We start from the raw sequence: 49,848 nt of genomic DNA, 5'->3' as shown, positions 1-49,848 counted from the left end.
TTCAACAAGACGACCAACGTCACCAAGCACATCGCCAACATCCACGCGGACAACCAGTCCGCGGCGCTCAACGACCACTCCTCCTACTCGGTCGCCGAGTCGCAGGCCTCGCAGTCGATCGTCGTCCAGCAGTAGCGCCGGCGTGATCCGGCCGTGGGGGGGGGGGGCCCCGAACCCCCCGGGGGGGGGCCCCCCCCCCCGAGGCCGCGGGGGACAGCGGGGGAGGGGGGGGGGGAGACATAATAAAAGAGTACGGGGCGGGCGCCCCCCGCCCCCGCCCCCCCTGTCTTCCGCGGACACCCTTCCGCGCGGGGGTCCCCGGCCCGGGGGGGGGGGCCGCCCGTACCAGCGGTGCGGTCCACCCCGACGGCCATGCCAGGGGGAAACGGGGAGGACGTGGGGGGAGACCACATATGACAGTGCTCGGAGACGGGCCCCCGACGCTGTACGACACCGGGCCGGTACCCGGGCCGGGCGGCTGGCCGGTGACGTACGAGCAGGTGGCGACGGGCAGCCTGCCGGTCGTCGAACAGCGGCTCGTGCCACGGCTGAGCGCGGGACTGCGACTGCACGGCGAGTACCAGGGATCGGGATTCACCGAGCCCAAGTACATCGCCCGTCGGGGGGACGGGCAGGTCGTCCAGCTGTCGCGGCTGCTGTACCTCGTGGCGTCGTCCGTGGACGGCGTGCGCGACACCGAGTCGATCGCCCACCGGGTGAGCGCGCGATTCGGCCGCGAGGTCAGCGGCGAGAACATCCGCTTCCTGGTGGAGAAGAAGCTCGAACCGCTCGGGGTGACGGTCCCCGAGGGCCAGGAGAGCGACGAGGTCGACGCCCCGCGCTCCGACCTGCTGCTCGCTCTCAAGGGCCACCGGATCGTCTTCGACGAGCGGCGTACGGCACGGATCGCGCGGACGTTCGCGTGGCTGCACCGGCCGGTCGTGGTCGCGGCCGTGCTGCTCACCACTGTCGCCATGGACGTATGGCTGTTCGGTTTCTTCGGGGCGATCGAGCCGGTCCTGGAGGTCCTCGACCAGCCGGTGCTGATCCTGATCGTCTTCGCCCTGACCGTGGCCTCGCTCGTCTTCCACGAGTTCGGCCACGCCTCCGCGTGCAGCTACGGCGGCGCCCGGCCCGGCTGCATCGGCTGCGGGATCTTCCTCATCTGGCCGTCGATGTACACGGACGTGACGGACGTGTACCGGATCGGGCGCGGCGGGCGGATCAGGACCGACCTCGGCGGGGTCTACTTCAACGTGGTCTTCATGCTCGGCATGGCCGGGCTGTACTTCGCCACGGGGGAGCAGTTCTTCCTGGCCGCGGTCTATCTCGGGCACTTCGAGATCCTCGAACAGCTGATGCCGGCGGTGCGCCTCGACGGCTACTACATCCTGGGCGACCTCGCCGGGGTCCCGGACCTCTACGGCAAGATCAGGCCGATCCTGCTCGGACTGGTCCCGGGCCGGAAGGGACGGGCCGCGCGCAAAGAGGTCGCCGGGCTGAAGAAGTCGGCGCGGACCGTCGTGGCCGCGTGGGTGCTCACCATGGTGCCGCTGATCATCGGCGAGATGGGCTACGCGCTGTGGAACCTGCCCCGGATCATCGCCACGATGACCCGGTCCATGGTCGATCAGTTCTCCGGCACCGGGGCGTCCTTCGCGGACGGCCGGGTCGTCGAGGGGCTCGTCGGGGTGCTGGGCTGTGTGATGCTGCTGATCCCGATGGGCGGTGTCGCCTATCTCTCCGTGAAGATCGGGGGTCGGCTCCTGCGGGCCGCGAAGCGGTCGACGGCGGGGCGGCCCCGGTTGCGGGTGGCGCTGTGCGCGGTGGTCCTCGCCGGGCTGGCCGGTCTCGGCTACGCGTGGACGTCCGGACTGACGCCCCAGCCGCTGCCGAAGAAGCCCCCGATCGCGCCGATCCTGCAGCCCGGGGTGTCGACGGAGGAACCAGGGCCCCGGCAGGCCACGACCCCGGACGGCGACGCCTCGACGTCGGGCACGGACACCTCGGACGACCCGGCGGGCACCGGTCCCGGCGCGGGCTCATCCCCGGCGGCGGGCCGCTCGGCGGGCTCCGACGCGCCCACCCCGGGGACGTCATCCGACGCCTCTGCGTCCGCCGCGCCGGCGTCGTCCGCGACAGCACCGGGCTCGGCGTCGGGGGGTTCCTCCCGCGGGCCGGCGTCCCCGGCGCTGGGCACGTCGGCGGCTCCGGAAGCGTCGTCACCGGGCACGGACCCCTCGACCCCCGTCTCGTCCCCGACCCCGTCGGAGAGCATCCCGCCCTCACCCGTCGAGACACCGTCACCATCAGCGGCCAGTGGGTCACCGGGGGCGTCCTGAGGGGGAGGGTGACACGGGGCAGCGGCCCGACCGGTGGTCGGCGGTGGCCCGCCTTCGGGTGGCAACCGCCTGCAACCGCCCTTGCCCGAGACCGAGTTGGCCGACGGCCGGGGAGGGCCGGTGGCCGCCTGCCGCCGTGGCCCGACGGTTTCGTCTCCCCGCCGTGGGCCGACGGTTCCGTCTCCCGCCTCGCCCCCCTTGCCCGTCGCCCCTCGCCCCTCGCCCCCCTTGGCCGTCGCCCCTCGCCGGGGTGCCCGCGACCCCCGTCCTCCCCACACCCGCCCCACCCCAGCACCCGTACTCATCCATCAACCCAAGGAGACCCTCTTGAGCAGCCACCGAAAACCCCGCACCCCCAGCCCGTTGACCCGGCGTGCCGTTCGTGTGGGGCTGTTCGCCGCCGGTGTCGCCGGTGTGGCGACCGCCGTGCCGGCGCAGGCCGCCACCGGAGGGACCGCCACCAGCGGGACCAAGGTCGCCGTCGCGTCGGACCACGTCTTCAGCCACGCCGACCGCCACGACCACACCGAGGAGAAGGACTCGTTCACCATCCGGCAGTTCGGCAAGGTGACCGCCGCCTCCGTGCGCAACCAGGCCAACGCGGTCTCGGCGGGCTGCACCGCCGACGACGACTGCCGGTCCGTCGCGCTGTCGTTCCAGATCGTCACCGTGGCGGGCGAGCACACCCGACTGAACGCCGTGAACCTCAGCGACGCCGCCAACAAGCGCTGCACCGGCTGCCAGACCCTGGCCGGCGCCTACCAGTTCGTGGTCTCCACGCCCGCCCCGCTCACCCTCGACTCCGCCCACCGCCGCCAACTCGCCGACATCCAGCGCCGGCTGGACGCCCTGACCCGCTCCGACGTCCCCGCGACCGATCTGCGCACGCGCGCCGACGCCCTCGCCGCCGAGGTCAACACGGTCCTCCAGGACGCCGTCGCCGACGCCCCGAAGGGGGACGCGCAGCAGGACGTCACCATGCACCGCCACCTGGACGGCTGGCCCAGCCGCTGACCCGGCCGGCCGTCCGGCCCGCGGCAACCGCCGGTGGGCCGGACGGCCGCGCGCAACCGTTGACATCGGCAGACCCCGGGCGCAAACTCAGCACACTCAGGTGAAAAAAACTTCACTGTGCGAACGCCGGCAAGGGCAGCGGCAAAGAACAGCATTGAAGAACAACGGCATCCGAAGGGACCGCTCGATGCGTACCACCGTCGGCATCATCGGAGCCGGCCCCGCCGGCCTCCTCCTGGCCAGGCTCCTCCACAACGCCGGCATCGACTCGGTCGTCCTGGAGAGCCGCGACCGCGCCTACGTCGAGCACCGCCAGCGCGCGGGGATCCTGGAGCAGGGCACGGTCGACGTCCTGCGCGCGGCCGGCGCCGCAGAGCGCATGGACCGCGACGGACTCCCGCACGACGGCATCGAGCTGCGCTACGACAGGAAGCGCCACCGCGTCGACTTCCCCGGCCTCACCGGCGGCCGGTCCGTGATGGTCTACGCCCAGACCGAGGTCTGCAAGGACCTCATCGCGCTCCAGCTGAAGGACGGCGGCCCGCTGCTGTTCGAGGCGGAGGCCCTGGCCGTCGAGGGTGCCGACACCGACACCCCGCGCGTCCGGTTCCGGCACGAGGGCCGCGAGGACGTCCTGGAGTGCGAGTACGTCGTCGGCTGCGACGGCTTCTGGGGAGTGGCGAGGAAGGCGGTCCCCGCCGAACTGACCCAGGTCTTCGAGCGGACGTACCCCTTCGCCTGGCTCGGCATCCTCGCCGACGTCCCGCCCTCCCACGGCGAACTCGTCTACGCCCGCCACGACCGCGGCTTCGCCCTGCTGTCCATGCGCTCCCCGTCCGTCTCCCGCCTCTACCTCCAGGTCCCCGCGGGCACGGACGCGGAGAGCTGGGGCGACGAGGGGATCTGGGACGAGCTGGAGCGCCGCTTCGAGACGGACGACGACTGGAAGCTGGAGCGGGGACCGATCACCCAGAAGTCCGTCACCCCGATGCGCTCCTACGTCCACGAGCCCATGCGGTACGGCCTTCTCTTCCTCGCCGGCGACGCGGCGCACATCGTCCCGCCCACCGGCGCCAAGGGCCTGAACCTCGCCGTCGGGGACGTCGTGACCTTCGCGAGGGCGCTGGCGTATCAGCGGGAGACCGGTTCGGCCGAGCGCCTCGACGCCTACTCCGAGACCTGCCTGCGCCGGGTGTGGCAGGCCGAACGGTTCTCGTACGACATGACGAGCCTCCTGCACCGGGCGCCCGACGCCACTGCCTTCGAGGACCGGATGCAGCTGGCCCGGCTGGAGCGGATCGCCGGGTCGCGGGCCGCCGAGACCGACCTCGCCGAGGGGTACACCGGCTTCCCCTTCGGGTGAGGCCCCTCCGGTGCCGGGAATCACGCGTACGCGTAGCGTGTTGGCCGACACAACGAGGGAAGATCCTCCTCAAGCACTAGGGTCATTCCTTTGCCTACCCATTACTCTTGAGGGCAAGGTCCACACACGGTGGCCATGGAGGAGTGAAATGAGGAGCAGCAACCCGGTCTTCTCGCGACGGGGGTTCAGCCGCGACAACGGCTACGCGGGCTTCAACACCGCGCCGCAGGCCGGGGCCGCAGCCGTGGGCACGCAGGGCAGCCCCTACGCGCAGCCGCAGGGCAACCCGTACGCGACCAACCCCTATGCCCAGGACCTTCAGCAGGGCGCGCCGCCGCAGACCCCGGTGACCACCGGCCGGATGACGATGGACGACGTCGTCCTGCGCACCGGCACCACGCTCGGCATCCTGATCGTCACGGCCGCCCTCGCCTGGGCGCTGCTGCCCGTCGACGACGCCAACATCGGCCGCTCGTACGGCATCGGCATCGGCGCCGCGTTGATCGGCATGGTCCTGGCGCTCGTGCAGTCCTTCAAGCGCAAGGCCTCGCCCGCGCTGATCGTGTCGTACGCCGCGTTCGAGGGCGTGTTCCTCGGCGTCGTCTCCAGCGTGGTCGACAACCGCATCGCGAGCGGCGCGGCCATGCAGGCCGTGATCGGCACGCTGGCCGTCTTCGCCGCGGTGCTCGTGGCGTACAAGGCCGGCTGGATCCGCGTCAACCGGCGGTTCTACGGCTTCGTCATGGCGGCCGCGCTCGGCTTCATGCTGCTGATGGTGGTCAACCTGCTGTTCGCCGTCTTCGGCGGCGGTGACGGCCTCGGCTTCCGTAGCGGCGGGCTCGGCATCCTGTTCGGCATCATCGGCGTCCTGCTCGGCGCGTGCTTCCTCGCCCTCGACTTCAAGCAGGTCGAGGACGGCATCGCCTACGGCGCCCCGCGCGAGGAGGCGTGGCTGGCCGCGTTCGGTCTCACGCTGACGCTGGTGTGGATCTACATGGAGTTCCTGCGGCTCGTCGCGATCCTCAACAGCAGCGACTAGTCCTCGACGGTCGTACGGTTCGTACGGCGAAGGGCCCTCGGTTGCGACCGGGGGCCCTTCCGTATGTGCGCAGCTCAGAAGTACCTGCGCGCGGCCCTCCTCAGGTCGTACTCGTGGATGATCGCCTTGGCGTGGCCGTACGCGAGGTTGTGTTCGTGACGGAGCCAGCTGACCTTTTCCTCGAAGCGGAAGAGAGCCGGGCCTTCGTCGACGGTGCGGAGCCAGTCGGAGACTTCACGACCGGTGCAATGGGGGATGCGGGCGAGCATGTTGCGGTGGGTCTCCTCGGAGAGGACGTGGGACATCGGCGCCTCCGGACGCAAAGGGGATGTAAGCCGGTCCTTCAGGTCACCGTGCCTGAGCGTTCGCCCGTTGGCAACAGTCCCGGTGGGACACGTACGGTTGGCCGGTGGCTGATACTTCGCGTCTGACCCGGGCTGTGGACCACTTCGCCGACCGTCTGCGGGCCGCTCCGCAGAGCCGGCTGCAACGCGGCGCCGCCGCCGAAGCGCTGGGCCTGGCCCGGGAGTTCGCCCGCCGGACGCAGTCCCTGGAGGAGCCGGGGGCCGAGCCGCGCGAGATGCCGGACGCGGGCATGTTCGCCGCCGCCGACCAGATCACCGTGGCCGTGCACGACTTGGCCCTCGTCCTGACGGACGAGGGCCAAGTGGAAGAAGCACTGGAACTGGTGGCACAGGCCCAGCGGCGTGCCGGAGTGTGACTCCTGTACGGCGGTGGGACTTCTGTACCGCGCTGTGACTCCTGCGCCGGACTGTGACTCCTGCGCCGGACTGTGACTCCTACAGGGACGCTATGACCCGGTCCGCCAGGATGTAGACGTTCTCCTCGCCGCAGGCGAACGTCAGCGTGTACGCGCCCGAGACGCCCGAACCGCCCAGCAGCACCGGGGTCTCGCCCGCGCGCAGGGCCGCCGAGAGGCGTTCGGCCGTCTCGCGGTGGCCCGGGGTCATGCACAGGGTCGTGCCGTCGGCGAAGACGTAGACGTCCAGGGTGCCGAGGGGACCCGGGCGGACGTCGGCCAGTTCGGTGCCGGAGGCGGCGAGATCCTCCAGCGTGGCCACCGTGCGTTCGTGGTCGCCCACGGTCGGTGAGCTGACGGGCACGAAGTCCGGGTGGGAGGGGTGGCGGCGCCGGGCCGCGGCCAGTTCGGGGCTCTCCCCGGCGAACTCGTCCGCGTCGGCCGAGGACTCCGACACCGACTCCAGCGGCTCCAGGCCCACGAAATCGGCCTGCCGGGGCAGGAACAGCTCGCTGTCGGGCAGGCCGAGCAGCGAGGGCGCGTCGGAGGCCTCACGGGCCTCCTGGGCGGCCCAGAAGGCCCGCGCCTCGGCGAGCTCACGCTCGCGCTCCTCGGCGAGGGCCTCGGCCACGGCGGCGCGTATCTCGCCGACGTCAGCGGCGGGACGTGCGGCCGGCACGAGCCCCCGCACGGAGGCGGGGTTGTTCCTGGCGAGCTCGGTGTGCAGGGCGGCGACCTGTCGGCGCAGCACCATGAGGGTGCGCAGAACAGCGACGCCCACGGCGCCCGTGGCGGCCGTGGTGACCAGCAAGGCGATCGGCATGGCGCTCACTGACGTACTCCCGGTTCAAAGTCGACCCCCGACTTCCTACATCAGCTTGAAGGGCGGACTATCCAGCTGTCAGTGCGTAACGTCACGAATCGGACAGGGCTTTGGGTCCGGGGTTCGTGGTGAAACGGCTCTGAGCTGCGCAAATCCCTCTGGGGAGGGAGATAGGTCACATCCTGAGGGAGATTGGATCACAAATCGGCCCAGAACCTTGGAGTTTCCCGGGTTCTGGGCCGAAGGGTGACACTGGGTTCCCGTGCGGACACGGAGAGTTGAACAGATCAGCTCAGGCGCTCGATGACCATCGCCATGCCCTGACCGCCGCCCACGCACATGGTCTCCAGACCGAACTGCTTGTCGTGGAACTGGAGGGAGTTGATGAGCGTGCCGGTGATCCGGGCGCCGGTCATGCCGAAGGGGTGGCCGACGGCGATCGCGCCGCCGTTCACGTTCAGCTTCTCCAGCGGGATGTTCAACTCGCGGTAGGAGGGGATCACCTGGGCGGCGAACGCCTCGTTGATCTCGACCAGGTCGATGTCGTCGATCGTGAGGCCGGCGCGGCGCAGGGCCTGGTTCGACGCGTCCACGGGACCGAGCCCCATGATCTCGGGGGACAGCCCCGAGACGCCGGTCGAGACGATGCGGGCCAGCGGGGTGAGGCCGAGCTCGCGGGCCTTGGTGTCGGACATGATCACGACCGCGGCGGCACCGTCGTTGAGCGGGCAGCAGTTGGCGGCGGTGACCAGGCCGTCGGGGCGGAAGACCGGCTTGAGGCCCTGGACGCCTTCGAGCGTGACACCGGCGCGAGGGCCGTCGTCCTTGGAGACGACCGTGCCGTCGGGCAGCGTGACCGGGGTGATCTCGCGCTCCCAGAAGCCGTTCTTGATGGCTTCCTCGGCGAGGTTCTGCGAGCGGACGCCGAACTCGTCCATGTCCTGGCGGGTGATGCCCTTGAGGCGGGCCAGGTTCTCGGCGGTCTGGCCCATCGCGATGTACGGGTCGGGGAGCAGGCCGTCCTCGCGCGGGTCGTGCCAGGTCGTGCCCTCCTGGGCGGCGGTGGCCGCGGTGCGGGCCTGCGCCTCGGCGAAGAGCGGGTTGGTGGTGTCCGGGAGGCCGTCCGAGCTGCCCTTGGCGTAGCGGGAGACCGTCTCGACGCCGGCCGAGATGAAGACGTCGCCCTCACCGGCCTTGATTGCGTGCAGGGCCATGCGGCTCGTCTGCAGCGAGGAGGAACAGTAACGGGTGATCGTGCAGCCCGGCAGGTGGTCCATGCCCATCTGCACGGCGACGATGCGGCCCAGGTTGTAGCCCTGCTCGCCGCCGGGGAGGCCGCAGCCGAGCATCAGGTCGTCGATGTCGCGCGGGTCCAGCTCGGGGACCTTGGCGAGGGCGGCCTGGATGATCGTGGCGGTGAGGTCGTCGGGGCGCAGGTCCTTGAGCGAGCCCTTGACGGCGCGGCCGATGGGGGAGCGGGCGGTCGAGACGATCACGGCTTCGGGCATCACGGCTCCAAACAAGAAGGGGTGGCGCGTAGCGCCTCGTTGAGGGGCGGTGGTCGGGCGGCGGGTGGGAGTACAGGGTGTTCTTCCGACTGGGCTGCTTGGGAAGTTACCCGTACGTATGGCCTGGGTCACGGGGATGGCGGTGTGACCTATGTCTAAGCGCTTGCTTTTCTTCGGTCGACCATCCCTTTCTCCCGTCGGTCGCCCCTTTCTCTCGCTGGCCGCCCCGCCGCACCCACCCGGACCCCGCTCCTCACACGCCGGACGGACGGGGACCGCCGGGACCGGCGTTCGCGGCAGGAGCCGGCTCCGTCGCCCGCACCCGCCGCCTCCGCCGGCGCTTCAGTAGCGCCCAGGGTCCCGTCGGACCCGTCGGCATCGCGGCCGCGACCTCCGTACCGGCCTCGGAGGCCGCCTCCGCCGCCGCCCTCGCCACCGGCAGGAAGCCCTCGCGGCGGGAGACGTCCGGGCGGTCCTCGTCGGCCGGCCACAGGCTCAGGGCCGCACACACCGTCGGCAGCACCGCCATCGCCGCCGTCGCGTACCCCTCCGCCGAGGGGTGGTAGTGGTCCGGGCCGAACAGCTCGCGCGGATTCGCCTCGAACTCCGGGCCCAGCAGATCCCCCAGCGACACCGTGCGACCGCCCTGTTCCACCGCGCCGATCGTCTGGGCCGCCGCCAGCTGACGCGAGGCCCGGCGGGCCACCCACCGCAGCGGCTGCTGGACCGGCTCGATCGTGCCCAGGTCGGGACAGGTGCCGACCACGACCTCGGCACCTGCCGTACGCAGCCGCCGTACCGCCGAGGACAGATGCCGCACCGAACGCGTCGCCGGCATCCGGTGCGTGACGTCGTTCGCGCCGATCATGATCACGCAGATGTCCGGGACCCGCTCGGGGTCCGCCAGCGTCAGCGCCACCTGACGGTCCAGGTCGTCCGAGGTGGCCCCGGGGAGGGCGACATTACGGAGCTCCACCGGGCGCTCCGCCACCGCAGCCAGCCCGGACGCCAGCAGCGCGCCCGGCGTCTGGCCCGCCCGGTTGACCCCCTGGCCCGCGGCCGTCGAGTCGCCCAGCATGGTCAGCCGCAGGGGCGGATCGCCCGCGCCGGCATAGACGTGGCCGTACCGGCCCTCGGCCTGCGGGACGTGCGGCGCCCTGCCGTTGCCCACCTGCCGCCTGGCCAGCCGCGCCTCCGCCAGCAACAGGCCCATGGCCGCCGCGCCGACCAGGCCGATCCCGCCGCCGCCGTATGCCGCGCCGGCCGCGATCCGCCGGGCCACCCTCGCCCTCGACATGCTCGTCATACGTCGCCGCCACCTCCGTCGTACCCGCTACACCCACTCCTTGCCCCGCACGCACGGTGGCCCAATCCCCACGGGGAGTGAACGGCCGTCATGGCGCCCGATCAGGCCATAGGCTGGCTGGACCACCAGGCCCACTTCTTTTGCAAGCATCCGGAGACAACGGTGCAATTCCACGACTCGATGATCAGCCTCGTCGGCAACACCCCGCTCGTGAGGCTCAACAGCGTGACCAAGGGCATCAAGGCGACCGTCCTGGCCAAGGTCGAGTACTTCAACCCCGGCGGCTCCGTGAAGGACCGCATCGCCCTGCGCATGATCGAGGCGGCGGAGGAGAGCGGCGCGCTGAAGCCCGGGGGCACCATCGTCGAGCCGACCAGCGGAAACACCGGGGTCGGACTCGCCATCGTGGCGCAGCAGAAGGGGTACAAGTGCATCTTCGTGTGCCCCGACAAGGTGTCCACGGACAAGATCAACGTCCTGCGGGCCTACGGCGCCGAGGTCGTCGTCTGCCCGACCGCCGTGGACCCCGAGCACCCGGACTCCTACTACAACGTCTCCGACCGGCTGGTGCGTGAGACGCCCGGTGCGTGGAAGCCCGACCAGTACTCCAACCCCAACAACCCGCTCTCGCACTATCACTCCACCGGCCCCGAGCTGTGGGAGCAGACGGAGGGGAAGATCACCCACTTCGTGACGGGCGTCGGCACCGGCGGCACCATCTCCGGCACCGGCCGGTACCTGAAGGACGCCAGCGACGGCGGGGTCCAGGTCATCGGCGCCGACCCCGAGGGGTCCGTGTACTCCGGCGGGTCCGGGAGGCCGTATCTCGTCGAGGGCGTCGGTGAGGACTTCTGGCCGACCGCCTACGACCGCACGGTCGCCGACGAGATCATCGCCGTCTCCGACAAGGACTCCTTCCAGATGACCCGCCGCCTCGCCAAGGAGGAGGGCCTCCTGGTGGGCGGCTCCTGCGGCATGGCCGTCGTCGCGGCCCTGCGGGTCGCCGAACGCCTAGACGAGAACGGCGTCGTGGTGGTCCTGCTCCCGGACAGCGGGCGCGGGTACCTCTCGAAGATCTTCAACGACGAGTGGATGGCCGACTACGGCTTCCTGGAGGACGAGGGTCCCAGCGCCCGCGTCGCCGACGTCCTGAACGACAAGGTGCACGGCGCCATCCCCTCCCTCGTCCATATGCACCCGGACGAGACGGTCGGCGAGGCCATCGAGGTGCTTCGGGAGTACGGCGTCTCGCAGATGCCGATCGTCAAGCCGGGCGCCGGGCACCCGGACGTGATGGCCGCGGAGGTCGTCGGCTCGGTCGTCGAGCGCGAGCTGCTCGACGCCCTGTTCACCCAGCGGGCCTCGCTGGAGGACCCGCTGGAGAAGCACATGTCGCCTCCGCTGCCCCAGGTCGGCTCAGGCGAACCGGTCGGCGACCTGATGTCGGTCCTCGGCTCGGCGGACGCCGCGATCGTCCTCGTCGAGGGCAAGCCCACCGGAGTCATCAGCCGCCAGGACCTGCTGGCCTTCCTCGCCAAGGGCGGGAAGTAGCGGCAAACGTCCGGTGAACCCCGGATGACGGCGGCGGACTTGCGGTTTCCTACCGTAAGGGTGGACTTCGCGGAACTGGTACGAGGGCGTCACGTCCGCGCAGCACACGCTTAACACGGGTCCGGCACATTGGTGGATGTCGGCAGGGCGGGAGCGGCTCCCCGCCCCAGTCGGCGCCGAACGTCCAAGGACCTCCGGAGCGGCTCCCGGACCTCCATGGACGCCGGACGTGAGACCTGGCCTGACCCGGTCGACGTCCCTCGCGGGGACCGCCGTCGTCCCGCCCCCCGGTAACGGGGGTGCGGCGGTCCCCGCGCATATCTTTTCTACGCGCCTACGCCCCCGTGCTGGCCCAACTGCCCAGCAGCGCAAGCCTCTCCGCCGTCTCCGACCCCGGCTCCGGCGTGTACGCCACGAGCGTGAGGTCGGGGGTCTCCGGCAGGACCAGGGACTCGTACGGCAGGGTCAGCAGGCCCGCCACCGGGTGCCGGACGCGTTTGACGCCGTACATGCATGCCTTGACCTGGTGGTCGGCCCACAGTCGGCGGAAGTCCTCGCTCTTGAGGGACAGTTCGCCGACGAGGTCGCGCAATGCGGGGTCGTCGGGGTGGGCGCCCGCGTTCAGCCGCAGATGGGCCACGCTCTGGGAGGCGACCGCGGCGAAGTCGGGGTAGAGGTCGCGGCCCTCGGGTTCCAGGAAGAGCTGGCGGACGACGTTGCGGCGCACGGGAGCCATGCGGCTGTAGCCGCCCAGCGCGTCGGCGAGGGCGTTCCAGGCGAGCACGTCCATCCTGGGCCCGAGGACGAAGGCGGGGGTGCGGTCCATGCTGTCGAGCAGCAGTTGGACTCCGGGGCGCACGCGGGGCGCGGCCTCGCGGCGCGGGGCCGCCTTCTTCTTCGCCGGCCGGGCCACCGCACGCAGATAGGCGTGCTCGGTCTCGTCCAGGCGCAGCACGCGCGCGACCGCGTCCAGGACCGCGTCCGAGACCCTCGGCCCCCTGCCCTGCTCCAGCCGGATGTAGTAGTCGACACTCACTCCGGCGAGCTGCGCCACCTCCTCCCGGCGCAGGCCGGGCACGCGGCGCCTGCCGTGCGAGGCCAGCCCCACCTCCTCGGGCCGGATGCGGGCGCGGCGTGAGCGCAGGAAGTCTCCGAGGTCCCCGTCCATGGGCTCGATCGTAGGGGAGGCGCCGGTTTCCAACCTGGTACTGGCAGACCCAGGAAAAGCGCATCCCTGGGTACGGCTGCCCGGACGCCGCAGGGTGGTGGACGAGGCCGGGGAGCGACCCCGGCGGACATCCCACCGAGGAGTACAACGATGTCGTACGAGAATCTGGCCGGACGTATCGCCGTCGTCACCGGGGCGGCGAGCGGTATCGGCGAGGCCACGGCCGTACTGCTGGCCGCGCAGGGGACGCGGGTCGCGCTTCTCGCGCGGCGCGGTGAGCGGCTGGAGGCGATCGCCGGGAAGATCCGGGCCGACGGCGGGCAGGCGCTGGCCGTGGTCGCCGACGTCACCGACGACGCGTCCGTGGCGGCGGCCGTGGAGAACGTCCACGCGGCCTACGGCACCGTCGACCTGGTCGTGAACAACGCGGGTGTGATGCTGCCGAACCCGATCGCCGACGCCCGTGTCGACGAGTGGCAGCGGATGATCGACACCAATGTCACCGGTGTCCTGCGCGTCATCGGGGCCTTCGCCGGTGATCTGAACGAGGCGGCCGCGCAGGGTCGCAGCGCGGACCTGGTGAACGTCTCGTCCATCGGCGCGCACGTCACCAACTTCACCAACTACGCCGTGTACGGGGCGACGAAGGCCGCGGTCACCCATCTCTCGGCGCTGCTGCGCAACGAGTTCGGGCCGCGGGGGGTGCGGGTCACCAACATCGAGCCGGGGCTGACGGAGAGCGAGCTGGTCGATCACATCGGCGACGACGGGTTGCGGGAGCAGGTCGTCGGGATGGCCGAGGCGATGGGCACGCTGGCGGCCACGGACCTCGCCGACCTCGTCGCCTACGTCACCAGCCGACCGCGGCACGTCAACCTGCGCCAGGTCATGGCACTGCCGACCGCCCAGGTGTGAGCGGCGGGTCAGCCCTCCCAGTCGCTGCTCGGCGAGGACGGCTTCGCGCGCCGGCCGCGGAAGAGGTCCGGGTTGACGCGCAGTGCCTGGAAGGCGTTGACGCCGACGATGCCGACCCAGGAGACCAGCAGGCCGGGCAGGTGGGCGAGGGCGCCGCCGATCGCGGAGAGCGGGATCGCCAGCACCAGGGAGACGATGCCGAAGCCGAAGCGTTCGCCGAAGGAGTCGGTGGGCCTGGGCGAGCGGGCGCCCCGGGCCGTCACCATCTGCTGCTCGGCGAGCTGCCGGCGCAGGCGGCGGTCCACGGCGCCGTCGATCCGCTGGTCGACCTTCTCCAGGAACGAGTCGACCAGCGCGGACTCGTACTCCTCGCCCAGTTCCCTGCGGGCCTGCAGGGTGGCGTTGAGTTCCTTCTTGAGTTCGGGGTCCCGCTCATCCATTGGGGTCATGGAACCCACGGTAAGCAGGTGGAACGTCCGCTGCACTGGGGTTATCCCCCCTGTTGCGGCGGGGGTCCTTCCTAGTCCCCTTCCTACGCCGGCCCGTGCTGCTTCGCGTAGGCGTTCGCCACGTCCTCCGGGTCCTTCTTGTCGTTGTCGACCTGGCTGTTGAGCTGGGTGAGCTGCTCGGTGGTGAGGACGTTTCCGAGGCGGGCGAGCGCCTTGACCTCGGGCGCGGCGCCGATCCTGGAGTTGGGTGCGTACGACCGGGTCGACCGCGCCGAAGGGCTCGTCCATGAGGAGGACCGGCGGGTCGGCGGCGAGGGCGCGGGCGACCCCGAGCCGCTGCTGCTGGCCGCCGGAGAGCTGGTGCGGGTACCGCTTGCCGGCCTCGGCGGTCAGGCCGACGGTCTCCAGCAGTTCCGACGCCCGGGCGCGGGCCTTCTTGCGGCCGTGGCCGAGCAGGAGCGGGACGGTGGCGATGTTGTCCAGCACCGGCATGTCGAGGGTGAGATCGTGCACTGCTGTCGTGCCGTTGGGGAAGCGCTTGTGGACCGTGTCGAACTGGATCATGAGATGTCCCTTGCCCGACTGTATATCGTCATGCAGAGTTCTCTGTGGCTGAATAGATTGTCAACGGCTCGGTGTTGATCCGAGGTAACGGATGACCGCCAGGCAAGATCAGATGTCCGCTTGAGGGGAGTTTGGGCTTGATGTCGTCTCGGATCGTGGACGCGCTGGATCCCGTCGCGGTCGGACACACCGGTCTGGTGGTCCTCGACGGGATCGCTCTCGGCGTCGCGGACGTCGTCCGCCTCGCCGACGGGAGCGCGCGGCCGGTGCCCGGGACCGACGCGATGAAGCGCGTCACGGAGTCCTGGGACGCCGCCCGACAGATCGCCGCGAGCGGACGCGTCTACGGCCGCTCGACCGGCGTCGGCGCGAACCGGAACGAGGACGTGCCCACCGAGGCGGCCGCCGAACACGGGCTGCGGCTGCTGCGCAGCCACGCCGGCGCGATCGGCGAGGAACTCCCCGCCCGGCAGGTCCGCGCGATGCTCGCGGTACGGGCCAACCAGCTCCTGGCGGGCGGCGCAGGGCTGCGGCCGACGGTCGTCACGGCCCTGTGCGAGGCGCTGGAGAGCGGCGCGTATCCGGTCGTCAACGAGTTCGGCTCGGTGGGCACGGGGGACATCGCGGCCCTGGCCCAGGTGGGACTGGCAATGGCGGGGGAGCACCCCTGGAGGGAGGCCGGCGCCCCCGAGCCCCAGCTCCTCGACAACAACGACGCCCTCGCCTTCATCAGCAGCAACGCCCTCACGCTCGGCCAGGCCGCCCTCGCGCTGCACGAGTTGCGCGGGCTCGTCGAGGCCACGCAGGTGGTCGGGGCGCTGTCGCTGCTGGCCGTGGACGGGTCGCACGAGGCGTACGCCGCTCCCGTGCACGCGGCCCGCCCGCACCGCGGGTCCGTCGAAGTGGCCCGCCGGATGCGGACGTTGATCGGCGCCGAGGCCCGGCCCACCCCACCGCTGGGCCGCATCCAGGACCCGTACGGCTTCCGGTGCCTGCCCCAGATCCACGGGCCCGCCCACGACGCGGCCGACGCCCTGGAGGAGGTCCTCGCGATCGAGATCAACGCGGCCGCCGAGAACCCCCTCATCTGCCCCGAGGACATGGCCGCCTACCACCACGGCGGCTTCTACCAGGCCCAACTCGCCCTCGCACTGGACCACTTCAGGCTGGCCCTCACCCAGGTCGCCCGCCTGTCCACGTCCCGGCTCTCCACCCTCAACGAGCCCGCCTTCACCCGCCTCAGGCCCTTCCTCGCCGACCCCGAGCCCGCCTCCTCCGGCGTGATGATCCTGGAGTACGCCGCCGGAGCCGCCCTCGGCGACCTGCGGGCCTTCTCCGCGCCCGCCTCGCTCGGCCACGCTGTACTCTCCCGGGGCGTCGAGGAACAGGCCAGCTTCGCCTCGCTCGCCGCCCGTCAGACACTGCGCGCGTGCGGCGCGTACCGTCTCGTCGTCGGCTGCGAACTCGTCGCCGCCGTACGGGCGCTGCGCCAGCGCGACCTCCGGCCCGACCCGGACCTCCCGGTGGGCCGCGCGCTGGAACTCGCCGAGGCGGTGCTCGAGGAGGACCCGGCCGACCGGCCGCTCACGGGCGACGTGACGGCGGCGGCCGCGCTGCTCGACCGGTTCACGGACATCTGGAGGGGGATCGAGGCATGAGCGACATGGGCGGGGCGACGGGCGGGGCGGGTGTGGCGGACACTCCCGCGGGACGGCTTCAGGCACTGTTCGAGGGGCACCGGCTCACGCCGACCCAGCGGCGCATCGCGCACAGCATGGTGCGGCGGGCCGCCGACGTGCCGTTCCTGTCCAGCGTGGAGCTGGCCGAACTGGCCGGGGTCAGCCAGCCCTCCGTCACCCGCTTCGCCGTCGCCCTCGGCTTCGACGGCTACCCCGCCCTGCGCCGGCACCTGCGCGAGGTCGCGCCCGGCGAACAGTCGGCGGCCTCCGCGTCGTACAACGAGTACCAGCAGGCCGTCGAGGCCGAGATCGAGAACCTCAGGCACCTGGCGGAGATCCTCGCCGACCCGCGGCCGGTGCAGAAGGCAGGCCGGCTGCTCGCCGCCTCCCGTCCCCTGCCGGTGCTGGGGCTGCGGGCCGCCGCCTCCCAGGCGTACGGCTTCGCGTACTTCGCCGCCAAGGTCCATCCGGACGTACGGCTGCTCAACGAGGGCGGCACGATGATCCACGACCGGATCGACGCCGCCGTCCGCGCGGGCGCCTCGGCCCTGCTGTGCTTCGCGCTGCCCCGGCACCCCCGCGAGGTCGTCGACACCCTCGCCTACGCCAAGGAGGCGGGCCTGAGCGTCGTCACGGTCGCCGACTCCGCCTTCGCGCCGGTCGCCAAGGTCTCCGATCTGCTGCTGCCCGCCGCCGTCGGCACCGGCCTCGCCTTCGACACGGCCTGCGCCCCCATGCTGCTCGGCCGGGTGCTGCTGGAGGCGATGTGCGACGACCTGCCGGACGCGCAGGCCCGCCTCGAGGAGTTCGACGCGCGGGCGGCGGCGCGCGGACTCTTCGTCGAGTAGGGCGTTTTTTCAGACTCGTCTCACGTTCGCTCGCTATCCTCCCCGACCGGCAGGACTGTGCCAGGACGACGAGGAGGCGGGACGTGGCACACGCAGATCGCAGGGTTCAGGGGCTGGCTCGGGTGGCCGTTGTCGTGCGCGCCGGGGCGGCGCCCCTGTGGTGGCTCGGAGTGTTCGCGGCGGGCGTCGGGCTGCTGATCCCGGGCCTGACCGGACGCCGGATCGGGGTGCTGGCGGGCGCGGCGCTGTTCGTCGTCGCGGTCGCCGTGGTGTCGTACGGCCGCCGCAAGCGGTACACGGCGCTGGGGCGGGCGGCCGCTCGCGCGGGCAGGCACGACGTGCTCCAGGACCGTGCGGTCAGTGTGCGCAACTGGCGCCGCGGGCACCGCTGGTGGCTGCTGCTGGCCTGGCTGGTCGCACTGGGGAGTTCGTTCGCGGTGCCCGTCGCGGGCGGCATGCTGCTCGCCGGATGCGGTGCGGGCCTCTGGCTCAAGGCCGCCTGGCTCGGGCGGCTCGAGCGGGCCGAGGACGCGCTGCTGTGGGTGCGGGTCGACTGGCTCGCCGCGAACGGCGGACGCCCGGCCGGCAAGGCGGTCAAGGCGTACCGCAGCACGGGTATCGCGGCGGGCGACGCGGCCCCCGGAGGAGCGCGCCGCCGCACCGCGGCACTCGTCTAGTCCCGGTGGTTCCGGTGCTCCCGGGTCACACCTCCAGGTCGTTCTCGATCTGCCTGAGCTGGTGGCGGGCCATCGCGAGGTTGGACCGCTTGGCGTCCAGGACCAGGTAGAGGAAGAGGCCGTTGCCACCGCGTCCGCTGATCAGGCGGATCAGGTGGTACTGGTCGGACAGGGTGATCAGGATGTCCTCGATCTGGGCCTTGAGGCCGAGGTGCTCCATCGTGCGCATCTTCGCGCGGACCACGTCGGTGTTGCCGGCGGCGGCCACGTTCAGGTCGAAGGTCTTGCTGCCGCCCATGGTGCCGAGCGCCATGCCGCTGGTGTAGTCGACGAGCGCGACGCCGGTCGCGCCCTCGATGGAGGCGAGGGCCTCCTTCAGCGTGGTTTCGGTGTTGGCCATGACTGTGTCTCCTCGGTTGTCTGACTTGCGGTGGTGGTGCGACCCGCCGTCGGTGCGGTGGCCGCGGCGCGCGGGTCCTCGGGCTTGGCCCGGGATGTGCGAGCCGCTCTGGCACGTGCCGGAGCGGGCTTGGCGGGCGCCTTCGTGATGGCTTCGGTGTGCTCGGCGGCCGCGTCGCCGACGAGCTCCGCGATCCGGGCGCCCGCGCGGCGGCCCTCCAGATGGAGGCGGCCGACGTTGACCCGGTCCTGCGCGAGCAGCGTGACGACGGCCCCGGCGCCCGCCGGGTACGTGGCGACGTAGCCGTACACGCCCCGCACGAGCAGTTCGCGCAGGTCTCCCTGGCCGGTCCCGTCGGCCAGCCGGGCGGCGAGCGCCCGGGTCGCCGAGGTGAGCGCGGCCACGCTCTCCGGATCGACGCCCGGGGTGTCCTGGGCCAGGACGAGACCGTCGGCGTCGGCCGCGAGGGCGCCGGTGAGCTGCGGCACCCTGGCTCTGAGCCGGCGCAGCTCCTCCAGGATCGCGTCCTGAGCTGCTGCCATCAGGTCTCTCCTCTCGGCACGGATCCGCTGTCGCTCAAAGGGCCTCCAGCGCATCCCTGAGCCTCTTCAGCAAGGTGACGTGGGGATCGACGGACTCGACGGGTCCGACGGGTCCGACAAGGGAGCCGTCGCCCGGTGGTCCGGGCCGGAGCTCGGTGAAGGACACCGGCGGGCGGGGCGAGACCACTCCGGCCGCCACCAGCCGCCGTACGTCCACCAGGGTGTGGAAGGCCGGGCGGCCCAGCTCGCGCGCGATCTGCGACGCCGTGCGGACGCCGTCCACGCGGGCCAGCACCGCCTGCCGCCGGGGCGGGAGCGGCGGGGGCGCGGGGCGGTGCTCCCGGGTCAGCGGCACCTCGTCCGGCAGGGCGTCCGGCCAGATGCGGTGCAGCAGGTCGCGGCGGCGCAGCGTCTCGCGCTCCAGGTCGGCGACCGGGACGGGGCGGGGGACGCCGGGGGTGTCGTCGGGTTCCCTGGGCATACCGACGGGCTCGTCCGGTCCGTCCTCGGTGCCGTACCGGAAGCGGCCCGGGGTGCTGCTCGGGGCCAGGGCGAAGTACGCCGCGTCGTACAGCGCGGTCAGCCGGCACATCTCCAGGGCGCCCGCGGTGAGCAGCCCGCCCGCGACCAGACTGCGGCCCGCCCGGTGCACGGCCTCGGCGCCGGTGAGGCGGCGGGCCCCGGTGCCGGCGCCGCCGGTGCTCGCGACGGACTCGGCCAGGGCCTGCCGCCAGACGTCGGCGTCCAGCGTGCCGTGGGCGGCGAGGAGGACGTCGGCGCCGGGGGCGGCGGGGCTCTCGGCGTGCACCACCTTGCCGTCGGCGAGGTGCAGGGTGCCGCGCTCGCGCACCAGGACGCCGGTGGCGCGCTCGGCGGCCAGCCGGGTCAGCATCGGCGAGACCCCGCCCCAGCCGCGGTCCAGGGCGGACGCCTTGTTGCGCACCGGCAGCCGGGGCGGCGGGGTGGTGGGCGTGGTCCGGACGGCCGTCATCCGAGCTCCAGCCGTCCGGCCATCTCGCCGAGCCGGATCCGGGCCAGCGCGAGGTTGCCCTCCGCGCGGGTCAGCCACAGGTGCAGGAACACACTGCTGTCGAAGGACGTCGGCACGAACCGCAGGACGTGGTAGCTGTCCCGGTTGCTGAGGATGAGGTCCTCGACCGGCGGGCCCGGCTCCTGCCCGGTGGCTCCCGCCTCAGTGCCCTGGGAGTTCCCCGAGTTCCCCGAGCTCTCGGAGGCGAAGGCGCGCTGCTCGGCGGCGAGCCGGGCGAGCTCGGCGGCCTCCGCGGCGGCCGCCTCCTGGTCGCCGCCGGGGGCTTCCCCCACGGCACCCAGGGCCAGCCCGCTGGTCCAGTCGACCAGCGCGGCCCCCCGCGCACCCGGCAGTCGCATGGCGTCCAGCAGGCACTCGTCGATTCCCTGCACCGTGGCTCCCCTCCCGCGTGGGGTTCGGCTGAGTGACGCCGAAACTACGCAACGTGTGCGCGAGGGGTGAGGGATCTGGCATTTTCCGGTGGAACATGCTCGGAGTGGCTAGAGTGGGCCAGCTTGCCTTGTTTCGCAGGGGGATCGATCAGTTGACCCGCCGATGCGCGTCAACTGCGCCCGGGTGCGCGGAGGGTGGTGAGCGCACCGGCGTGCGCTCCTCCGGAGTCGGCCACGATCGAGGCGAGCGTCTGGGCGTCCCGCACGGTCGCGAAGCGGACGCCGCCCGCCCGGTGGTCGGGGGCGAAGCCGTAAATGCCCGGCCGGGCAAGCGAGTTGTACGCGTAGTGGTGCGCGAAGTAATACGCGCCCGTGTCCAGCGCCGCCGCGTAGTCCCCCTGGTCGAGCAGTGGCAGTGCGCGCCCCTCGGCCAGCAGGTCGCCCGCGAAACACGCCGGACCGGCGACGTCCTGCACCACCTCGGGCCCGCTCTTGGGCCGCCCCTTGCCGTCGTACGCCGCGATCCTCAGCGGCCACGACCCCGGTACGTACACCGTCCGCGTCGCCACCTGCACGCCCGCGTGCGTCACCGCGACCGGCCGCCCGCCCGCGCTCTTGGCGTACTCCACCCGCGCCACGATCGTGCCGTGCTTGGCCAGCAGTGACCGGCCGAACTCGGTGACCAGCCCGTACCGCCCGTCGAACAGCCCCGGCACCGCCTCCCTGAGCGTCCGCGTGTACTGCGTGTACGTCGGTGTCGTCACGTCCGACGCGAAGTTCACCGGCAGTCCGCCGCCGATGTCGATGGTGTCGATCTGCGGCCGCCCGATCCGCCGGTTGATCTCCTCGGCGAGCGCGTACGTCTGCGCGACCCCCTCGGTCATCAGGGAGAGCGGGATGCCCTGCGAGCCGGTGTGCGCGTGCAGCCGGGAGAGCCAGGGCCGGTCGAGGTAGGCGCGCACGACCCACTCGCGCGCCCCCTCGTCCCGCAGCGCCACCCCGAACTTCGAGGTCGCCGTGGCCGTGGAGGTCGCCCCGATGGAGCCGCCGCCGACCTGCGGGTTGACCCGGATCCCGAGCGGCGAGCGGCTGACCGCCGACCGCACGAGGCCGTCGATACGGTCCAGCTCCTGCGGGTTGTCCGCGTTGACGGCGATCCCCAAGGCCAGTGCCTCCCTGAGCTCGGCCGGGGTCTTGGCAGGTGAGTCCAGGACGGTCTGCGCCGGTGAGAGGCCCGCGGCGCGCACCAGCGCGAGTTCGCCCGGGCTCGCCACCTCCGCGCCGATGCCCTCCTCGCGCAGCAGTCGCAGCACCGGCACCAGCGGGGTCGCCTTCACCGCGAACGCGTGCAGCACCGGCGTGCCCGGCGCGGTGACTTCGTCGAAGGCCGCGCGGAGCTCCGCCGCCGACTCGCGGATGCCGGTGACGTCGAGCAGCCCGACGATGGGGGAGTCCGGCCCCAGCAGACCCTGCTCCACCGCCGCCCGCACCGCGTCGTCCCGGCGGACGGCCCGTCCTTCGCCGGTGTTGCCGTACTCATCCATCACGTCCCCGTCCATCACGTCCCCGTCCATCGCGTCCCTGTCCGCCGTGTCCCGGTCCCGCTCGTCACCCGTGCCTTGGACGTCCAGCCAAACATCCCTGTCCTACCGACGCTGACGCGAGAACGTATTGACTAGTTCTATTCAGAAAGTCAGGATGTGAATATCGACGGCAACAATCGGCAGCAGAGCCCCAGGAGGCAGACCATGTCAGGACCCCGCCCCGTCCGAGCGCCGCGCGGTACGGAACTGAGCGCCCTGGGATGGCAGCAGGAGGCCGCCCTGCGGATGCTCCAGAACAACCTGGACCCCGAGGTCGCCGAACACCCCGACAAGCTCGTCGTCTACGGCGGCACCGGCAAGGCCGCCCGTGACTGGCGCTCCTTCGACGCCATGGTCCGCACCCTGCGCACCCTCAAGCAGGACGAGACCATGCTGGTCCAGTCCGGCCGCCCCGTCGGCGTCATGCAGACCCACGAGTGGGCCCCGCGCGTGCTGATCGCCAACTCCAACCTCGTCGGCGACTGGGCCAACTGGGAGGAGTTCCGCCGCCTGGAGGCCCTCGGCCTGACCATGTACGGCCAGATGACCGCCGGTTCCTGGATCTACATCGGCACCCAGGGCATCCTCCAGGGCACCTACGAGACCTTCTCCGCCGTCGCCGCCAAGAAGTTCGGCGGCACCCTGGCCGGGACCATCACCCTCACCGCCGGTCTCGGCGGCATGGGCGGTGCCCAGCCTCTCGCGGTCACCATGAACGACGGCGTGGCCATCTGTATCGACGTCGACCCGCGCGCGATCGAGCGCCGCATCGAGCACCGCTACCTGGATGTGAGGGCCGACTCCCTGGAGCACGCCCTCCAGCTCGCCGTCGAGGCCCGCGACGCCCGCCGCCCGCTCTCCATCGGCCTCCTGGGCAACGCGGCCGAACTGCTCCCGCGCATGCTCGCCGAGGGCGCCCCCATCGACATCGTCACCGACCAGACCTCGGCCCACGACCCGCTGGCGTATCTGCCGGTGGGCGTGGACTTCGACGACATGGCCGACGCGGCCGCCAAGGACCCGGCGGGCTTCACCACCCGGGCCCGCGAGTCGATGGCCCGCCATGTCGAGGCCATGGTCGGCTTCATGGACGCCGGTGCCGAGGTCTTCGACTACGGCAACTCGATCCGGGGCGAGGCCAGGCTCGCCGGGTACGACCGGGCGTTCGCCTTCCCCGGCTTCGTCCCCGCCTACATCCGGCCGCTGTTCTGCGAGGGCAAGGGCCCCTTCCGCTGGGCCGCGCTGTCGGGTGAGGCCTCCGACATCGCCAAGACCGACAAGGCGATCCTGGAGCTGTTCCCCGAGAACGAGTCCCTCGCCCGCTGGATCAGGATGGCCGGGGAACGGGTCCACTTCCAGGGCCTGCCCGCGCGGATCTGCTGGCTCGGCTACGGCGAGCGCGACAAGGCCGGCGAGCGGTTCAACGACATGGTGGCGAGCGGAGAGCTGGCGGCACCGCTGGCGATCGGACGGGACCACCTGGACGCCGGATCCGTCGCCTCCCCGTACCGCGAGACCGAGGCCATGCTCGACGGCTCCGACGCGATCGCCGACTGGCCGCTGCTGAACGCGATGGTCAACGTGGCGTCCGGCGCGTCCTGGGTGTCGATCCACCACGGCGGCGGCGTGGGCATGGGACGCTCCATCCACGCCGGGCAGGTCACGGTGGCCGACGGCACGAAGCTGGGCGGGGAGAAGGTCCGGCGGGTGCTGACCAACGACCCCGGCATGGGCGTCATCCGGCACGTGGACGCCGGGTACGACATCGCGGAGTCCGTCGCCGACGAGCGGGGTGTGCGGGTGCCCATGCGTGAGGGTCGTGAGGGTGAGGACGCGTGACGGTGGGCGCCGACTCCGGAACGGCTCGACCCCCCGGCACCTCCTCCTTTCACGAGATGTGGCGCGAGCTGCTCCCCATCGGCCGGCACCCCGGCTCGCACGGCTATCGCCGGTTCGCGTGGACCGGGGCCGACACCGAGTGCCGGGCCTGGTTCAAGGAGCAGGCCGAGACCCGCGGACTGACCTACGAGGTCGACCGGAACGGCAACCAGTGGGCCTGGCTCGGGGATCAGGCCCAGGGGGACGCCGTGGTCACCGGGTCCCACCTCGACTCCGTGCCCGACGGGGGTGCCTTCGACGGCCCCCTCGGAGTCGTGTCCTCCTTCGCCGCGCTCGACGAACTCCGGGCACGGCGGGCCGAGTTCGCCAAACCCCTCGCCCTCGTCAACTTCGGTGACGAGGAGGGGGCCCGCTTCGGGCTCGCCTGCGTCGGGTCACGCCTCACCTCCGGGCAGCTCACCGCCGAGCAGGCGCACCTGCTGACCGACGGGGAGGGCGTCACGCTCCCGCGGGCCATGGAGGCCGCCGGGTACGACCCCGACGGCATCGGCGCCGACCCCGAACGGCTCGCCCGCATCGGCGCCTTCGTCGAACTGCACGTCGAGCAGGGCAGGGCGCTGGACCTCTCAGGGGACCGGATCGGCATCGCCAGCGCCATCTGGCCGCACGGCCGCTGGCGGTTCGACTTCAAGGGAGAGGCCAACCACGCCGGCACCACCCGCCTCGTGGACCGGCGCGACCCCATGCTGTCGTACGCCGAGACCGTGCTCGCGGCCCGCCGGGAGGCCGAACTCGCCGGTGCCGTCGCCACCTTCGGCAAGATCACCGTCGAGCCGAACGGCGTCAACGCCATCCCCTCGCTGGTGCGCGGCTGGCTCGACTCCCGCGCCGCCGACCAGGACAGCCTCGACCAGGTGGTCGGCGCCATCGAGAAGGCGGCCGGGGAGTACGCGAAGGCGCACGGCGTCGACCTCGACGTGGTCCGGGAGTCCTTCACCCCGGTCGTCGAGTTCGACCACGCCCTGCGCGACGAACTCGCCCGCGTCCTGGGCACCGGCACCGATCTCAAGGTGCCCGTCCTGGGAACCGGGGCGGGACACGACGCCGGGATCCTCTCCGGGCACATCCCGACCGCCATGCTGTTCGTGCGCAACCCCACCGGCGTCTCGCACTCCCCGGCCGAGTTCGCGGCCGAGGACGACTGCGTGGCCGGAGTCCTCGCGCTCGCCGACGTACTGGAAGGGCTGGCCTGCAGGTGACAGCGAAGACCTACTGGCTGGAGCACGCCTGGCTCGGCACCCATGTCGAGCCGGGCGTGGCCGTGGACGTGACCGACGGCCGGATCGCCACCGTCCACACGGACACCGGCACCCCGCCCCCCGGCGCCGAGATCCTGCGCGGACTGACCCTCCCGGGCCTCGCGAACACCCACTCGCACGCCTTCCACCGGGCCCTGCGCGGCACCGTCCAGGTCGGCTCCGGGACCTTCTGGACCTGGCGCGAGGTCATGTACGCCACCGCCGGCCGGCTCACCCCGGACACCTACCGCGACCTCGCCCGTGCCGTGTACGCGGAGATGGCGCTGGCCGGTGTCACGGCGGTCGGCGAGTTCCACTACCTGCACCACGCCCCCGGCGGCACCCCCTACGCCGACCCCAACGCCATGGGCGAGGCGCTGATCGAGGCCGCCGCCGACGCCGGCATCCGCATCACCCTCCTCGACACCGCCTACCTCTCCTCCGGCTTCGGACACCCGCCCGACACCCACCAGTTGCGCTTCTCCGACGGCAGCGCGCAGGCCTGGGCCGAACGCTGTTCAGTTCTCAAGGACCGGGATCACGCGAGGATCGGTGCGGCGGTCCACTCCGTACGGGCCGTGCCCGCCGACCAGTTGGCGACCGTGGCGCGCTGGGCCCAGGAGCGGCGGGCCCCGCTCCACGTCCACCTGTCCGAGCAGACCGCCGAGAACGACGCGTGCCGTGCCGCCCACGGGTGTACGCCCACCGAACTGCTCGCCGAGCACGGTGTCCTCGGGCCGCGCACCACCGGCGTCCACAACACCCACCTCACCGACGAGGACATCGCCCTGATCGGCGGCAGCGGCACCGGCACCTGCATGTGCCCGACCACCGAGCGGGACCTCGCCGACGGCATCGGACCGGCCGTAGCCCTCCAGAAGGCTGGTTCACCGCTGTCCCTCGGCTCCGACAGCCACGCCGTCATCGACCTGCTCGAAGAGGCCCGCGCGATGGAGCTGAACGAGCGCCTGCGCACCCGTACGCGAGGTCACTGGACGGCGGCGGCCCTCCTGCGGGCGGCCTCGGCCGACGGCCACGCGGCCCTCGGCTGGGACGGCGCGGGCGTCCTGGAGGCCGGCGCGCTCGCCGACTTCACCACCATCGCGCTCGACTCGGTCAGGACGGCAGGGCCGCCTCCGCGGCTCGGGGCCGAGACGGCCGTATTCGCCGCGTCCGCAGCAGACGTGTCGCACACGGTCGTGGGAGGTCGGCACGTCGTGCGCGAAGGGGTCCACGCTCTGGTGCCGGATGTGCCGAAAGCCCTCGCGGACGCCGTCGCCGCGCTGCACGGATGACACCGGGCCGCCCGCCCCCACGGCGGCCCGCCCCCGACCCCGCCCCTACCGCCGACCAGGCCACCGAGGACGCCATGAGCAACGCGACGACCGTCAGCCCCGCCCACTCCGCGAGCACCGCGAGCACGCTCATCACCAACATCGCCGCTCTGGTCACCAACGACCCCTCCCTGGGTGACGGATCTCCCCTCGGACTGATCCAGGACGCGGCCCTCGTCATCGAGGGCGACCGCGTCGTGTGGACCGGTGATCAAAGCAAAGCACCCGCCACTGACAATCGGGTCGACGCGGGCGGCCGGGCGGTCCTGCCCGGCTTCGTCGACTCCCACAGCCACCTCGTCTTCGCGGGCGACCGCACCCAGGAGTTCAACGCCCGCATGTCCGGGCGGCCCTACAGCGCGGGCGGCATCCGCACGACGGTCGCCGCGACCCGCGCCGCCACGGACGCCGAACTGGAGGCGAACCTCACCCGCTACCTCGCCGAGGCCCTCCGCCAGGGCACGACCACCTTCGAGACCAAGTCCGGCTACGGCCTGACCGTCGAGGACGAGGCGAGGGCCCTGCGCATCGCCGCCGCCCACACCGACGAGGTCACCTACCTAGGCGCCCACATCGTGTCGCCGGACTACACGGACGACCCGGCGGCCTACGTCTCCCTCGTCACCGGCGAGATGCTCGACGCCTGCGCCCCGTACGCCCGTTGGATCGACGTCTTCTGCGAGAAGGGCGCCTTCGACGGCGACCAGGCCCGCGCGATCCTCACGGCCGGCAAGGCGAAGGGCCTGCACCCCCGCGTCCACGCCAACCAGCTCTCCTACGGCCCCGGAGTGCAACTCGCCGTGGAACTCGACGCGGCCAGCGCCGACCACTGCACCCACCTCACCGCCGAGGACGTGGACGCCCTGGCGAACAGCCGTACGGTAGCCACCCTTCTCCCCGGCGCGGAGTTCTCCACGCGCGCCGAGTGGCCCGACGCACGCCGCCTCCTGGACGCCGGCGTCACCGTCGCCCTGTCCACGGACTGCAACCCGGGCTCCTCCTTCACCTCCTCGGTGCCCTTCTGCATCGCCCTCGCGGTACGCGACATGCGGATGACCCCGGACGAGGCCGTCTGGTCGGCCACGGCGGGCGGAGCGGCCGCCCTCCGCCGCGAGGACATCGGCCGCCTCACCCCGGGTGCCCGCGCCGACCTGCTCCTCCTGGACGCCCCGAGCCATGTGCACCTGGCCTACCGGCCGGGGGTACCGCTGGTCAGCGGCGTGTGGCGGCGCGGCACGCGCGTGCTCTGACGGCAGCCGCCCCTACCCCGCCCCCGCCCGCCACCGCTGCTCCGCACCCCTGGTCAGCGGCTCCAGCGAGACCCCTTTGCCGCCCCCCGGTGTCATCCCCGTCGCGATGGCGATCGCCGGGCGGATCACCCCGTCGGGGTCGACCGTGAAGCGCAGGTTGTCGCCGTTGTCGCCCCCGACCGAGTCGCAGGACCAGATGCCGAGGCCCTTGTCGACGTCGCCGCGGCTGTCGAGGCAGAAGTCGGGGTCGGCGGAGGACTGGAGGACACCCCGGGCGGCGTCGACGCGCCAGCGCTGGGAGCCGTCCGAGGTGCAGGGGGCCGTGACGACGTCCGTGCCCTCGGCGAAGTCGCCGTGGACGTCCAGGCAGCGTCCTGAGGCGACGTTGACCACCTGGGCGTAGGAGCCGCCCGGCGCGCGGAAGGGGGGCGGGCTCGTCCTGCGGGGCGGTGCCGAGCTCTTCGTGGGGGAGGGGGACGGCGGTCGGGTCGTCGGGGTGGGGGAAGGCGAAGGTGAGACTGTCGTCGTCACCGTCACCTGCGGTGGGCCGGGCAGCACCACGCCCACTGAAGCCGAGACCGAAGCAGAGGCCGACGCGCCCGCCGGGGAGTCGCCCTGCTGTGACACCAGGAACAGCGACAGCGGCACCAGAGCCACCCCCAGCGCCGCCGAGGCCAGGACGAGCCGACGTGGTCGCGGCCAGGCGCCGGACGGCGTACGGGAGCCCGCCCGTGGCCGCGCCTGAGGCTCGGGCGCGCTCCGCGCCGCGTACGCCGTTCCGCCCCACGGCAGCAGACCCTCCGCCAGGGCCACCCGCGGAGTGTCCCGCAGCGCGCACAGCTCCTCGTGGGCCGCCGTGCAGTGCGGGCAGTGGGCCATGTGGGCGTGCAGGTCGGCGCTGGCACGGGGGCTGTCCGGTCGTACGGACTCCTCGATGAGGCGGTGGAAGTCCGCGCACCGGGGGTCGTCCGAGGCGGCGAGGCGCCGTCTCAGACACGTCCGGGCCAGGGAGTGCAGGGCCCCCTCGGTGCCGTGGACCACGTCCGGGCGGGTGAGGCCCAGGTGGTCGGCGGTGCGGTGGTCCGGCTCGGCCTCCACCAGGCCGTACCAGACGAGGCCCTGGATGCGGGCCGGCAGCGACTCGAAGGCGGCGAGCATGGGTGGCACCGGGCCCCCCGGACCGGCCGTGTTCAGGAGCAGCAGGACGCTCGGGTCCAGGCCCGCCGCCCGGTCGTCCCCGGCCCACGCGGCTGCCGACCGGGCCGTCAGCAGCAGGAGCCGGTGGCGCCACGGGACGCCGGGGTCGACTCCGCGTGCGGTCTCCCGGGCGGTGAGGGTGAAGGTCTGCGCGGCCAGCTGCCGGGCGGCGCTCTCCCCGGCCGTGCAGAGGCGGGCGTAGGCCAGCACCGAGGGCTGGTGGCGGGCGCGGAGCTCCACCAGGGCCGTGTACGCCGTGGCCGTGTCGGCACGCATCAGCTCCGTGAGCCGGGCGTCGGACGCCCCCTCAGGGCGAGTCATGCGCACCCTCCTCCTGACGAACCGGCTCCTGACGTACCGGATCCTGACGCACTGGATCCTGACGTACCGGCCAGTCTGTGAGGGACCATAGTGAGGGAAGCGCACCGTTGGGGAAAGGGTTTCTCCCAGTAACCGCGACGGGCCCCGCACGCACGGTGCCCGGTGTCCCACCGGACACCGGGCACCCGCGCAGGTCAGTCGTGCCGCCGCGTCACTCCTCGACGGTCAGTGCCTTGCGCAGTCGTACCAGAGTCCGCGACAGCAGCCGCGAGACATGCATCTGCGAGATCCCGAGCTCCTCGCCGATCTCCGACTGGGTCATGCCCGCGACGAAGCGCAGCGAGAGGATCTGGCGGTCCCGGGAGGGGAGTTCGGCGATCAGCGGCTTCAGGGACTCGACGTACTCGATGCCCTCGAGCCCGTGGTCCTCGTAGCCGATCCGGTCGGCCAGCGCGCTTTCGGAGTCGTCCTCCTCGGGCTGGGCGTCCAGTGAGGCGGCGGTGTACGCGTTGGACGCCGCCATGCCCTCGACGACCTGCTCCCTGGAGAGTCCGAGGTGTTCGGCGAGCTCGCCCACGGTGGGGGCGCGGTCGAGCTTCTGGGCCAGCTCGTCGCCGGCCTTGGCCAGGTCGAGCCGGAGCTCCTGAAGGCGGCGCGGAACCCGCACCGACCAGGACGTGTCACGGAAGAAGCGCTTGATCTCGCCCACGATGGTGGGCATCGCGAAGGTGGGGAACTCCACACCCCGGCTGAGTTCGAAGCGGTCGATCGCCTTGATCAGGCCGATGGTGCCGACCTGGATGATGTCCTCCATCGGCTCGCTGCGGGAGCGGAAGCGGGAGGCGGCGAACTTGACCAGGGCGAGGTTCAGTTCGACGAGCGTGTTGCGGACGTACGAGTACTCGTGCGTGCCCTCCTCCAGCGACTCCAGCCGCGCGAAGAGCGTCTTGGAGAGGGCGCGCGCGTCCACGGCTCCCACCTCTTCGAAGGGCGGGATCGCCGGGAGCCCGGCGAGCACATCGCCTTCGCCGTCCTGCTCGATGGGATTCAGATGTTCCGGGGGGGATGTCGACGTCGCCTGTGGGGTATGCGAGGCGTCGAGCCGGGGTGACATGATGTCCTCCATCGTTCTCGGCATATGGCTGCCGAAGCCAGTTCGTGCACTGCGGTGTGCGGCGCCTCCAAAGCCGACCGTGTCGAGTACGTGTCTGTACTAGCCCTATCCGGTTTCCCGGCACGATCGCAAGTGTTTTCTGTGTGGTTATGTCCGTTTGTGGGTGATTGTTCGGGTGTCGGAGGGTGTGGAGAAGGCGTAGTGTTCGAGGGCGTCATCAGCAGCCACGACGTCGGGAGAGAGAGACGGCATGGACCGCGGGACGGTCGGCAGCGCACAGTCTGGCCGGCTTCTGGTTGAGGTGCGGCAAGAGGGCTCCAGCGCCGTCGTGACTCCAGCAGGTGAGTTGGATCACCACACGGCCGATTTGTTGCGTGAGCCACTCGAGGAGTGCCTCGCCAAGGGGAAGAGCCGGCTTGTCGTCGACTGCACACGGCTGGAGTTCTGTGACTCCACCGGACTGAATGTGCTGCTGGGGGCACGGCTGAAGGCCGAGGCTGCGGGGGGTGGCGTACATCTTGCGGGCATGCTGCCGGTCGTGGCACGGGTCTTCGAGATCACGGGAGCCGACGCGGTCTTCACCGTGCACGACACGCTGGAGGAGGCCCTGGCCGGCGAGCCCGGTGACTGAGGCGGCGAGCCGGGTGGCGGCCCAGGTGGCCCCGCTCGTGTCCCGTTCGTCTCGTCCTGCCGGTGTCCACCGGGTGTCACACCCCTTATGGCGGACATACGTCCCGAATGGAGGGGTGTTCTACCGGTCCGCCCGGGCAGGAGACATCCGTACTGACTGTTCGGTGAGCGACCACGCAGCGACGTTTTGAATCGTGAACCGGTGAATCGGTGAGGTGAAGCGCTGATGAGCACCACCCGGCCCTACTCGCCGGGCGACCGTGACCCGGAGCCCGGCGTGGAGCCTGGCGGCGAAGCAGAGGTGCCGACGGGACGGCAGGTCCGCCGGCTGAGCTTCGAGGGGGAGAGCGGGGTCGTCCCGCTCGCGCGCGACTTCACCCGGCAGGCGTTGTACGCGTGGGGGTGGCTGCCGGCGGCCTCCGCGGACCAACGGGCCGCCGCGGAGGACGTGCTGCTGGTCGTCTCCGAGCTGGTGACGAACGCGTGCCTGCACGCGGAGGGCCCCGACCAGTTGTGGATCTCCTGCGACAACAAGGTGATCCGGCTCGAGGTCTCCGACCGCGGGACCGGACAGCCCGCGCCGCGCACTCCGCACCGGGCGGGACGGCCCGGCGGGCACGGCATGTTCATCGTGCAGCGGCTCTGCCTCGACTGGGGAGTCGTACGGGCTCCCGGGATGACCGGCAAGACCGTGTGGGCGGAGCTCGGCGCACCCGCCTAGGTGCACCCGCCCAGCTGCCGTCCGGCGCTGTCCCGTGGGTGCCCCCACAGTTCCGCCACTTACTTTCTCTTCCTTCCTCCGGTGCCCCGGCGTACCTTGACGGCCGATCTGATGTGCCGTCAGGAACGAGTAAGGGGAGCGGAACCGTGTCGTACCCGAAACGAACCGCCGCGCTCGCGTCCGTCGCGGCCCTGGCCGGCTCGGCGGTGCTCATGGCCGCCCCCGCTGCCCGCGCCGAGGTCGTGAACGTCAACTACCAGTGCAAGACGCCGATCGGCGACAAGAGCGCCGTCTCGCCCATCGACATCAAGGGCGTCAAGAGCGGCAGCGGCTACCGGCTCACCATGTCCTGGCAGAAGGGCGTCTCCTCCAGCCCGGTCGACCTCGGCAAGGGCGCGATGAGCCCGAGCGCCACCATCAGGCTGGGCGGCGTGGACAGCGGGACCGTGAACGTGACCGGGCCCGCCAACCAGGCCGTGGTCCCCGCCAACACCCCCATCAAGATCAACGACCTGACCGGGACGTACACCCCGAAGAAGTCCGGCAAGGTCACCTTCACCGCGGGCGTGCTCACCATCAAGGCGCTCGGTACGACGACCACCTGCACGCCGACCAACAGCCCCGGCGCCTCGCTGACCCTGGACGTCACCGGCGGCTCGGGTTCCTCCGGCGGTACACAGAGCGACAGCGGCAGCGACTCCGGCGCCGCGCTCCCGCAGACCGGCCCCGAGGACTCCGCGATCGCCCTCGGCACGCTCGGCGGCACGGTGCTGCTCGCCGGCGCGGCGGGCACGCTGTGGCTGACCCGGCGCCACCAGACGGCCCGCGCGCGCCGCTGAGCGACCCGGTCCGGGCGGTCCGGTCCGCCCTGCGGCGCGGTGACGGGCGGCGATCGGTTCCTCGTACGGCGTCCCAGGCGTCGTACGGCCGCATCCGGGCCCGCATCCCCCTGTACGGCAGCCGAGTTGACGGGAGCGACGACGTGAGCCCGAGCGGCAAGGTGCGGTGGGCGGTGCTGGTGGCGGTGCTCGCGCTGCTGTTCGCGCCGCTCGCGGGGACGGCGGCCGCGGCGGACAGGCCGAGCGTGAAGCTGTCCAAGTCCCAGGCGGGGACCGGCGGTTCGATCACCGTGAGCGGCAGCGGATGGCGTGGGCGGGCGCTGCTGATGATCCTGGTGTGCGGACAGGCGGTGCCCTCGCGTGGAGTGCCGGGCGGCACCAACTCCTGTGCCAACGCGGACGGCCGGGCCGTCACCACGGACGCGAAGGGGCGCTTCAGCAGGAAGCTGCCCGTCGCCGAGCCGCCGGTGCCCTGTCCCTGCGTCGTGCACGTCGCCACCGTGACCGGGGCGAAGGCCGAGGCCGACGCGATCTTCCAGGTGGCCGGGCACGCCGTGGAACCGCTGCCCGCCCAGCCGGACGGCGGGCGGCTGTCCGTCCTCACCGACACCCGGCTCGACGGCTCCGGGGGCCTGCTCACCTGGTTCGGTGCGCCCCCCGCCCGCACCCTCGTCTTCACCGTCGGAAACCTCGGCACCTCCGCCGTCCGGAACCCGGTCTTCCAAGTGGGCACCGCCCACGGCGTGTTCGCCCCGCAGTGGGAGGAACAGCAGTGGCGCGGCACGATCCGGCCGGGCGGGAAGGCGCGCATCGAACTGCCCGTCGAGCTCACGGGCGGCGCACACGGCGAGTACACCGTGTCGCTGAAGTACGGCGGCAAGGTACTGGCCGAGCAGCCCTGGGGAGTCGGCCGGCCCTGGGGCGTGACCCTGTTCTGGGTCCTGGTCTGCCTGGTGGTGCCCGCGGCCCTGTTCCGCGTCGGCATGGCGGTGGTTGACCGGATACGGCCACGGCCCGCCGGAGGCGTCCGGCACCGCGGCCTGCGGCTGCCCGAACTCGCCGTCCGCCTGCCGGGGTTCAGGCCCTCCACGGCCGCGCACGCGGCCCCCTCGACGTCCACCCTGCCGTGGTTCACCCCGGACGCCGATCCGGGCGCGGCCGGTGGCCGGCTCTCCGCACCGCACGACGACAGCCCGACGAGTCCCACGACTCCCACCAGAGAGGGTTCCACGTGAGCAAGCGAAGGAGAGTCACCCCGGCCGGCGGGCCGGGACGAGCGAGCGCGGCCGGTGCGGCGCTGGTGCTGGCCGGTGCGGGCGTGGTGCTGGGCCTCGCGGCCGGGCCCGCCCAGGCCGCGGAGGTGTCGTTCGCGACCCGGTGCGTGCCGCCCGCCGGCGTCGGCCTCGATCCCGTCGACGGCACCACCAAGGTCGAGATCACCGCGCCGGCCGGCGCGAAGGTCGGCGACGAGATCGACGTGGTGTGGAAGTTCACCCAGGCCGCCTCCAAGAACCCGAACATCATCGACCTGCCGGCGAACTCGGTACAGCCGACCGGCACGTTGAAGGCGTCCGGCGCACAGAGCGCCGACATCGCGATGACCGGGCCGCGCGAGAACCCGGCCATCCCCAAGGGCGGCGCCATGGTGCTGTCCGACATGAAGGGCACGCTGAAGCTGACGGCGGCCGGGGAACTGACCCTGACGCCGGGCCCGTACACGGTCAACGCGATGGGGACGAACACGGTGTGCACGCCGACGGAGACGGTGCCGAAGGCGGCGACGGTCACCGTGGCGGCGGGTGACGGGACGTCGACGCCCACGCCCACGCCGACCGAGACGGAATCCCCCGACCCGACCTCGACCCCGACTCCCACCCCGACCGACACGGCCACGGCGACCCCGAGCGCCACCTCCTCCGACGGCGGCCAGACCGACTTCACCGGCAAGGCGGTCGACATCCCCTACACCTGCCAATCGCCCCTCGGCGTGAAGAAGGCCACCTCCACGATCCAGATCAACGCCAAGAAGAACGGCGGCAGTTATGGCCTGACGGTCCAGTTCAAGAACTCCCCGATGGACAGCCCCGCCGACATTCCCGCGAACTCGGTCAAGCCCTCCATGGACGTGGTGGTGGGCGGCGACGACAAGGGCTCGGTCCATGTCGAGGGCCCCACCAACTCCGGGGCCATCAAGTCGGGCGACCCGATAGAGATCCCGGACATGACGGGCACGTACAAGCCGGGTGCGACCGGGAAGGCGACGCTGTCGCCGGGTGTCCTGACGATCAAGGCCCTGGGCACGACCACGACCTGCACGCCGGACACGACGAAGGTCTCCCTGACCCTGACCACCGAGGAGCAGGAGGGCGGGGCGTCGGGCGGTTCGTCCGGCTCGGGTGGCACGAGCGGTTCGTCGGCCGGCGGCGGTCTGGCGGCCACGGGCGCCGACGACCACGCGGCCCTGAAGGCGCTGGGACTGGTGGCGGGCACGGCGGTGCTGCTGGGCGGCGCGATATTCACCTTCATGCCTGGAAGGCGGATGAGGTAAGGCGCTCCAGGGGCGCGGGGAACCGCGCACAGCACGTGAAGCGACGGGGCCGCCAGAATCCACCTGGATTCCAACGGCCCCGTCGGTTCGGAAAGACGCTAGCGAACGTCACCCATCAGTGACTTGACCTTCCGCCGGTACATCCACACCGCGAACCCGGCGAGAGCCGCCAGCGCCGCCTCCCCGAACACCGCGGACGTCCCGCTGAGGTCTGCCCCGGCGATCGCCGGGTTGGACAGCAGGCCGGTGATCGAGTCGCCCGCGGTGACCGCGAGGAACCAGACACCCATCATCTGCGAGGCGTACTTCGCGGGAGCCATCTTCGTCGTCACCGACAGGCCGACCGGGGAGAGGCACAGCTCGCCCACGGTCTGGATGAAGTAGATGCCCACGAGCCACATCGGGCTGACCGCGGTGCCGTTCGCCGCCATCGCGATCGGGATGAGGAAGAAGAAGAACGAGACGCCGACCAGGACCAGGCCCATCGCGAACTTCACGATGGTGCCGGGCTCCTGGCCCCTGCGGTTCAGCCACACCCACAGCCAGGCGAAGACCGGGGCCAGCGCCATGATGAACAGCGGGTTCAGCGACTGGTACCAGGAGGTCGGGAATGCGAAGCCGAGCAGCGAACCGGCCGTCTTCTGGTCGTTGGAGCCGAACGCCTGGACCGTGGACGCGCCCTGGTCGTAGATCATCCAGAACACGGCGGCCGCGACGAAGAACCAGATGTAGCCGGACACCTTCGACTGCTCGCCGGCCGTCAGCTCCTTGTCCCGCTTGATGCGCAGCAGCACACCCGCCGGGACGAGCAGACCGATGACGGTGAGCGGGATCATCGCCCAGTTCAGCGTGAAGTGGCCGGTGAAGCCGACGACGCCGTAGAAGACGGTCGCGGCGATCAGCCAGAACAGGCCCTTGCGCAGCCAGGCCGCGCGCTCCTCGGCCGCCAGGGGCTTGGGCACGAGGGTGCTCTGCGGGTTCAGGTTGCGGGTGCCGAGCAGGAACGCGGCCAGACCGATCGCCATGCCGACCGCGGCCATTCCGAAGCCGAGGTGCCAGCTGACCTCCTGGCCGACGGTGCCGACGGCCAGCGGGGCGAAGAAGGCGCCCGCGTTGATGCCCATGTAGAAGATCGTGAAGCCGCCGTCGCGGCGCGGGTCGTCCGGGCCGTCGTACAGGTGGCCGACCATCGTGGAGATGTTGGCCTTGAGCAGGCCGGAACCGGCCGCGACGAGCGCGAGGCCGGCGAAGAACGGCGCCTGGCCGCCGGGCAGCGCCAGCGTGAGATGGCCGGCCATGATCGTGACGGCGGCGATGGCGACGGTCTTGCGGGGGCCCCAGACGCGGTCGCCGAGCCAGCCGCCGGGCATGGCGAGCAGATAGACCATCGCCGAGTAGACGGAGACGATCACGGTGGTGGTCGCCAGGTCCATCGCGAGGCCGCCGCCCATGCTGCCCTTGCCGGCGTCGGGGCCGCCGGCGAGCAGGTAGACGGTGAGCAGGGCCTTCATCCCGTAGTAGGAGAACCTCTCCCACATCTCGGTCATGAAGAGGGTGGCCAGTCCGCGGGGGTGGCCGAAGAAGGTCTTGTCGGAACCGGGGGTGCCCTCGGTCACCGAGTCCTTCGTCAGGCTGGACGCCATGGTCGTTCCTTGCTGGTGGGGATCACCGCACACAAAAGAGACCTTCAGCGACGGATACGCGCCAAAGGTCCCCACGATGCGACAGGCATTGGATTCACCATACGACAGGATACTGACGGAAATGGAAGGACTTGAGAGGTGAATCACAGGTAACCGAGGAACCCTACACCTGGTTTCCAAGGCCCTTACGGCGTTGCCACCCCATAGTCACAGGTTCACACCACCTCCATGAAAGGTAAGAACCACTGGGTCGTGATCACACCCCAGCATCTGTCAAGAGCGGTCTACCATCAGCTCATGACCCGTGTACTGCTCGCCGAGGACGATGCGTCCATTTCGGAGCCGCTGGCCCGTGCCCTGCGCCGGGAAGGGTACGAGGTCGAGGTGCGTGAGGACGGACCCACCGCACTCGACGCCGGAATGCAGGGCGGCATCGACCTGGTCGTCCTCGACCTGGGTCTGCCCGGCATGGACGGCCTCGAGGTGGCCCGCCGACTGCGCGCCGAAGGCCACGCCGTACCGATCCTCATCCTGACCGCACGTGCCGACGAGGTGGACACCGTCGTCGGTCTCGACGCGGGCGCCGACGACTACGTGACCAAGCCCTTCCGTCTCGCCGAGCTGCTCGCCCGGGTCCGGGCCCTGCTGCGGCGCGGGGCGGCCGAGCCGGCCCAGCCGCCGGCCACCCACGGGGTGCGGATCGACGTCGAGTCGCACCGGGCGTGGATGGGCGACGAGGAACTCCAGCTCACCGCGAAGGAGTTCGACCTGCTGCGGGTCCTGGTACGGGACGCGGGCCGCGTGGTGACCCGGGACCAGCTGATGCGCGAGGTCTGGGACACGACGTGGTGGTCCTCGACCAAGACTCTCGACATGCACATCTCCTGGCTCCGCAAGAAGCTCGGCGACGACGCGGCCAACCCGAGGTACATCGCGACGGTACGAGGAGTGGGCTTCCGCTTCGAGAAGAGCTGATCCCCGGGAATCCCCGGGTATCCGTCGGGGTATCCGGCCGGCAGGTAAGAGGACATGCGCCGTCGACTGATCCAGTCCACGCTCGCCGTGGTGCTCGTGGTGATCGCCGTCTTCGGCGTCTCCCTCGTCATCGTCGAGACCCGCACCATCAGCAACAGCGCCCAGGAGCGGGTGGATTCCGAGGCGATCCGGCTGGCCGGGATCGTGGACAGCCGGCTGTTCGCCGCGGAGGACGTGACCGCGGAGATCCTGCGCGACCAGGTCGCGCAGGAGCGGTACGCCGTGATCCGGATCCCCGGGAAGGACCCGATCGAGGTCGGTGCCCGGCCCGCCGGTGAGGTCATCAGCTCCACCGAGAAGGGCGAGGAGGGCGAGACGGTCATCGTCGAGGAGCCGCGCTCCTCGGTGACCCGGGAGGTCGGCCGTACGCTCCTGATCATCGGGCTGGTGGCGCTGCTCGCGGTGATCGCCGCGGTGCTGCTCGCGATCCGCCAGGCCAACAAGCTGGCCTCACCGCTGACCGACCTCGCCGAGACCGCGGAACGCCTCGGCTCCGGCGACCCCCGCCCCCGGCACAAGCGCTACGGCGTCCCCGAGCTGGACCGGGTCGCCGATGTGCTGGACTCCTCGGCCGAGCGCATCGCACGCATGCTGACGGCGGAACGGCGCCTGGCCGCGGACGCCTCGCACCAGCTCCGCACACCCCTGACGGCCCTCTCCATGCGCCTGGAGGAGATCACCCTCACCGACGACCCGGACACGGTGAAGGAGGAGGCGAACGTCGCGCTGACCCAGGTGGAGCGGCTGACGGACGTGGTCGAGCGACTGCTGACCAACTCCCGCGACCCCCGGGCCGGCAACGCGGTCACCTTCGAGCTCGACGAGGTCATCCAGCAGCAGCTCGCGGAGTGGCGGCCGGCGTACCGCAGTGCGGGGCGGGCGATCGTGAGCTCCGGCAAACGCCACCTCACGGCCGTCGGCACGCCGGGCGCGGTGGCCCAGGTCCTGGCCGCGCTGATCGAGAACTCCCTCATGCACGGCGGCGGCACGGTGGCGCTGCGCACCCGCGTCACCGGCAACCAGGCCGTCATCGAGGTCACCGACGAGGGCCCCGGCGTCCCCGCCGACCTCGGCGCCCGCATCTTCGAGCGCACGATCAGCGGCCGCAACTCCACGGGCATCGGCCTCGCGGTCGCCCGCGACCTGGCGGAGGCCGACGGCGGCCGCCTGGAGATGCTCCAGGCCCAGCCCCCGGTCTTCGGCCTGTTCCTCTCCCGCACCCCGCTGAAGTCGTCACTGCTGGACGACGACGAGCCGACAGTGCGGTGAGCCTCCGGCGGTTGGGCGGTGTTTGTCTGCGGGTTCCGTGGGGGCGGGCGTTTTTGCGCAGTTCCCCGCGCCCCTGGGTGCCTGCGGCGCAGCTGCGGCTCCGGTGGGGGCGGGTGTAGCGCCAACGGTTTCGTCGTGGGTCGGGGCCGGGGCGCCGTACGCGGCAAACGGCCCGTCCTGGCGCGCGGTGCGGCGAACGGTCCGGAGCGACCCGTCAGAGTGCTCGCTGGCGGGAGTGGTCCTTGCGGGTGGCCGCCTTTTCGACTTCCTCCAGGAAGTGCTCCGCGCTCGCCACGGCCTCGCGGGCCGGGAGGGCCTTGAAGACCCAGCTGCGGTAGGACCAGAAGCGGAAGAGGGTGGCTATGCCGATGCCGACGAACTTGAAGATGTTGCTCTGGAGGGGGCTGTCCCAGCCGAAGCCGTAGGTCGCGGCGTACAGGATGCCGTTCTCGATGACCAGGCCCACCACGCTGAACAGCAGGAACAGGGTCAGTTCCTTCGTACGGCCGCTCTTGTCGCGGTCACGGTAGGTGAAGTAACGGAACCCTATGTAGTTGAAGACGATCGACACCACCGTGGCGACGACGCTCGCCCGGACCACCGGAAGGTCGGTGAGATGCCGGACGACGTTGAAGACGAGGAGGTTGACGAGGAGCCCCGCTCCGCCGACCGCACCGAATTTGGCGACCTCGCGAAGGACCCTTCGCAGCCCTGAGGAACCATGTCCCATGGTCGTACAGGCCCCCAGTCGATTGGTTTCGTCAACCCAGCCATGCTAACCACCCGTCTTGCCTGTTTGCCTGTGGATGAACTCACAGAGAGGGAAACAAGCTGGTAAGAGGACCGGTAAGAGGCGCGGGATCCGGCCGCCGTGGCGCGACCGATACCCTGGGGGCGTGACGTTCCCGGTAGTCGGCATGGTCGGCGGGGGCCAGCTCGCGCGTATGACACACGAGGCAGGCATCCCGCTCGGCATCAGGTTCAAGCTCCTCAGTGACACCCCACAGGATTCCGCGGCGCAGGTGGTGAGCGACGTCGTCATCGGCGACTATCGCGACCTCGACACGCTGCGCGAGTTCGCACGCGGGTGCGATGTGATCACCTTCGATCACGAACACGTCCCCACCGAGCATCTCAGGGCCCTGGAGGCGGACGGCATCCCCGTGCGCCCCGGCCCCGACGCGCTCGTGCACGCCCAGGACAAGGGCGTGATGCGCGCGAGACTCGACGCGATCGGCGTGCCCTGCCCACGGCACCGGATCGTCAGCGATCCGCAGGATGTGGCGGCCTTCGCGGCGGAGGGTGACGGCTTCCCTGTCGTCCTCAAGACCGTCCGCGGCGGCTACGACGGCAAGGGCGTGTGGGTGGTCGACTCCGTAGAGGAGGCCGAAGACCCCTTCCGGGCCGGCGTCCCCGTCCTCGCGGAGGAGAAGGTCGACTACGTCCGCGAGCTCGCCGCCAACGTCGTACGGTCGCCGCACGGCCAGGCCGTCGCCTACCCGGTCGTCGAGTCCCAGCAGGTCAACGGCGTCTGCGACACCGTGATCGCCCCGGCACCCGACCTGGACCGGACCCTCGCCCTCAAGGCGGAGGAGCTGGCCCTCAACATCGCCAAGGAACTGGACGTCGTCGGCCACCTCGCCGTCGAGCTGTTCCAGACCCGCGACGGCCGCATCCTCGTCAACGAGCTCGCGATGCGCCCGCACAACTCGGGCCACTGGTCGATGGACGGCGCGATCACCTCGCAGTTCGCCAACCACGTCCGGGCCGTCCTCGACCTCCCGCTCGGCGACCCGCGCCCCCGCGCGAAGTGGACCGTCATGGTCAACGTCCTCGGCGGCGACTTCCCCGACATGTACTCCGCGTACCTGCACTGCATGGCCCGCGACCCCAAGCTGAAGATCCACATGTACGGCAAGGACGTGAAGCCCGGCCGCAAGGTGGGCCACGTCAACACCTACGGCGACGACCTGGACGACGTTCTCGAACGCGCACGTCACGCTGCCGGCTACCTGAGAGGCACCATCACCGATTGACCTCAGGCCTCTCCCCGTCGAGGGAGAGGCCTGTCATGGCTCGCGCCACGACGTTTCCTGCTTCATCGCCGACCGCCCGCCCGGAGGAGCTCCGTTGGGGTCTTACACCGGCTCCACAGGCCGACACCGCCAGCCCGGCGGCCAGAATGGTTTTTGCGGCGTTGTGGTCCCTGTCGTGCTGTGTGCCGCAGCCCTTGCACGTCCATCGACGGACGCTCAGGGGCAGTGCATCGTGGATCAGGCCGCACGCGGAACAGGTCTTGCTCGACGGGAAGAAGCGGTCGACCGTGATCAGCTCGCGCCCATACCATTCGCACTTGTACTCCAACAGGGAGCGCAACTCCGTCCACGAGGCGTCGGATATCGCACGTGCGAGGGTGCGGTTACCGAGCAGGTTGCGGACGGTCAGGTCCTCGATCACGATCGTTTGGTTTTCACGAACGAGCCGAGTGGTCAGCTTGTGCAGAAAGTCTCGGCGCCGGTCGGCCGTTCGCGCGTGGATGCGCGCCACCTTGACGCGTGCCTTCTCCCGGTTCTTCGAGCCCTGAGTCTTACGGGAGAGTTCTCGCTGGGCTTTGCCGAGGCGGGTCCGGTCCTTCCGCTCGAATTTCGGATTGGTGACCTTCTCCCCGGTGGACATGGTGATCAGGCTGGTGAGGCCGGCATCGAGTCCTACTGCTGTCTCGGTGGCCGGTCCGGGGCTGACGCTGCTCTCGACGAGCAGAGAGACGAACCAACGGCCTGCCTTGTCTCTGGAGATCGTGGCCGTGGACGGTTCGGTGCCTTCGGGAAGAGGGCGCGACCACACGATGGCCAACGGATCACGCATCTTCGCCAACGTGAGCTCTCCGTCGCGAAAGCGGAACGCCGAGCGCGTGTACTCGGCAGAGTCCTTCGACCTCTTCTTCGACTTGAAGCGCGGATGACGGGATCGTTTGTCGAAGAATGCCGAGTAGGCACTCTGCAGATGCCGCAGCGACTGCTGCAGCGGCACAGAGGAGACCTGTGCCAGAAAGCCGTGCTCTTCGGTCTTCTTCCACTCCGTGAGCATCGCCGAGGTTTCCACGTAGGAGACCCGGCGGTGTTCCAGCGTCCATGCTCGAGCCCGGGCATCGAGCGCCATGTTGTAGACCCTGCGCACGCAGCCGAAGGTGCGCGCCAGCTCGGCTGCCTGCTCTTCAGTCGGATAGAAGCGGTACTTGAACGCCCGCTTCACGCACTTGCCCCCCATGGCTCACAGGCTAGATCCTTCGATGTAAGCCTGTCCGGCGTTCGGGGAATCCTGCTGTGCCGAAACCCGGAAGAACCGCTCCCGCATGCGAGCGGAGCACCCGTCCAAACCACTCGGCTGAGGCCGAGGGGGTACGCAAGGAGATGGAAATGAGCCCCGTTGTAGGCATCGTCATGGGGTCGGACTCCGACTGGCCCGTCATGGAGGCCGCCGCCCAGGCCCTCGACGAGTTCGAGATCGCGTACGAGGTCGACGTCGTCTCCGCGCACCGCATGCCGCGCGAGATGATCGCGTACGGCGAGCAGGCGGCCGAGCGGGGCCTGAAGGTGATCATCGCGGGGGCCGGGGGAGCCGCCCACCTCCCCGGCATGCTCGCCTCCGTCACGCCCCTCCCGGTCATCGGGGTCCCGGTCCCGCTGAAGTACCTCGACGGCATGGACTCGCTGCTCTCCATCGTGCAGATGCCGGCCGGCGTCCCCGTCGCGACCGTCTCCGTCGGCGGCGCCCGCAACGCCGGGCTGCTCGCGGCCCGCATCCTCGCCGCGCACGACGAGGAACTCCTCGGCCGGATGCGGGAGTTCCAGCAGGAGCTCAACGACCAGGCCACCGAGAAGGGCAAGCGCCTGCGGTCCAAGGTCGAGGGCTCCAACGGCTTCGGCTTCGGCAAGTGACGGCCACCGGTTCGGCGGCGACGGCCCGGGAACTCCTGCGCGAGTTCCCGGTCGTCGACGGCCACAACGACCTCCCGTGGGCGCTGCGCGAACAGGTCCGCTACGACCTCGACGCCCGGGACATCGCCGCCGACCAGTCGGCCCACCTGCACACCGACCTGGCGCGGCTCAGGGCCGGCGGGGTGGGCGCGCAGTACTGGTCGGTGTTCGTCCGCTCGGACCTGCCCGACGCGGTGCCGGCGACACTGGAACAGATCGACTGCGTACGGCAGTTGATCGCGCGGTACCCCTCGCAGCTGCGGGCCGCGCTCACCGCCGCGGACATGGAGGCGGCGCGCGCGGAAGGCCGTATCGCCTCCCTCATGGGCGCCGAGGGCGGCCACTCCATCGCCAACTCCCTGGCGACGCTACGCGCGTTGTACGCGCTCGGCGTGCGCTACATGACCCTCACCCACAACGACAACGTGGACTGGGCGGACTCGGCGACGGACGAACCCGGCGTCGGGGGGCTCTCGGCCTTCGGCCGTGCGGTGGTTGAGGAGATGAACCGCGAGGGCATGCTCGTGGACCTCTCGCACGTGGCGGCGACGACCATGCGGGACGCGCTGGACGTCTCGGTCGCGCCGGTGATCTTCTCCCACTCCTCCGCGCGGGCCGTGTGCGACCACCCGCGCAACATCCCGGACGACGTCCTGGAACGCCTTCCGTCCAACGGCGGCATGGCGATGGTGACGTTCGTGCCGAAGTTCGTCCTCCAGGCCGCCGTGGACTGGACGGCCGCGGCCGACGAGAACATGCGCGAGCACGGCCTGCACCACCTCGCGACCACCCCCGAGGCGATGAAGGTGCACCGCGCCTTCGAGGAGCGCAACCCGCGCCCGGTCGCCACGGTCTCGACGGTCGCCGACCACCTGGACCACATGCGCGAGGCGGCCGGCGTGGACCACCTCGGCATCGGCGGCGACTACGACGGCACGGCCTTCACCCCGGACGGCCTCGACGACGTCTCCGGCTATCCCAACCTGATCGCCGAACTCCTGGACCGCGGCTGGTCGAAGCCCGACCTCGCCAAGCTCACCTGGCAGAACGCGGTCCGGGTCCTGGGCGCCGCGGAGGACGTGGCCCAGGGGCTTCAGGCGACGCGTGCGCCGTCCAACGCGACCATCGAGTCGCTGGACGGCTGACCGCCATCGGCCTCCAGGGCGGGGTAGTCGGTGTAGCCGTCCGCCCCGCCCACGTACATCAGGTACCGGTCGCGGACCGGATTGAGGGGCGCGCCCCGCCGCAGCCGGTCCACCAGGTCCGGGTTGGCGAGGAACGGCCGGCCGAGGGCGACCAGGTCGGCCCCTGCGGCCAGCATGTCGTGGGCCGCCCGGGTGACGGCCTGGGTGGTGAGGCCGGACAGCACCGGGTTGCCGATCAGGACGCCGGGCCAGTCGGCGCGGATCCGGCGGTACCACCGGGCGCCGGGGTCGGCGTGCACGAGGTGCAGGTAGGCCAGGTCCAGGCCCTTCAGCCGGGCCAGCAGGGCTGGGTAGAGGACCTCGGTGTCGTCCTCCTCGACACCGTTGACGGTGCTCCCGGGGGAGATCCGTACGCCCACCCGGTCGGCGCCGATCGCGTCGGCCACCGCCTCGGTGACCTCCGTCGTGAACCGCACCCGCCGCTCCACCGACCCGCCGTATCCGTCTGTCCTGCGATTGGTGTTCCCGGCGAGGAACTGGTGCAGCAGATGCCCGTTGGCCGAGTGCACCTCGACGCCCTCGAAGCCCGCTTCGAGCGCCCGGCGGGCGGCGGCGGCGAAGTCGTCGACGGTGGACCGGATGTCGGCCGCGGTCATCTCCCGCGGCACGACGGCCGCCCGGTGTCCGCCCGGAGTGAAGATCGTCTCCGGAAGCGGTACGGCGGAGGGCGCGACGGGCGTCAGGCCCGTGGTCGCCGGATGGGAGACCCGGCCGCCGTGCTGGAGCTGGAGGAACATCCGCCCGCCGCGCGTCCGTACGGCCTCGGTCACCCGCCGCCAGCCGGCCGTGTGCCGGTCGGTGTGGAGGGCGGTGATGTTCGGATACGTCTGCCCGACCGCGTTCGGTGTGGCGGCCTCGCCGATGATCAGGCCGGCGGAGGCGCGCTGGGCGTAGTAGGTGACCATGAGGTCGGTCGGGGTGCCGTCGGCCGCCGCGCGGTTGCGGGTGAGCGGGGCCATCACCAGGTGATGGGGAAGTGCGAGCCGGCCGAGCCGGGACGGTGCCAGGAAGTCCGGTGTGTTCGTCATGGCCGTACGCTAGAACCTGACACTGATGTCAGATTCAAGTCCTGGGGGTGGCCGCCCGTGCGGATCGGTGAACTGGCGCAGCGGACGAACGTGAGCGAGCGGTCGCTGCGCTACTACGAGGCCCAGGGGCTGCTGGCGGCCGACCGCACGCCCGGCGGGCACCGTGACTACCCGGAGGCGGCCGTGGACCGGGTCGTGCGGATCCAGGAGCTGTACGCCGCCGGGCTGCACAGCGACAGGATCCGGCAGCTGCTGCCGTGCATGCGCGACCAGGACGGCGGGCCCTCCGCGACCGCCACCCCGCGCCTGGTCGCCGACCTCACCGAGGAGCGTGCCCGCATCGACCGGATGATCGCCGATCTGAAGCGCTCCCGGGACACCCTCGACGACGTCATCGACGCGGCACGCGGCACCTGACACCGGCGTACCCCCGAACGCCCCGCCCACCAGGAAGGCCCCCGCGCTCCGTGCGACGGTGACCGTACGGCGATCAGGAAGATCACGACGTACGGAGCCCGTCATGGCAGACCTCCAGGACGAACTGCAGCCCGCGGCCGACATGGAAGAGCTGCCCCGGCTCTTCGGGGCCGTGCCGGAGCTGTACACCTCCGGTTCCGACCAGGACGGCGAGCTCCTGGAGCGTGCCTGTGCCCTTCTCGCCGAGCACCCCGTCGCCGACGGCTACAGCGGGCTGCCCTGGGCCCTGCGGCACCTGCCCTGGTTCGACCTGGAGGTCGGCGAGAGCGCCGTGGACACGGACGTGCCCAGGCTCAGGGAGGGGCACGTGGGTGCCCTGATGTGGTCGCTGCACCTGCCCGAGGGGCTCGACGGGGACCGGGCCGTCGGGGCCACCCTGGAGCAGCTCGACCTGGTGAAGACCGTCGTACGCAACCATCCCGAGGGCCTGCGCCTGGCCCGCACCGCGGGACAGGCCACCGACGCCCGCAACTGCGGCCGCGCCGCCGTCCTGCTCGGCCCCGCCGGTGCCGCCGCCCTCGGCGACTCGCTCGGCATCCTGCGCTCCCTGCACGCCCTCGGCCTGCGCGCCCTCACCCTGACCGGGGTGTCCTGGGCGAGCGAGGCGGGGCTGACCCGGTTCGGCGAGGAGATACTGCGCGAGATGAACCGGCTCGGAGTCCTCGCCGACCTCTCCGGCGCCTCCGACGCCACCATCCGGCGGACCCTGGCGGTGGCCAAGGCGCCGGTGCTCTTCACCCGTTCAGCCGCCCGCGCCCTGCGCCCCCATCCGGCCAACCTCCCCGACGACCTGCTCGCCGAGCTGGGCGCCGCGAAGGGCCTGTGCATGGTGCCGCTGACGGCCGAGCAGACCGGCCCGACGGTCCGGGACGTCGCCGACCACCTCGACCATGTGCGCGCGGTCGCGGGTGCCGAGAGCGTCGGCCTGTCCGGCACCTACGACGCCGGCACCGCCCACCCGCAGGAGCTCGGCGACGCCTCCTGCTACCCCCACCTGGTCGCCGAGCTGCTGCGCCGCGGCTGGGACGAGGCCGAGCTCGCACTGCTGACCTGGGGCAACGTCCAGCGGCTGCTGCGCGAGTCCGATTTCACCGCGCGGGCGGCGCAGCTGCGGCGCGAGCCGTCCACGGCGAAGATCGCGGACCTCGACGGCTGACCGGGGATGCCGGGTGGTGCGACACCAGTGCTGCAGCGGTGCTACAGCGGGTCGATCCGGCACAGGCAGAACGGATGCCCCGCCGGATCCGCGTACACCCGGAAGTCCTCCTTGTCCTCGGCGTGCAGCAGTCGTGCGCCCAGCTCCAGCACCTTGGCCTCGGCCGCGTCGATCTCCTCCCATGTGGTCCCGCCGTCGAAGTCCAGGTGGAACTGCTGGGAGTTGCGGTCGGCCCGTGGCCACTCGGGCGGGGTGAGCCCCGGTGCGCTCTGGAAGGCCAGCCGGGGGCCGCCGGGGACGCGCAGGACCACCCAGTCGGGGTCGTCGTCCTCCGGGGTGCCGCCCACGATTCCGGCGTAGAAGCGGGCGAGGGCGCGGGGGTCGGGGCAGTCGATCACGACGGAACGGAAACGTGCGACAGTCACGAGAGGTCCTCCTGGTTCGACAGGCGGTTCGACAGGCGGTTCGACGGGCGGTTCGGCAGCCGCTTCACCGGCGGTTCAGCAGGCGCAGAGGCAGAACGGGTGCCCCGCCGGGTCCGCGTACACACGGAAGGTGCGGGAGCGGTCCTCGGCGTCCAGCGGCTTCGCCCCGAGCGCCAGCACCTCCTTCTCGGCCGCGTCCAGGTCCTGGACGGTCAGGTCCAGGTGGAACTGCTGCGAGGCGTCGGGGGCGGGCCACTTCGGGGGCACGTAACCGGGGGCGGCCTGGAAGGCCAGCGACGGTCCGCCGGGGGTCCTGAGGTCCACCCACTCGCCCTCGCCCTCGACGGTGCCGCCGAGGACACCGGCGTAGAAACCGGCGAGCGCGCGGGGGTCCGGACAGTCCAGTACGACGGTTCCGAGTTCGGCGACGGCCATGGCTTCCTCCTTGAAGCGCGGTTACCTGTAGAAGCGAGTAACCAGTAACGGTTACCGCATGCTCCCGCATCGGGGGTAACGTCGCAAGGGAATTCTCTAGCTAGGTAGCGTGCAGCCATGAGTGAGCGATCGCCCGCGCCCGGGGGGCTGGCCCTGGTCCAGGCCCTGGTCAACACGGTGGACCTGGAGTCGGGCGCCGACTCGCTGGACACCGCGGAGGGGCGGGAGCGGTTCACGATCGCCGACGGCGAGGTGGCGCGGGCGCGTGAGCTGCGGGAGTCGCTGCGGGTCGCGCTGCTGGCCCACGCCGGGCATCCGCCGCACCGGGCGGTGACGCCGCTGGGGGAGTTGCTGGCGGCGGCGCCCCTGGTGCTGACGGTGGCCGCGTCGGACGGCTCGGCCGCCCTCGCCCCCGCCGACGCCGGGCCCCTGCTCTCCCGCGTCGCGGCCGCCGTCGCCGAGTCGCTCGTCGCGGGCACCTGGATCCGCCTGAAGGCCTGTGAGGCCGTGGACTGCCACTGGGCGTACTACGACCGGAGCCCGGCGGGGCGGGGGCGGTGGTGCTCCATGCAGGTGTGCGGGGCGCGGGCGAAGATGCGGCGGTACCGGGGGAAGAGCACGGCCTGACGGTGCCGTTGGGGTGGTCGGGAGGGTGCGGCCGCGACGGCCGCCGCACCCTCCTATGCGCCCTCCTCGCCTCCACGCGGAGCGCTCGCGGCGGCCCGCGAGCCCACCAGGAGCAGGCACAGCACCGAGACCCCCGCCACCAGGCCGGCCAGGACCAGCAGCGGATCCAGCGGCCGGGCGGTGGACGCGGCCGTCTGGGTCACGGCCGGCTGCGCCGCCTGCGAGACCTGCGGCGATGGCGCCGTCTGCGGTACGGCGGCTTGGGACGCCGTGGGTGAGGGCGACGAGCCGGCCCGGGGTGCGGCGGCACTGCGGCTCGTCGTCATGCCCGGCATCGTCGAGTGCTGTTCCTGGCTCGTGGACGGCTGCGTGTGCTCGTGCTGCGTCGGCGCCGCCGGGGTCGGTTTCGGAGCCGGAGCCGCCGCCCGGACCGTGATGCCCGCGATCATGTCCGGGTGGACCGTGCAGACGTAGCCGTAGGAACCGGCCGTGGTGAAGGTGAAGCTCCAGCTCTGGCCCTTGTTCAGCATGGGGGAGTGGATCGAGAGCGGGCCGGAGGTGGTCTTCACGTCGTGCGGGGCCGTGTCGTAGTTGGTCCAGGTGACCGTGGACCCCGCGGGCACGCTCAAGGACGCCGGCGAGAAGGCGTACCCCTTCATGGCCACGGAGTAGCCCGCCGCCGTCGCCTCGTGGCCGTACGGCAGCATCCCCAGGGCGAGCAGGGCGAGGACCGCCGCGGCCCGCAGCACCCCCCTCACGCGAACTCCACCGCGACGAGCAGCCTGAGACGCGTGGCCGGCAGCCGCCACGGCAGCCGGAACCCGGTGGCCCGGCGCAGCAGCCGGTACGGCAGCCGGGCCGTGCCCACGACGAGCAGCAGGTCCTCGGCCCGCTCGACCACCCGCAGCCGCAGCAGGACGGGAAAGGCGACGCCGTTCAGGGTGAGGTCGCCGGTGAGCTGGAGCCGGTCGCCGGGCACGGTGTCGACCTGCTCGGAGGTCAGGACGGCCCGCAGTTCACGGTCGTCGAACTCGAAGCGGAACGACGGCTGGCGCAACGACGGCTGTTCGGCGTCCTGGGGCATCTCCACGGACGCTGCCGCGAGCGGCACCCGGCGCCGCCGTACCGGCAAAGGGCCGTACCAGGCGGTGAGTTCGGCGAGCGAGCGGCCCGGGGCCACGGTGAGGTGCCGGGGCGGAGGAACGGTGGGCAGGGTGACGGTTGTCATCCCGAACTCCTTGGAAAGCGGTTCCCGAAATGTGGTGGGGGTGTGGAGAATGGGCGTGGACGCCGTTCCGGCCGGCTGAGCCCCGGCCGGAACGGCGTCCACCCATGTGTCAGCAGTTGGCGGTGAGGAAGTCCGTGGTGGGCGTGAGCATGTGCCCGGCCCAGACGGTGTGCATCTTCACGTAGCTGTCGACGTCGAGCAGGTCGGTGACCTGCTGCCCGAGCGATTCCTCCAGGTGTGCCGAGTAGATGTGCTGGAGCAGCACGGTGAGGGTGTCGTCGGCCACCGAGCCACCGTCA

At 71.6% G+C, this 49,848-nt stretch carries 48 protein-coding genes and 3 pseudogenes (1 of these 51 cut by a window edge); 27 read left to right on the top strand and 24 right to left on the bottom strand.

The genetic code is table 11. From position 1 onward, the window contains the following. The first annotated feature begins 413 nt into the window (after nucleotides 1–413). From ACFVYN_RS20850 to ACFVYN_RS20835, 4 genes are all read left to right on the top strand, one after another. Nucleotides 414–2,342 carry a hypothetical protein gene (locus ACFVYN_RS20850; protein ID WP_390000613.1) on the top strand — a complete coding sequence of 643 codons (1,929 nt, stop codon included), beginning with the start codon at nucleotides 414–416 and terminating at the stop codon, nucleotides 2,340–2,342. Nucleotides 2,343–2,669: 327 nt separating this feature from the next. Further along, entirely contained in the window at nucleotides 2,670–3,356 is a 687-nt protein-coding gene (locus ACFVYN_RS20845) for a hypothetical protein (protein WP_390000611.1), read from the top strand. Nucleotides 3,357–3,543: 187 nt separating this feature from the next. Next, nucleotides 3,544–4,719 (top strand): 4-hydroxybenzoate 3-monooxygenase, encoded by a 1,176-nt coding sequence (locus tag ACFVYN_RS20840; RefSeq protein ID WP_390000608.1) that lies wholly within the window; start codon nucleotides 3,544–3,546, stop codon nucleotides 4,717–4,719. 148 nt (nucleotides 4,720–4,867) lie between these two features. After that, the gene (locus ACFVYN_RS20835; protein WP_390000605.1) at nucleotides 4,868–5,758 is read left to right on the top strand and encodes a Bax inhibitor-1/YccA family protein; all 891 of its coding nucleotides are present in this window, start codon (nucleotides 4,868–4,870) and stop codon (nucleotides 5,756–5,758) included. A gap of 74 nt (nucleotides 5,759–5,832) precedes the next feature. Here the strand turns inward: ACFVYN_RS20835 and ACFVYN_RS20830 are convergent, their stop codons facing one another. After that, nucleotides 5,833–6,063, bottom strand: coding sequence for a DUF4287 domain-containing protein (locus ACFVYN_RS20830; RefSeq protein ID WP_020120819.1), 231 nt, complete (start codon nucleotides 6,061–6,063; stop codon nucleotides 5,833–5,835). Between the two features lie 104 nt (nucleotides 6,064–6,167). Here ACFVYN_RS20830 and ACFVYN_RS20825 point away from each other — a divergent pair, with 104 nt between their 5' ends. Beyond that, nucleotides 6,168–6,479 carry a hypothetical protein gene (locus ACFVYN_RS20825; RefSeq protein WP_390000602.1) on the top strand — a complete coding sequence of 104 codons (312 nt, stop codon included), beginning with the start codon at nucleotides 6,168–6,170 and terminating at the stop codon, nucleotides 6,477–6,479. A gap of 79 nt (nucleotides 6,480–6,558) precedes the next feature. On the opposite strand, the gene ACFVYN_RS20820 is transcribed toward ACFVYN_RS20825, so the two are convergent. The 3 genes from ACFVYN_RS20820 to ACFVYN_RS20810 form a co-directional block, all read right to left on the bottom strand. Further along, a complete protein-coding gene (locus tag ACFVYN_RS20820; RefSeq protein WP_390000641.1) occupies nucleotides 6,559–7,341 on the bottom strand; it encodes a hypothetical protein in 783 nt (260 codons plus the stop codon). A 287-nt stretch (nucleotides 7,342–7,628) separates the two neighbouring features. After that, nucleotides 7,629–8,849: an acetyl-CoA C-acetyltransferase gene (locus ACFVYN_RS20815; protein ID WP_390000599.1), complete on the bottom strand. Its 1,221-nt coding sequence runs from the start codon at nucleotides 8,847–8,849 to the stop codon at nucleotides 7,629–7,631. 253 nt (nucleotides 8,850–9,102) lie between these two features. Then, entirely contained in the window at nucleotides 9,103–10,155 is a 1,053-nt protein-coding gene (locus tag ACFVYN_RS20810) for an SGNH/GDSL hydrolase family protein (protein WP_390000597.1), read from the bottom strand. A gap of 162 nt (nucleotides 10,156–10,317) precedes the next feature. Here ACFVYN_RS20810 and ACFVYN_RS20805 point away from each other — a divergent pair, with 162 nt between their 5' ends. Then, complete coding sequence (locus ACFVYN_RS20805) at nucleotides 10,318–11,706, top strand: cystathionine beta-synthase (protein ID WP_390000594.1); 1,389 nt, start codon at nucleotides 10,318–10,320, stop codon at nucleotides 11,704–11,706. 334 nt (nucleotides 11,707–12,040) lie between these two features. Here ACFVYN_RS20805 and ACFVYN_RS20800 read toward each other — a convergent pair whose 3' ends face one another. Beyond that, nucleotides 12,041–12,874 (bottom strand): helix-turn-helix transcriptional regulator, encoded by an 834-nt coding sequence (locus ACFVYN_RS20800; protein ID WP_390000592.1) that lies wholly within the window; start codon nucleotides 12,872–12,874, stop codon nucleotides 12,041–12,043. Nucleotides 12,875–13,024: 150 nt separating this feature from the next. Between ACFVYN_RS20800 and ACFVYN_RS20795 the strand changes: the two genes are divergently transcribed. Next, nucleotides 13,025–13,789 (top strand): SDR family oxidoreductase, encoded by a 765-nt coding sequence (locus tag ACFVYN_RS20795; RefSeq protein WP_390000590.1) that lies wholly within the window; start codon nucleotides 13,025–13,027, stop codon nucleotides 13,787–13,789. An 8-nt stretch (nucleotides 13,790–13,797) separates the two neighbouring features. On the opposite strand, the gene ACFVYN_RS20790 is transcribed toward ACFVYN_RS20795, so the two are convergent. The 3 genes and pseudogenes from ACFVYN_RS20790 to ACFVYN_RS20780 form a co-directional block, all read right to left on the bottom strand. Then, nucleotides 13,798–14,229, bottom strand: coding sequence for a hypothetical protein (locus ACFVYN_RS20790; protein WP_390000638.1), 432 nt, complete (start codon nucleotides 14,227–14,229; stop codon nucleotides 13,798–13,800). Nucleotides 14,230–14,321: 92 nt separating this feature from the next. Continuing rightward, a pseudogene (locus ACFVYN_RS20785) lies at nucleotides 14,322–14,453 on the bottom strand (glycine betaine ABC transporter substrate-binding protein); the annotation flags it as partial. A 22-nt stretch (nucleotides 14,454–14,475) separates the two neighbouring features. After that, a pseudogene (locus ACFVYN_RS20780) lies at nucleotides 14,476–14,730 on the bottom strand (ATP-binding cassette domain-containing protein); the annotation flags it as partial. A gap of 212 nt (nucleotides 14,731–14,942) precedes the next feature. Between ACFVYN_RS20780 and ACFVYN_RS20775 the strand changes: the two are divergent. The 3 genes from ACFVYN_RS20775 to ACFVYN_RS20765 all read left to right on the top strand — a co-directional run bounded on the left by ACFVYN_RS20775 (nucleotide 14,943) and on the right by ACFVYN_RS20765 (nucleotide 18,006). Continuing rightward, nucleotides 14,943–16,460, top strand: a complete 1,518-nt coding sequence (locus ACFVYN_RS20775; protein ID WP_390000587.1) for an aromatic amino acid ammonia-lyase — start codon at nucleotides 14,943–14,945, stop codon at nucleotides 16,458–16,460. A 5-nt stretch (nucleotides 16,461–16,465) separates the two neighbouring features. Then, nucleotides 16,466–17,329, top strand: a complete 864-nt coding sequence (locus ACFVYN_RS20770; protein WP_390000635.1) for a MurR/RpiR family transcriptional regulator — start codon at nucleotides 16,466–16,468, stop codon at nucleotides 17,327–17,329. Nucleotides 17,330–17,451: 122 nt separating this feature from the next. Then, nucleotides 17,452–18,006 carry a hypothetical protein gene (locus ACFVYN_RS20765; protein WP_390000632.1) on the top strand — a complete coding sequence of 185 codons (555 nt, stop codon included), beginning with the start codon at nucleotides 17,452–17,454 and terminating at the stop codon, nucleotides 18,004–18,006. A gap of 25 nt (nucleotides 18,007–18,031) precedes the next feature. Here the strand turns inward: ACFVYN_RS20765 and ACFVYN_RS20760 are convergent, their stop codons facing one another. The 5 genes from ACFVYN_RS20760 to ACFVYN_RS20740 form a co-directional block, all read right to left on the bottom strand. Continuing rightward, complete coding sequence (locus ACFVYN_RS20760) at nucleotides 18,032–18,406, bottom strand: hypothetical protein (RefSeq protein ID WP_069764032.1); 375 nt, start codon at nucleotides 18,404–18,406, stop codon at nucleotides 18,032–18,034. Next, nucleotides 18,382–18,948 (bottom strand): roadblock/LC7 domain-containing protein, encoded by a 567-nt coding sequence (locus ACFVYN_RS20755; protein WP_390000584.1) that lies wholly within the window; start codon nucleotides 18,946–18,948, stop codon nucleotides 18,382–18,384. Before ACFVYN_RS20755 ends, ACFVYN_RS20760 begins: the two co-directional genes overlap by 25 nt. 34 nt (nucleotides 18,949–18,982) lie before the next feature. Beyond that, nucleotides 18,983–19,939 (bottom strand): hypothetical protein, encoded by a 957-nt coding sequence (locus tag ACFVYN_RS20750; protein WP_390000581.1) that lies wholly within the window; start codon nucleotides 19,937–19,939, stop codon nucleotides 18,983–18,985. Next, a complete protein-coding gene (locus ACFVYN_RS20745) occupies nucleotides 19,936–20,370 on the bottom strand; it encodes a hypothetical protein (RefSeq protein WP_390000578.1) in 435 nt (144 codons plus the stop codon). Before ACFVYN_RS20745 ends, ACFVYN_RS20750 begins: the two co-directional genes overlap by 4 nt. Before the next feature lie 170 nt (nucleotides 20,371–20,540). Next, nucleotides 20,541–21,944 carry a diaminopimelate decarboxylase gene (locus tag ACFVYN_RS20740; RefSeq protein ID WP_390000576.1) on the bottom strand — a complete coding sequence of 468 codons (1,404 nt, stop codon included), beginning with the start codon at nucleotides 21,942–21,944 and terminating at the stop codon, nucleotides 20,541–20,543. Between the two features lie 174 nt (nucleotides 21,945–22,118). Here ACFVYN_RS20740 and hutU point away from each other — a divergent pair, with 174 nt between their 5' ends. From hutU to hutI, 4 genes are read left to right on the top strand one after another with little or no spacing between them, the layout of a single operon-like run. Then, nucleotides 22,119–23,792, top strand: a complete 1,674-nt coding sequence (gene hutU / locus ACFVYN_RS20735) for a urocanate hydratase (protein WP_390000573.1) — start codon at nucleotides 22,119–22,121, stop codon at nucleotides 23,790–23,792. A gap of 2 nt (nucleotides 23,793–23,794) precedes the next feature. Then, nucleotides 23,795–25,051, top strand: a complete 1,257-nt coding sequence (locus ACFVYN_RS20730) for an allantoate amidohydrolase (protein WP_390000629.1) — start codon at nucleotides 23,795–23,797, stop codon at nucleotides 25,049–25,051. Next, a complete protein-coding gene (locus ACFVYN_RS20725; RefSeq protein WP_390000569.1) occupies nucleotides 25,048–26,385 on the top strand; it encodes a formimidoylglutamate deiminase in 1,338 nt (445 codons plus the stop codon). The genes ACFVYN_RS20730 and ACFVYN_RS20725 overlap by 4 nt, the downstream gene beginning before the upstream one ends. Continuing rightward, nucleotides 26,382–27,674: an imidazolonepropionase gene (hutI, locus tag ACFVYN_RS20720; RefSeq protein ID WP_390000567.1), complete on the top strand. Its 1,293-nt coding sequence runs from the start codon at nucleotides 26,382–26,384 to the stop codon at nucleotides 27,672–27,674. The genes ACFVYN_RS20725 and hutI overlap by 4 nt, the downstream gene beginning before the upstream one ends. A 12-nt stretch (nucleotides 27,675–27,686) precedes the next feature. On the opposite strand, the gene ACFVYN_RS20715 is transcribed toward hutI, so the two are convergent. Both ACFVYN_RS20715 and ACFVYN_RS20710 read right to left on the bottom strand, forming a co-directional pair. After that, nucleotides 27,687–29,192: a ricin-type beta-trefoil lectin domain protein gene (locus ACFVYN_RS20715; protein ID WP_390000564.1), complete on the bottom strand. Its 1,506-nt coding sequence runs from the start codon at nucleotides 29,190–29,192 to the stop codon at nucleotides 27,687–27,689. 211 nt (nucleotides 29,193–29,403) lie between these two features. Next, a complete protein-coding gene (locus ACFVYN_RS20710; RefSeq protein ID WP_390000562.1) occupies nucleotides 29,404–30,318 on the bottom strand; it encodes an RNA polymerase sigma factor SigF in 915 nt (304 codons plus the stop codon). A 238-nt stretch (nucleotides 30,319–30,556) separates the two neighbouring features. On the opposite strand from ACFVYN_RS20710, the gene ACFVYN_RS20705 reads away from it, so the two are divergent. The 5 genes from ACFVYN_RS20705 (at nucleotide 30,557) to ACFVYN_RS20685 (ending at nucleotide 35,044) form a co-directional block, all read left to right on the top strand. Then, nucleotides 30,557–30,937, top strand: a complete 381-nt coding sequence (locus ACFVYN_RS20705; RefSeq protein WP_356109943.1) for an STAS domain-containing protein — start codon at nucleotides 30,557–30,559, stop codon at nucleotides 30,935–30,937. A 225-nt stretch (nucleotides 30,938–31,162) separates the two neighbouring features. After that, on the top strand, nucleotides 31,163–31,657 hold the full coding sequence (locus ACFVYN_RS20700; RefSeq protein WP_352388186.1) for an ATP-binding protein: 495 nt from the start codon (nucleotides 31,163–31,165) through the stop codon (nucleotides 31,655–31,657). A 146-nt stretch (nucleotides 31,658–31,803) separates the two neighbouring features. Beyond that, nucleotides 31,804–32,496, top strand: coding sequence for an LPXTG cell wall anchor domain-containing protein (locus ACFVYN_RS20695; protein ID WP_390000559.1), 693 nt, complete (start codon nucleotides 31,804–31,806; stop codon nucleotides 32,494–32,496). Nucleotides 32,497–32,639: 143 nt separating this feature from the next. Then, on the top strand, nucleotides 32,640–33,731 hold the full coding sequence (locus tag ACFVYN_RS20690; protein WP_390000556.1) for a hypothetical protein: 1,092 nt from the start codon (nucleotides 32,640–32,642) through the stop codon (nucleotides 33,729–33,731). Nucleotides 33,732–33,796: 65 nt separating this feature from the next. Next, nucleotides 33,797–35,044 carry a hypothetical protein gene (locus ACFVYN_RS20685; protein ID WP_390000627.1) on the top strand — a complete coding sequence of 416 codons (1,248 nt, stop codon included), beginning with the start codon at nucleotides 33,797–33,799 and terminating at the stop codon, nucleotides 35,042–35,044. Nucleotides 35,045–35,142: 98 nt separating this feature from the next. On the opposite strand, the gene ACFVYN_RS20680 is transcribed toward ACFVYN_RS20685, so the two are convergent. Continuing rightward, nucleotides 35,143–36,687: a peptide MFS transporter gene (locus ACFVYN_RS20680; RefSeq protein ID WP_390000553.1), complete on the bottom strand. Its 1,545-nt coding sequence runs from the start codon at nucleotides 36,685–36,687 to the stop codon at nucleotides 35,143–35,145. Between the two features lie 297 nt (nucleotides 36,688–36,984). Between ACFVYN_RS20680 and ACFVYN_RS20675 the strand changes: the two genes are divergently transcribed. Both ACFVYN_RS20675 and ACFVYN_RS20670 read left to right on the top strand, forming a co-directional pair. Continuing rightward, nucleotides 36,985–37,662, top strand: a complete 678-nt coding sequence (locus tag ACFVYN_RS20675; protein WP_007382513.1) for a response regulator transcription factor — start codon at nucleotides 36,985–36,987, stop codon at nucleotides 37,660–37,662. Between the two features lie 54 nt (nucleotides 37,663–37,716). After that, nucleotides 37,717–38,991 (top strand): ATP-binding protein, encoded by a 1,275-nt coding sequence (locus ACFVYN_RS20670; protein ID WP_390000550.1) that lies wholly within the window; start codon nucleotides 37,717–37,719, stop codon nucleotides 38,989–38,991. Nucleotides 38,992–39,205: 214 nt separating this feature from the next. On the opposite strand, the gene ACFVYN_RS20665 is transcribed toward ACFVYN_RS20670, so the two are convergent. After that, a complete protein-coding gene (locus tag ACFVYN_RS20665) occupies nucleotides 39,206–39,721 on the bottom strand; it encodes a GtrA family protein (RefSeq protein WP_390000547.1) in 516 nt (171 codons plus the stop codon). Nucleotides 39,722–39,887: 166 nt separating this feature from the next. Here ACFVYN_RS20665 and ACFVYN_RS20660 point away from each other — a divergent pair, with 166 nt between their 5' ends. Beyond that, nucleotides 39,888–41,027: a 5-(carboxyamino)imidazole ribonucleotide synthase gene (locus ACFVYN_RS20660; RefSeq protein ID WP_390000544.1), complete on the top strand. Its 1,140-nt coding sequence runs from the start codon at nucleotides 39,888–39,890 to the stop codon at nucleotides 41,025–41,027. A gap of 33 nt (nucleotides 41,028–41,060) precedes the next feature. Here the strand turns inward: ACFVYN_RS20660 and ACFVYN_RS20655 are convergent. Next, nucleotides 41,061–42,258, bottom strand: a pseudogene (locus tag ACFVYN_RS20655) (RNA-guided endonuclease InsQ/TnpB family protein). Nucleotides 42,259–42,431: 173 nt separating this feature from the next. Between ACFVYN_RS20655 and purE the strand changes: the two are divergent. Beyond that, complete coding sequence (gene purE, locus ACFVYN_RS20650; RefSeq protein ID WP_057611575.1) at nucleotides 42,432–42,929, top strand: 5-(carboxyamino)imidazole ribonucleotide mutase; 498 nt, start codon at nucleotides 42,432–42,434, stop codon at nucleotides 42,927–42,929. Continuing rightward, a complete protein-coding gene (locus tag ACFVYN_RS20645) occupies nucleotides 42,926–44,113 on the top strand; it encodes a dipeptidase (protein WP_390000542.1) in 1,188 nt (395 codons plus the stop codon). Before purE ends, ACFVYN_RS20645 begins: the two co-directional genes overlap by 4 nt. On the opposite strand, the gene ACFVYN_RS20640 is transcribed toward ACFVYN_RS20645, so the two are convergent. Then, nucleotides 44,062–45,201: an alkene reductase gene (locus tag ACFVYN_RS20640; protein ID WP_390000539.1), complete on the bottom strand. Its 1,140-nt coding sequence runs from the start codon at nucleotides 45,199–45,201 to the stop codon at nucleotides 44,062–44,064. The two genes, ACFVYN_RS20645 and ACFVYN_RS20640, sit on opposite strands and share 52 nt — an antisense overlap. Before the next feature lie 57 nt (nucleotides 45,202–45,258). On the opposite strand from ACFVYN_RS20640, the gene ACFVYN_RS20635 reads away from it, so the two are divergent. Both ACFVYN_RS20635 and ACFVYN_RS20630 read left to right on the top strand, forming a co-directional pair. Further along, nucleotides 45,259–45,618, top strand: a complete 360-nt coding sequence (locus ACFVYN_RS20635) for a MerR family transcriptional regulator (protein ID WP_390000536.1) — start codon at nucleotides 45,259–45,261, stop codon at nucleotides 45,616–45,618. A gap of 103 nt (nucleotides 45,619–45,721) precedes the next feature. Next, nucleotides 45,722–46,834: a dipeptidase gene (locus tag ACFVYN_RS20630; protein ID WP_390000533.1), complete on the top strand. Its 1,113-nt coding sequence runs from the start codon at nucleotides 45,722–45,724 to the stop codon at nucleotides 46,832–46,834. Between the two features lie 41 nt (nucleotides 46,835–46,875). Here the strand turns inward: ACFVYN_RS20630 and ACFVYN_RS20625 are convergent, their stop codons facing one another. Next, the gene (locus ACFVYN_RS20625) at nucleotides 46,876–47,259 is read right to left on the bottom strand and encodes a VOC family protein (RefSeq protein WP_390000531.1); all 384 of its coding nucleotides are present in this window, start codon (nucleotides 47,257–47,259) and stop codon (nucleotides 46,876–46,878) included. Between the two features lie 75 nt (nucleotides 47,260–47,334). Next, the gene (locus ACFVYN_RS20620; RefSeq protein WP_390000528.1) at nucleotides 47,335–47,694 is read right to left on the bottom strand and encodes a VOC family protein; all 360 of its coding nucleotides are present in this window, start codon (nucleotides 47,692–47,694) and stop codon (nucleotides 47,335–47,337) included. 117 nt (nucleotides 47,695–47,811) lie between these two features. On the opposite strand from ACFVYN_RS20620, the gene ACFVYN_RS20615 reads away from it, so the two are divergent. Next, entirely contained in the window at nucleotides 47,812–48,321 is a 510-nt protein-coding gene (locus tag ACFVYN_RS20615; RefSeq protein WP_390000526.1) for a CGNR zinc finger domain-containing protein, read from the top strand. Nucleotides 48,322–48,374: 53 nt separating this feature from the next. Here ACFVYN_RS20615 and ACFVYN_RS20610 read toward each other — a convergent pair whose 3' ends face one another. The 3 genes from ACFVYN_RS20610 to ACFVYN_RS20600 all read right to left on the bottom strand — a co-directional run. Next, entirely contained in the window at nucleotides 48,375–49,079 is a 705-nt protein-coding gene (locus ACFVYN_RS20610; RefSeq protein WP_390000523.1) for a plastocyanin/azurin family copper-binding protein, read from the bottom strand. Then, a complete protein-coding gene (locus ACFVYN_RS20605; RefSeq protein ID WP_390000520.1) occupies nucleotides 49,076–49,549 on the bottom strand; it encodes a YceI family protein in 474 nt (157 codons plus the stop codon). The genes ACFVYN_RS20610 and ACFVYN_RS20605 overlap by 4 nt, the downstream gene beginning before the upstream one ends. A gap of 109 nt (nucleotides 49,550–49,658) precedes the next feature. Beyond that, on the bottom strand, nucleotides 49,659–49,848 hold the 3' portion of the coding sequence (locus ACFVYN_RS20600; RefSeq protein WP_390000517.1) for a plastocyanin/azurin family copper-binding protein. 878 nt of this gene lie beyond the right edge of the window; the window shows 190 of its 1,068 coding nt (coding positions 879–1,068); the start codon falls outside the window, past its right edge; its stop codon occupies nucleotides 49,659–49,661.

This window comes from Streptomyces sp. NPDC058307 (genome assembly GCF_042880295.1).
Lineage (GTDB): Bacteria > Actinomycetota > Actinomycetes > Streptomycetales > Streptomycetaceae > Streptomyces.
This window is presented reverse-complemented; position numbering and strand designations above follow the sequence as displayed.

Coding starts and splice junctions, on each gene's coding strand:
- ACFVYN_RS20810 (WP_390000597.1), bottom strand. CDS start 10,155: ATGACGAGCATGTCGAGGGCGAGGGTGGCCCGGCGGATCGCGGCCGGC.
- ACFVYN_RS20760 (WP_069764032.1), bottom strand. CDS start 18,406: ATGGCCAACACCGAAACCACGCTGAAGGAGGCCCTCGCCTCCATCGAG.
- ACFVYN_RS20640 (WP_390000539.1), bottom strand. CDS start 45,201: ATGACGAACACACCGGACTTCCTGGCACCGTCCCGGCTCGGCCGGCTC.
- ACFVYN_RS20830 (WP_020120819.1), bottom strand. CDS start 6,063: ATGTCCCACGTCCTCTCCGAGGAGACCCACCGCAACATGCTCGCCCGC.
- ACFVYN_RS20815 (WP_390000599.1), bottom strand. CDS start 8,849: ATGCCCGAAGCCGTGATCGTCTCGACCGCCCGCTCCCCCATCGGCCGC.
- purE (WP_057611575.1), top strand. CDS start 42,432: ATGGGGTCGGACTCCGACTGGCCCGTCATGGAGGCCGCCGCCCAGGCC.
- ACFVYN_RS20620 (WP_390000528.1), bottom strand. CDS start 47,694: ATGGCCGTCGCCGAACTCGGAACCGTCGTACTGGACTGTCCGGACCCC.
- ACFVYN_RS20835 (WP_390000605.1), top strand. CDS start 4,868: ATGAGGAGCAGCAACCCGGTCTTCTCGCGACGGGGGTTCAGCCGCGAC.
- hutI (WP_390000567.1), top strand. CDS start 26,382: ATGACACCGGGCCGCCCGCCCCCACGGCGGCCCGCCCCCGACCCCGCC.
- ACFVYN_RS20850 (WP_390000613.1), top strand. CDS start 414: ATGACAGTGCTCGGAGACGGGCCCCCGACGCTGTACGACACCGGGCCG.
- ACFVYN_RS20770 (WP_390000635.1), top strand. CDS start 16,466: ATGGGCGGGGCGACGGGCGGGGCGGGTGTGGCGGACACTCCCGCGGGA.
- ACFVYN_RS20665 (WP_390000547.1), bottom strand. CDS start 39,721: ATGGGACATGGTTCCTCAGGGCTGCGAAGGGTCCTTCGCGAGGTCGCC.
- hutU (WP_390000573.1), top strand. CDS start 22,119: ATGTCAGGACCCCGCCCCGTCCGAGCGCCGCGCGGTACGGAACTGAGC.
- ACFVYN_RS20820 (WP_390000641.1), bottom strand. CDS start 7,341: ATGCCGATCGCCTTGCTGGTCACCACGGCCGCCACGGGCGCCGTGGGC.
- ACFVYN_RS20710 (WP_390000562.1), bottom strand. CDS start 30,318: ATGGAGGACATCATGTCACCCCGGCTCGACGCCTCGCATACCCCACAG.
- ACFVYN_RS20705 (WP_356109943.1), top strand. CDS start 30,557: ATGGACCGCGGGACGGTCGGCAGCGCACAGTCTGGCCGGCTTCTGGTT.
- ACFVYN_RS20715 (WP_390000564.1), bottom strand. CDS start 29,192: ATGACTCGCCCTGAGGGGGCGTCCGACGCCCGGCTCACGGAGCTGATG.
- ACFVYN_RS20700 (WP_352388186.1), top strand. CDS start 31,163: ATGAGCACCACCCGGCCCTACTCGCCGGGCGACCGTGACCCGGAGCCC.
- ACFVYN_RS20740 (WP_390000576.1), bottom strand. CDS start 21,944: ATGGACGGGGACGTGATGGACGGGGACGTGATGGATGAGTACGGCAAC.
- ACFVYN_RS20680 (WP_390000553.1), bottom strand. CDS start 36,687: ATGGCGTCCAGCCTGACGAAGGACTCGGTGACCGAGGGCACCCCCGGT.
- ACFVYN_RS20840 (WP_390000608.1), top strand. CDS start 3,544: ATGCGTACCACCGTCGGCATCATCGGAGCCGGCCCCGCCGGCCTCCTC.
- ACFVYN_RS20670 (WP_390000550.1), top strand. CDS start 37,717: ATGCGCCGTCGACTGATCCAGTCCACGCTCGCCGTGGTGCTCGTGGTG.
- ACFVYN_RS20605 (WP_390000520.1), bottom strand. CDS start 49,549: ATGACAACCGTCACCCTGCCCACCGTTCCTCCGCCCCGGCACCTCACC.
- ACFVYN_RS20750 (WP_390000581.1), bottom strand. CDS start 19,939: ATGACGGCCGTCCGGACCACGCCCACCACCCCGCCGCCCCGGCTGCCG.
- ACFVYN_RS20800 (WP_390000592.1), bottom strand. CDS start 12,874: ATGGACGGGGACCTCGGAGACTTCCTGCGCTCACGCCGCGCCCGCATC.
- ACFVYN_RS20755 (WP_390000584.1), bottom strand. CDS start 18,948: ATGGCAGCAGCTCAGGACGCGATCCTGGAGGAGCTGCGCCGGCTCAGA.
- ACFVYN_RS20615 (WP_390000526.1), top strand. CDS start 47,812: ATGAGTGAGCGATCGCCCGCGCCCGGGGGGCTGGCCCTGGTCCAGGCC.
- ACFVYN_RS20675 (WP_007382513.1), top strand. CDS start 36,985: ATGACCCGTGTACTGCTCGCCGAGGACGATGCGTCCATTTCGGAGCCG.
- ACFVYN_RS20795 (WP_390000590.1), top strand. CDS start 13,025: ATGTCGTACGAGAATCTGGCCGGACGTATCGCCGTCGTCACCGGGGCG.
- ACFVYN_RS20790 (WP_390000638.1), bottom strand. CDS start 14,229: ATGGATGAGCGGGACCCCGAACTCAAGAAGGAACTCAACGCCACCCTG.
- ACFVYN_RS20775 (WP_390000587.1), top strand. CDS start 14,943: ATGTCGTCTCGGATCGTGGACGCGCTGGATCCCGTCGCGGTCGGACAC.
- ACFVYN_RS20630 (WP_390000533.1), top strand. CDS start 45,722: ATGGCAGACCTCCAGGACGAACTGCAGCCCGCGGCCGACATGGAAGAG.